The sequence below is a fragment of the Streptomyces sp. PA03-1a genome, assembly GCF_033792805.1.
Lineage (GTDB): Bacteria > Actinomycetota > Actinomycetes > Streptomycetales > Streptomycetaceae > Actinacidiphila.
In genome coordinates this window covers 1-56141 of the sequence record NZ_JARAVO010000019.1, presented here as the reverse complement: position 1 = coordinate 56141, position 56141 = coordinate 1, and the positions used below count along the sequence as shown (strand labels likewise).

Here is a 56141-nt window from a genome sequence, read left to right as displayed (position 1 = left end):
CCCGAGGGTGACCTCGTGCTCGTCGTCGGCCCCGAGGGCGGGGTCTCCCCGGAGGAGCTCGACGCCTTCGCCGCGGCCGGTGCCAAGCCGTACCGACTCGGCGCCAGTGTCCTGCGCACCTCCACCGCCGGCGTCGCCGCGACCGCCCTCCTGCTCGGCCGCACCGGGCGCTGGGGCTGAGGCGGCCGCCGGGCCGGAATCCCCCCGGCGGGCAATGAGATCGAAAACCCCTGACCAGCAGGGCGCCGGGTGGTTAGTGTGACGACGTGACGCAGCCGCAGCCTTCGCACCCCGCGTACCTCCGCTTCCCGCACCTGCACGGTGACCTGATCACCTTCACCGCCGAGGACGACGTCTGGGCCGCCCCGCTGGACGGCGCCGGCCGGGCCTGGCGGGTCAGCGCGGACAACATGCCCGTCGGCCATCCGCGGTTCTCCCCCGACGGGGCGCTCATCGCGTGGACCTCCACGCGGGACGGCGCACCCGAGGTGCACGTCGCGGCCACCGACGGCGGGCCGTCGAAACGCCTGACGTACTGGGGCAGCGGCCGCACCTCCGTGCGCGGCTGGACGCCCGGCGGCGACGTACTGGCCATCAGCACGTCCGGGCAGGCGTCGCTGCGCCGCACCTGGGCGCGGGCGATCCCGGTCGACGGCGGTCCCGCGTCGACGCTGCCGTACGGGCCGGTCGGCGACGTCGCCCACGGGCCGGACGGGGCCGTGCTGCTGCTGTCGGCCACGATGGGCCGCGAGGCCGCGGCCTGGAAGCGCTACCGGGGCGGCACCGCGGGCAAGCTGTGGATCGACCGCACCGGCGACGGGGAGTTCGAGCGGATCCACGCCGGCCTGGACGGCAACCTGGAGTGCGCGATGTGGGTGGGGGACAGGATCGCCTTCCTCTCCGACCACGAGGGCGTCGGCGCGCTCTACTCCAGCCTCCCCGACGGCGGCGACCTGCGCCGGCACACCGCCGTGGCGGACGGCGGCTTCTACGCGCGGCAGGCCGCCACCGACGGCACCCGCGTCGTCTACACCAGCACCGGCCGGTTGTTCCTGCTGGACGACCTCGACGGCGCGCAGGCCCGCCCGGTCGAGGTACGCCTCGGCGGCCAGCGTGCCGACCTGCAGCCGCACCCGGTCCACGCGGCCCACCACCTCGGCGACGCCCGGCCCGACCACACCGGCCGTGGCAGCGCGGTGGAGATCCGCGGCACCACGCACTGGGTCACCCACCGCGGCGGCCCGGCGCGGGCGTTGTCCGCCGAGCCGGGTGTGCGCACGCGGCTGCCGCGGGTGTTCGGCGGCGAGGGCGACCAGCAGGTCGTCTGGGTCACCGACGCCGAGGGCGAGGACGCGCTGGAGATCGCCCCCGCGGCGGGCTCCGGCACTGCCGCGCCCCGCAGGCTGGCCGCGGGGCGGCTCGGCCGGGTCCTGTCCATGAGCGTCTCCCCGGACGGCCACCGGATCGCCGTCGCCTCGCACGACGGCCGGGTGCTGCTCGTCGAGGCCCAGACCGGTGAGGTCCGCACCGTCGTCGAGGGCGAGCACGGCCCCGCGAGCGGCCTCGCCTTCTCGCCCGACTCGGCCTGGCTCGCGTGGTCGCACGCCGGTCCCGACCCGCTGCGCCAGCTCAAGCTCGCCTCGACCGCCGACCTCACCGTCGTCGACGCGACCCCGCTGCGCTTCCGGGACTTCTCGCCCGCCTTCACCGCCGACGGCAAGCACCTGGCGTTCCTGTCCGAGCGCTCCTTCGACCCGGTCTACGACGAGCACGTCTTCGACCTCGCCTTCCTCGGTTCCTGCCGCCCCCACCTGATCACGCTCGCCGCCACCACGCCCTCGCCCTTCGGCCCGCAGCGCCACGGGCGGCCGGTCGACTCCTCGTCCGAGGACAAGGACGGCGACGACCGCGGCCAGGACGAGGGCAAGAAGGACTCCCGCAAGGAGGACGGCGAGGACCGGCACCGCACCCCCGTCACCAAGGTGGACGCCGAGGGCCTGGCCGACCGCATCGTGCCCTTCCCGGTGGAGGCTGCCCGCTACTCCACGCTGCGCGCGGCCAAGGACGGCGTCCTGTGGCTCCGGCACCCCGTGCGCGGCGTCCTGGGGGCGAGCCTGGCCTCGCCCGAGGCCGAGCCGCCGTCCACCGCGCTGGAGCGGTACGACCTCAAGCAGCTGCGCGTGGAGGACATCGCCGACGACGCCGACGACTACGCCGTCAGCGGGGACGGCAACAAGGTGCTGGTGACGTCCGGTCACCGGCTGCGGGTGGCGGCGGCCGACCACAAGTCGGCACCGTCCGACGACGAGACCGACAGCAACGTGACCGTCGACCTCTCCCGGGTCCGCGTCACCGTGGACCCGCAGGCCGAGTGGCGTCAGATGTACGACGAGTCGCACCGGCTGATGCGGGACAACTTCTGGCGCGCCGACATGGGCGGCGTCGACTGGGACGGCGTGCGCGAGCGCTACCGGCCCGTCCTGGACCGGGTCGCCACCCACGACGACCTCGTCGACCTGCTCTGGGAGGTGGCGGGCGAGCTCGGCACCTCGCACGCCTACGTCACCCCGCCCGGCGGCCGCGGTGACGCGCTGAACCGCCAGGGCCTGCTCGGCGCGGACCTCGCCCGCGACGCGGACGGCGTGTGGCGGGTGGAGCGCGTGCTGCCCTCGGAGACCTCCGACCCCCGGGCCGGGTCCCCGCTGGCCGCGCCGGGCGTCGCGGTCCGCGCCGGCGACGCGATCCTCGCGGTGGACGGACGGCCCGTGGACCCGCTGGCCGGCCCCGGCCCGCTGCTGCTCGGCACCGTGCGCAAGCCCGTGGAGCTCACCGTCGGCCCGGCCGACGGCGGGGCGGTGCGCCATGTCGTCGTCGTGCCCATCGGGGACGAGGAGCCGCTGCGCTACCACGACTGGGTGGCCGGGCGCCGGGCGTACGTGCGCGAGCTGTCCGGCGGACGGCTGGGGTACCTGCACGTGCCCGACATGGTCGGCTCCGGCTGGGCCCAGATCCACCGCGACCTGCGCGTGGAGGTCACCCGGGAGGGTCTGGTCGTGGACGTGCGGGAGAACCGCGGCGGCCACACCTCCCAACTGGTCGTGGAGAAGCTGGCGCGGCGGATCGTGGGCTGGGACCTGCCGCGCGGGCTGCCCGCCTTCAGCTACCCGCTGGACGCTCCGCGCGGGCCCGTCGTGGCCGTCGCGAACGAGTTCTCCGGCTCGGACGGCGACATCGTCAACGCGGCGATCAAGGCGCTGGGGATCGGGCCCGTGGTGGGCACCAGGACCTGGGGCGGCGTCATCGGCATCGACTCCCGCTACCACCTGGTCGACGGGACGCTGGTCACCCAGCCGAAGTACGCCACGTGGCTGGAGGGCGTGGGCTGGGACGTGGAGAACCACGGTGTCGACCCGGACGTGGAGGTCGTCCACACCCCGCAGGACTGGGCCGCCGGGCGCGACCCGCAGCTGGACGAGGCCGTGCGCATCGCCCTGGAGGCGCTGGAGGCCAATCCGGCCCGTACCGCGCCCCCGTTGCCCTAGCGGCGTGGGCGGGGCGGGGCCCGGTGCGACCCGGGCCCCGCGCCGGCGCGCCGCCGCGAGGGGCACCGGTAGCATGCGGGACGTACTGATCAACCCCTGGACGGAGGCGTCAGGTGGCGGGAGAACCGCAGGCGGACTGCCTGTTCTGCAAGATCGTCGCGGGGAGCATCCCCGCGACCGTCGTGCGGGAGACCGAGACGACGGTCGCGTTCCGCGACATAAACCCCCAGGCGCCGACGCACGTCCTGGTCATCCCCAAGGCGCACTACCCGGACGCCGCCGCACTGGCCGCCCAGGCGCCCCAGCTCGCCGCGGACGTGCTGCGGGAGGCGGGCGAGGTCGCGGCCGGGGACAAGGTGGACGGCACCGGCTACCGGGTCGTCTTCAACACCGGCGCGGGGGCGGGCCAGACCGTCTTCCACGCGCACGCCCACGTGCTGGGCGGCCGTGGCCTCGAGTGGCCTCCCGGATAACCACCGGTGTCCGCACGTGAATTGGTCGTGCTCGGCACGGCCAGCCAGGTCCCGACCCGGCACCGCAACCACAACGGCTACTTCCTGCGCTGGGACGCCGAGGGCATCCTCTTCGACCCGGGGGAGGGCACCCAGCGTCAGATGCTGCGGGCCGGTGTGGCGGCGCACGACCTCACCAGGCTGTGCGTGAGCCACTTCCACGGGGACCACAGCCTGGGCCTGGCCGGGGTGATCCAGCGGATCAACCTGGACCGGGTGCCCCACCCGATCACCGCCCACTACCCCGAGTCGGGCAGGCGGTTCTTCGACCGGCTGCGGTACGCCACCGCCTACCGCGAGACCGTGCGGCTGCGCGAGGAACCGGTGGCGGGCGAGGCCGCGGTGCTGGTCGACTCCGAGGCCTTCCTGCTGGAGGCGCGCCGGCTGTCGCACCCGGTGGAGGCGTACGGCTACCGGCTGGTCGAGCCCGACGGGCGCCGCATGCTGCCGGAGCGTCTGGCCGCGCACGGCATCACCGGCCCGGCGGTGGGCCGGCTGCAGCGCGAGGGCGAGGTGGACGGGGTGACGCTCGCCGAGGTAAGCGAGACGCGCCCGGGCCAGCGCTTCGCCTTCGTGATGGACACCCGGCTGTGCGACGCGGTGTACGCCCTCGCCGACGGCTGCGACCTGCTCGTCATCGAGTCGACCTTCCTGGACGAGGACGCCGCGCTCGCCGAGGAGCACGGCCACCTGACGGCCGGCCAGGCAGCCCGGGTGGCGGCCGAATCGGGCGTACGACACCTGGTGCTCACGCACTTCTCGCAGCGCTACACCGACCCGGCGGACTTCGAGCGCCAGGCCCGGGACGCGGGTTTCCAGGGCGAGCTGACGGTCGCCCAGGACCTCGGCCGGGTCGCCGTGCCGAAGCGCCGCCAGGCCTAGCCGGAGCCGTCCGCACCCCTGTGACCTGTACGGTTGCGAGGTGAGCATCCCGAAGGCCGAACTCCACCTGCACATCGAAGGCACCCTCGAACCCGAACTCGCCTTCACCCTCGCCGAGCGGGGCGGGGTCGACCTGCCCTACGCCTCGACCGAGGAGCTGCGACAGGCCTACTCCTTCAGCGACCTGCAGTCCTTCCTGGACCTGTACTACGCGCTCATGGCCGTGCTCCGCACCGAGCAGGACTTCGCGGACCTCGCAGACGCCTATCTCGCCCGGGCCGCCGCGCAGGGCGTGCGGCACGCCGAGGTCTTCTTCGACCCGCAGGCGCACACCGCGCGCGGCGTCCCGATCGGCACCGTCGTCGAGGGCCTGGCGCGGGCGCTGGACGGCAGCCGGGAGCGGCACGGCGTCAGCACGCGGCTGATCATGTGCTTCCTGCGGGACGAGCCGGCCGAGTCCGCGCTGGAGACCTTCGAGGCCGCCCGGCCCCACCTGCACCGGATCAGCGCCGTCGGCCTGGACTCCGCCGAGGTCGGCCACCCGCCGTCGAAGTTCCGCGCGGTCTACGAGGCCGCTGCCGCGGCGGGCCTGCGCCGGGTCGCGCACGCGGGTGAGGAGGGCCCGCCGGCGTACGTGTGGGAGGCGCTGGACGTGCTCGGCGTCGAACGGATCGACCACGGCATCCGCAGCATGGAGGACCCGGAGCTGGTGGCCCGGCTGGTCCGCGACCAGGTGCCGCTGACCGTCTGCCCGCTGTCCAACGTGCGGCTGCGCTGCGTGGACACCCTCGCCGACCATCCGCTGCCCGCCATGCTCGACGCGGGGCTACTGGTCACCCTGAACTCCGACGACCCCGCCTACTTCGGCGGCTACGCGGGCGACACCTTCGACGCCGTGGCCGGTGCGCTCCCGCTCGGCGAGGACGCCCTGCGCCGGCTCGCCCGCAACTCCTTCCTGGCCGCCTTCCTCGACGACGACGAGGAACTGCGCGCCCGGTACCTCGCCGAGGTGGACGCCCACACGTTCTGAGCCCGCTCTGAGTGCGTGCGCGCGTGCCGGCATGAGTACGCGCACTCATGCGGGCCGCACCGCGCGGGCGGAGCATGGAGTCATGCGAAGGCACCTGATACGGCCCGCAGCGGCCGTCACGCTGATCGTGACCACGCCCGTCGCCACCTGGGGGCTCATGGGCCGGCAGGACGCGGCCGGCTTCGAACCCGCCGAACTGGACTACCTGGTACGGCCCTTCGCCATCCCGGAGGGGGCGGAGACCGCGATCGGCGTGGCCGCGGCCGTGCTGGCCGCCGGCGCGGCCGTGCTGCTGGGCCGGGCCTCCCGTCCCGGGCCGGACCGCTTCGACGGCCGGTGGTGGGAGGTCATCGGGCCGCTGCTCGCGGCGGGGCTGCTGGCCGGAGCGATCTGGCGGACGGTGACCGCCGGGGTCATCGGCGCCAACATCGGCGCCGGGCTGGCGATCCTGCTCGGCGGCCCGGTGGTCGCCGGGCTGGTGCTGTGGTCGCTGGGCCGGGGCCTGTGGCTGGCCCGCGCGCGGCGCCGCGGCACCCGCCCCCCGCGCGGGGGGACGGGCACCGCGGGCTGGCGGCCCGCCGCCGGTCAGGGCACGTAGTACATCGGGTTGGGGAGCTTGAACGACTTGTCGGCGTGCCCGCCGTTCAGGTCGCTGTACTGGTCGCCGAAGTTGGCGACGATGTCGTACCCCTGCGCCTCGATGTGGGCCCGGGTGCCCGCCTTGTAGTCGACGGTGGAGCAGGTCCACGTCGGGGCGGAGCAGGGCAGGTAGTCGGTCGCGACCTTGTTCTTGAGGAAGAAGTGCGCCGGGTCGGCGCTGGAGGTGTAGCCGGCGGTCCCGAGGTTGCGGACGCTCGCGGCGCGCTGCGTCTCCGGGCGGCCGGTGATCCAGAAGACCGTCACGCCGTGGTCGGCGGCCCAGTTGGCCAGCTGGGGCATGCCGAAGACCGGGGCCATGTCCTTGTTCTGGATGTAGGCGTCGTTCGAGGCCGGCGTGTAGTTGAAGCCCACCTCCAGCTCGTAGTTGTACGTCAGCAGGGACGTGTCGTCGACGTCCAGGACGATCGCGGGCTTGCCGTGGCGGTGGTGCGCGGACTTCGCGAGGGCGTCCCGCAGGTAGTCCTGGGCCTTCTTCTCGATGCCGGCGACCTGCTTGGCGTAGTTGCCGTCGGTCGCGGCCTGGTGCTCACCGGAGGCGTCGACGGTGTCGCCGTAGTACGCCTTGATGTCGTTGACCACGTCGGTCAGGTTGGGGATCTGCTTGTCGCTGCGCGGCACGGAGGTGTCCGCGGTCGCCGCGCCGACCCCGTAGAGAGTGGCGGCCGCCGCCACCGCGGCGACGGCGGCGGCGAGGGTGCGGGTGCGCCCGCGGGTGAACACGGACGGTCTGGCTGCGGGCATCTGGGGGGCTCCTTCGATCCGGCCGGAGGGCACGCACGGCCGGGCCCACGCGCTTCGGGGGAACGCCCGGCCCTGCGGGGCTCGTTGACGCGGCGACGCTAGGGGCCCCGATCATGCTGGTCAAGGGCTGTCTACGCGCGATGACCCCCAATCGCCGCCCGAGGACGGATCAGCCCAGGTCGCCACGTGCGGAAAGGACCGGCAAAGCTTTGGTATGCCGCCGCGGCCGGGCCCCGCGCCGCCGTGCCCGTACCCGCCCGAGGGTCAGTGGCGGTGCCGTCCCGGGCGCCGCCGCCCCGGTGCGGCGCCCCTCCTGCGGGTGGCCCTCGACAGAGCCGCGCCGCCCGCGAAGAGCACGACGCCCACCGCGAACGCGGTGAAGCCCAGCGGTGCCTTCGGCAGTCCCCACAGGGTCTCCGCGAAGGGGTCCGGCGGGGCCTGCGCACTGCCCACGCCGCCCAGCAGGCTGAGGATCAGGGACACCCAGACGGCGAACCCGGCAAGCGCCACCAGCACCCCGGCGGCCATGAGCACCCGGCCCGGCCCGCGCACCCGGAACAGCCCGGTGCAGGCCTCCTCGGCGGCCCCGGGGTCGTCCGCCTCCCGCCCGTCGCCGCCGGCCCCGTAGTGCCGGCGCCCGGCGAGGTACTGCGCGCGCCCGGACGGGTAGCGGCGGGTGGGGCCGGGCCCGGACCGGCCCCGGGTGTCCCCGAGGTCGTGGAGCACGGTCAGCGGCGAGGGAGTGCCACCCGGGCCATCCGCGGTTTCCGCGGCCTCTCCGGCTTCCGGGCGGTCCGCCTCGTCCCCGGGGTCCGCCTGCCGGGCCGACTCCACCGACAGCCGCAGCTCGACGTGGCCGATACGGAGCAGGTCACCGTCGTGGAGGGGGCGCGGTGCGTCGAGCAGGGTCCCGTTGAGGTAGGTGCCGTTGGTCGAGCCGAGGTCGCTGAGCACCACGTGGCTCCCGGCGCGGTTCATCGCGGCGTGCCGCCGGCTCACGCCCTCCTCGTCGAGCCGGATCCCGCTGCCGGCGAGCCTGCCGATCTCGCAGTAGCCGGCCGGTACGGGGTAGGCCCGTCCGGTGTCCGGCCCCGTGGTCACGATCAGTTGTGGCGGTGCGGCCGAGTGTCCGGGCATCTCCAGCCCCTGGGGGTCATCCGCTTTCCCTCAGGATCCGTCCGCGTCCCCGTGCGGACAAACGCTGGTCACGGCCCCGGGCGCGCGTACGATCGGTCGGAACGACACCAGGTCGGGAGGAGCCCGGGTGGAAGACCAGCCCGTCCTCGACCCGCTCGCGGCGGTGCGCGGGCCGGACGACCCGGAGACCGATGTGTACCTGACCGGCACGGTCTTCCTGGACATCATCTTCACCGGTCTCGACAGCGCGCCCGTGCGCGGCACCGAGTCCTGGGCGCGCGGCATGGGATCGAGTCCCGGCGGCGTGGCCAACATGGCGACCGCCCTCGCCCGGCTGGGGCTGCGCACCTCGCTCGCGGCCGCCTTCGGCGACGACGTGTACGGGGACTACTGCTGGGACGCCCTCGCGGTGGGGGAGGGCATCGAGCTGGAGCTGTCCCGCAAGATCCCCGGCTGGCACTCGCCGGTCACGGTCTCCATGGCGTACGAGGGCGAGCGCACCATGGTCAGCCACGGCCACGAGGCGCCGCCGCCCGAGGAGCCCGCGCCGCTCTGCCCGCCGCCGAGCCGGGCGTGCGTGGCCTCGCTGGTGCCCGGGGTCCCGCAGCAGGAGTGGATCGGCACCGCCGCCGGGCGGGGCAGCCGGATCTTCGCCGACGTCGGCTGGGACGACAGCGGCCGCTGGGACAGCGCGGACCTGGCGGACCTGGCGCACTGCGAGGCCTTCCTGCCGAACGCCGCCGAGGCCATGCGCTACACCCGCACCGACTGCCCCCGGGCCGCCGCCCGCAAGCTCGCCGAGCTGGTCCCGCTGGCGGTGGTGACGCTCGGCGCCGAGGGCGCGTACGCGGTCGACTCCGCCGCCGGCCAGGCCGCCGAGGTGCCGGCGCTGTCGGTGGAGGCGCTGGACCCCACGGGCGCCGGGGACGTCTTCGTCGCGGGCTTCCTGACCGGCACCCTGGCCGGCTGGTCGCTCGCCGACCGGCTGGCCTTCGCGTGCCTCACGGCCGCGCTGTCGGTGCAGGAGTTCGGGGGCTCGCTCTCGGCGCCCGGCTGGATCGAGATCGCGGCCTGGTGGCAGCACGCCAAGGCCTACGACGACCAGGACCGCTCGGCGCTGCGCCGCTACGCCTTCCTGGACGACCTGCTGCCCACCGGCACCCGCCGCTGGCCCCTGCGCCGCGCCGTGCCGACGATCGGCTTCCGTCCGCCGCCCTTCCGCTGACGCGGTGGCGGAGCCGGCGTCAGGCGATCACGTCGACGGGGCAGCGGGCCGCCTTCGCGCGCTCGATGCGGGCGTCGCCCGTGACCAAGGTGCACCCCAGGTGTTCGGCGAGCGCTGCGTACGAAGCGTCGTACGCGGAGAGGTTGGCGCGCAGCTCCCAGATGCGATCGAGCAGGGCGTATCCCGGCATGCGCTGGATCGGCAGGGCGGACAGCAGGGTGATCGCCGTCTCCGCCGAGGCCTGCCCCAGCTTCCCTCCGAGCGACAGGCCGCGGATCGCATGGGCCGCCTCGAACTCGATGAGGGCCGGCGCGTGCAGGGTCTCGCCGGCCATCCGTTTGCGCGCGAGATCGCCCAGTGGGCCGGCGTGGGTGAGGGCGAGGACGAGTGCGGACGCGTCGACGACGATCACTCGCGGCGCCCCTCGTCGATGTGTCCGAGCAGGTCCGCCACGGTGTAGTCGGCTGTCGCCGCCTTCCGGGCGCTGGCCAGTATGTCGTCGACCGTCGGTGTTCTCGCCTGTTCGATCAGCCTCTGGCGCAGGTACTCGTTCAGGGACTGGTGCGCCTCGATCGCGCGGTGTTTGAGGGTGCGGTGCACGTCGTCGGGGACGTCCTTGATCTGGATGTTCGCCATGCCGTCACGCTAACATGCGAAACGCATGCTTGCATGCGTTTCGCATGCTGGCGTCAGACCCGGCGCTCCAGGATCCGGCCCGGCCAGGGGGCGCCCTCGGCCTGGGGCACGGTGAAGGGCTGGGCGAGGGTGAAGCCCAGGGCCTCGTACTGCCGGACGAGCCGGCCCTCGCCGCCCGCGTAGCAGTCGACCCGCAGCAGCGGGATGCCGCGGCGCCGCGTCTCGGCGACGGCGTCGTCCACCAGGGCCGCGCCGATGCCGCTGCCGGACAGCGCCCGGTCGGTGACGAGCAGCCGCAGGTACAGCTCGCGCCCGTCCACGGGCGGGGCGTAGTCGGGCTTCTCCTCGGCCAGCACGCACACGCCCACCACCCGGCCGTCGGCCACGGCCGCGCGCAGCAGGTACTCCTTCGCGTACCGGGCCACGCGCTCCACCGCCGGGGGCCGGGAGGACCAGGGGCGGGTGCCCCACTGGCCGGTGTGGCCGCGGGCGGTCAGCCAGGCGACGGCTCCGTCCAGCAGGGCGAGCGTCGCGGGCAGGTCCTCGGGTCCTCCGGTGCGGATCTCCATCCCGCAGTTCTACCCGGCGCGTGACGCAGCGTAAAACCCCTCGGCACCCCAGCCGCACCGACGTACCCTTGAACCCCAAGCCCAGTGGCATGTCGAACAGCAGAAGGCGGGATGAGCAGGCCGTCGAGCCTGGCCCATGACTCAGACACCGACAACGCAGCAACCGCAGGCGAGCGCCCACTTCGTCGTACCGGCCAAGCACCCCATGGTGACGGTCCTGGGGTCCGGTGACTCGCTCCTGCGCGTGATAGAGCAGGCGTTCCCGGCCGTCGACATCCATGTACGAGGCAATGAGGTCAGCGCGAGCGGTGAATCCGCGGACGTCGCGCTGGTCCAGCGCCTCTTCGACGAGATGATGCTGGTACTGCGCACAGGCCAGCCGATGACGGAGGACGCAGTGGAGCGGTCGATCGCCATGCTCCGCCAGGACAGCGGAGCCGACGGCCTGGAGGAGACCCCCTCCCAGGTGCTCACCCAGAACATCCTTTCCAGCCGGGGCCGCACCATCCGCCCCAAGACCCTCAACCAGAAGCGCTACGTCGATGCGATCGACAAGCACACGATCGTGTTCGGCATCGGCCCCGCCGGTACCGGCAAGACCTACCTGGCCATGGCCAAGGCCGTCCAGGCGCTGCAGTCCAAGCAGGTCAACCGGATCATCCTGACCCGCCCCGCCGTCGAGGCGGGCGAGCGGCTCGGCTTCCTGCCGGGCACGCTCTACGAGAAGATCGACCCGTACCTGCGTCCGCTGTACGACGCGCTGCACGACATGATCGACCCCGACTCGATCCCGCGCCTCATGGCGAGCGGGACGATCGAGGTCGCTCCTCTGGCGTACATGCGCGGCCGCACGCTCAACGACGCCTTCATCATCCTCGACGAGGCGCAGAACACCAGCGCCGAGCAGATGAAGATGTTCCTCACCCGGCTCGGCTTCGACTCCAAGATCGTCATCACCGGTGACGTCACCCAGGTCGACCTCCCCGGTGGCACGAAGAGCGGACTGCGCCAGGTCGTGGACATCCTGGACGGCGTCGAGGACGTGCACTTCTCGCGCCTGACGAGCACGGATGTCGTACGCCATAAGCTGGTCGGGCGCATCGTGGACGCATACGAGCGCTACGACGACCTCAACGGCAACCGAAAGTAGCCACCGAAGCACTATGGCGATCGACGTCAACAACGAATCCGGCTGGGACTTCGACGAGGCGGCGGTGCTCGACATCAGCCGCTACGCCCTGCAGCACATGCGTATCCACCCCCTGTCCGAGCTCTCCGTCATCGCGGTCGACGCCGACGCCATGGAGCAGCTGCACGTCCAGTGGATGGACGAACCGGGGCCCACCGACGTCATGTCCTTCCCGATGGACGAGCTGCGTCCCGGGAAGGAGGACGAGGAGCCCCCGCAGGGACTGCTCGGGGACATCGTGCTCTGTCCCGAGGTCGCCAAGAAGCAGGGCGACGAGGCCGTGACCAAGCACTCCATGGACGAGGAGCTGCAGCTGCTCACCGTCCACGGGGTGCTGCACCTGCTCGGTTACGACCACGAGGAGGCCGACGAGAAGGCCGAGATGTTCGGTCTGCAGAAGGCCATCCTCGACGGCTGGCGCGCCGAGCGCGGCATCCAGGGGCCGTCGCCGGCCCCGACGACCACCCACTGATCGCGATGGTGGTCTTCGCCGTCCTGCTGGTCGTCGTCGCCTGGCTGGCCGCCTGCGCCGAGGCCGGCATCGCCCGCACCTCCCGCTTCCGGGCGGAGGCGGCGGTGCGGGCCGGCCGGCGCGGGGCGGACAAGCTGCTGGCGGTCTCCTCGGATCCCACCCGCTACCTCAACGTCGCGCTGCTGGTCCGGGTGGCCTGCGAGATGGCGGCGGCGGTGCTCGTCACCGTCGTCTGCGTCCGGCACTTCGAGGAGACCTGGCAGGCGGTCCTGGTGGCGGTCGCCGTCATGATCGTCGTCTCGTACGTCGCGGTGGGCGTCTCGCCCCGCACGATCGGCCGCCAGCACCCGCTGAACACGGCCACCGCGGCGGCTTACGTGCTGCTGCCGCTGGCCCGCGTCATGGGCCCGGTCCCGGCGCTGCTGATCCTGCTCGGCAACGCGCTCACCCCCGGCAAGGGCTTCCGCCAGGGCCCGTTCGCCTCCGAGGCGGAGCTGCGCGCGCTGGTCGACCTCGCGGAGAGCGAGTCCCTCATCGAGGACGAGGAGCGCCGCATGGTGCACTCCGTCTTCGAGCTCGGCGACACCCTGGTGCGCGAGGTGATGGTGCCGCGCACCGAACTGGTGGCCATCGAACGCTTCAAGACGATCCGGCAGGCCATGACCCTGGCGCTGCGCAGCGGTTTCTCGCGCATCCCGGTCACGGGCGAGAGCGAGGACGACATCGTCGGCATCGTCTACCTCAAGGACCTCGCCCGCCGCGTGCACATCAACCGGGACGCCGAGACCGACCCGGTCTCCTCGCTGATGCGCCCGGCCTTCTTCGTCCCCGACACCAAGAACGCCGGCGACCTGCTGCGCGAGATGCAGCGCGAGCGCAACCACGTCGCCGTCGTCATCGACGAGTACGGCGGCACGGCCGGCGTCGTCACCATCGAGGACATCCTGGAGGAGATCGTCGGCGAGATCACCGACGAGTACGACCGCGAGGTGCCGCCCGTGGAGGAGCTGGGCGGGGGCCGTTACCGCGTCACCTCCCGCCTCGACCTCGGAGACCTGGGCGAGCTCTACGGCGTGGACCTGGACGACGAGGACGTCGAGACCGTCGGCGGCCTGCTCGCCAAGACCCTCGGCCGGGTGCCGATCCCCGGTGCCTCCGCCGTCGTCGGGCTCCCCGAGACCGCCTCGGCCCCGCACGCCCCCGCCGCGCTCCGGCTCACCGCGGAGGCCCCGTCGGGCCGCCGCAACCGCATCGGGGCGGTCCTCGTCGAGCCGGTCCCGGTCGTCGCGGAGGACCCCTCGGGCCCGGAGCCGGACGGGGCGATGCACGGCGGGTAGCGCCGGTCAGCCCTGGTCGACGAGCGGGACGCCGGGGGCGAAGTGTTCCAGCGCGGCGGCCAGGCGTCGGCGGTCGAGCCGCCAGCCGTTCACCTGGCGGGACGCTATGACCAGGTCGAACGGTACGGGGACCAGGGCCCCCGCGACGGCGCGTGCCAGCGCGCCCTGCCCGGGGCCGGGCAGGGGCGGAGCGCCCTCGCGGCGCTGCACCCCGATCCAGGGCACCCGGTGGCCGTACGGGACCGGCTGCTTCCACAGCACCACGGCGGTGACGTCCTCCCACGGCACGTGCGCGGTGGTGGCCCGGTAGCGCAGGGGCACCCCGCCGAGGAGCACGCCCGTCGCGTCGACGCGCAGGGCGACCCTGCGGGTCAGCGAGTTCGCGGCGATGAGCAGCCCGCCGCCGCCGAAGAGGACGCCTCCCGCGATCCGCAGGGGGAAGCCCATGCCCGGCATCACCAGGACCGCGGTGAAAACGACCGCCCCCAGCAGCACGGCGACGGTTCGGCGGTCGAAGCCGTAGCGCGCCTCGTAAGCCGGCTTCGCGTCGTCATCCATGCCGAGATCATGACAATGCCCTGCCCCCGAGGGGAACCCTCGGGGACGGATACGCTGACCGCATGAGCGACGAGCTGCTGCCGGAAGACCGCAAGATCATCACCCTGGCCCGCTCCGCCCGCGCCCGCAACGGCGTCGCCGAGGGGGCGGCCGTGCGCGACGAGACGGGGCGCACCTACGTGGCGGGGACCGTGGCCCTTCGGTCGTTGTCGCTCAGCGCGCTGCGGACGGCGGTGGCCATGGCGGTCGCCAGCGGTGCCACGTCCCTGGAGGCGGCGGCCGTGGTGTCCGAGGCGGACGCGGTGCCGGACGAGGACCGTGCGGCCGTGCGCGACCTGGGCGGCGCGGGCACGCCGGTGCTGCTGGCCGGCCCCGACGGAGTTGTCCGGGCGAGGGTCGAAGCGGGCTGAGCCGGCGCTGGCTCAGCCGCCGGGCCCTGCAGAACGGGCCGCGCGCAGGGCGTGCTCCCAGTCGCCGACCAGGGCGCGTGCGGCGGGCAGCAGCGCCTCGCCCTGCACGGTGAGGCCGACGCCGCGGGGCCCGCGGTCGAAGAGGCGGAAGCCGAGCTGCCGTTCCAGGGCGCGGATCTGCTTGGAGAGCGCGGGCTGGGAGATGCGCAGCCGCTCGGCGGCCCGGGTGAAGTGCAGTTCGTCCGCGACCGTGACGAAGTAGCGGAGGTCACGCACGTGGACGTCCATATCCATCGGTTATAGCAGCGGATCGTGGCCTGCGCCGTGCCCTCGGGGGAACACCGGGCGACACCCGGGGGAACGGCCGCTCCGGTCCCCCGGGCGGCGGCGCCGCCCGGGGGCGTCAGCGGGGCCCGGTGGATCAGGGACAATGGTCGCCATGAGCGTTCGCACCGAGACGACCCCCGCCCCCGCCCACCGGGCCGGCTTCGCCTGCTTCGTGGGCCGCCCCAACGCGGGCAAGTCCACCCTGACCAACGCTCTGGTCGGCACGAAGGTGGCCATCACCTCCAACCGGCCGCAAACCACCCGGCACACCGTGCGCGGCATCGTGCACCGCCCGGACGCCCAGCTGGTCCTGGTCGACACCCCGGGTCTGCACAAGCCGCGCACCCTGCTCGGCGAGCGGCTCAACGACGTCGTCCGCACCACCTGGGCCGAGGTCGACGTGATCGGCTTCTGCCTGCCCGCCGACCAGAAGCTCGGCCCCGGCGACCGCTACATCGCCAAGGAGCTGGCCGAGGTCCGCAAGACCCCCAAGGTCGCCATCGTCACCAAGACCGACCTGGTGGACTCCAAGCGCCTCGCCGAGCAGTTGGTCGCCATCGACCTGCTCGGCGCCGAACTGGGCATCGAGTGGGCCGAGATCGTCCCGGTCTCCGCCGTCGGTGACAAGCAGGTCTCGCTCCTGGCCGACCTCCTCGTCCCGCTGCTCCCGGAGGGTCCGGCCCTCTACCCGGAGGGCGACCTCACCGACGAGCCCGAGCAGGTCATGGTCGCCGAGCTGATCCGCGAGGCGGCGCTCGAGGGCGTACGGGACGAGCTGCCGCACTCCATCGCCGTCGTGGTCGAGGAGATGCTGCCGCGCGAGGGCCGCCCGGCGGAGAAGCCGCTGCTGGACGTGCACGCCAACATCTACATCGAGCGCCCCAGCCAGAAGGGCATCATCATCGGCCCCAAGGGCTCCCGCCTGAAGGAGGTCGGCACCAAGTCCCGCCGCCACATCGAGGCGCTGCTCGGGACGCCGGTCTTCCTCGACCTGCACGTGAAGGTCGCCAAGGACTGGCAGCGCGACCCCAAGCAGCTGCGCAAGCTCGGCTTCTAGGACGACACGGCCCAGGCGGCCGGGCCTAGGCCGTCGCACCCCCGGCGGCCCCGCCGCTGAAGATCCCGTGGAAGCCGAACGGCACCGCGTGCGGGACCTCGGCGCGGGCCAGCTCGCGGAACGTGACGGCGTCCAGCACCAGCAGGAAGGACGAGCCGGCCGTGGCGTCGAGGACGACGGAGAGCACCACGCCCTCGCCCTCCGCCCCGGCCTCCGGGGCCGCGACGAAGACGGGCTCCCCGGGGTAGCAGTCCTCCTGCGACCAGGTCACGGTGCCGCCGTCGGCCGTGTCGAGCCGCACCAGCTGGTCGGTGAAGTGCTCGCCCCGGCCGTCGCGGCTGCCGACGCCGTACGCGAAGCGGTAGGGGCGGCCGTTGCACCGCCCGTAGTCGATGCGGGGGAGCTCCATCGGCTCCTCACCGAGCCGCTCGGACGTCACCGCGCCGTCCCCGCCGATCCGGTGCCGGGTGGGCCGGGCCTGCGGGACGCCGCCGCCGTCGCGCAGCCGGTCGAGGTAGAGGGCGTCGATGACGGACGGGTCCTCGTAGGCGCACAGGTCCAGCACCAGCGCGTCGCCGTCCTCGAAGGCGTTGACGTGGTGGAAGGCGAAGAAGGCCGGGCCCTTGGCGACGCGGCGGACGGTGCCGTCCCTGCGGTCCATGACGATGAAGCGGGTGCCGCGCTCCGGGCGCCAGCGGTAGTTCTCGATGAAGGGCCGGCCGCTGAGCAGCAGTGCCGGCGGGTTGACGACGAGCGGGAACTCCACGAGCACCACATGGCGGTCGGTGATCGCGAAGCTGTGCATGTAGCCGGGCCGGGTGACGGGCAGGCTGCCCAGGAGCCTGCGGCGGGCCGTGCCGTCGGAGGACTGGCGGTAGACGCGGTACTCGCTGCGCCGCGCGAAGTGCGCCACGAAGTTGACCAGTTCGCCGGTGACCGGGTCCTGGTGCGGGTGCGCCGTGGTCCACTGACCGGCCAGCGCGTCCTCGTAGCCGACGACGCCGACCGTCTCCAGCGTCCTCGGGTCGAACTCCACCGGCATCGGGGTCTCGGTCAGCGCGACGAAGCGTTCGCCGAAGCGGGCGACGCTGACGTTGGCGTTCCCCGAGGGCTTGCGGAGGAACGGGGTGAGCACCCGGGCGAAGAGCGAGCGGCAGGGGTCGGTGGCGAACTCCTGGTAGCCGATGCGGCCCTCGTGCCGGGCGGTACGGCTGCTCGGGACGTCCAGGAAGCGGTTGGCGTAGGAGACCCGGCCGTCCTCGATCGCGAACCGGTGGAGCATCGCCTGGCCGTCGAACCAGTGCCGGTAGCGGCGCTCCCCGGCCTCGAAGAGGGCGGGGCCGTTGCGCAGCAGGACCCCGCCGAGCCACCGCGGCAGCCGTCCCCGTACCGGCAGTTCGGGGACGGTCACCTCGTCGGTCAGGCTGCGCAGCCCGGTCGTGTGCCCGCTCATCGGCTACGCGCCCTCCTTCAGCACCAGTTGGACCAGTTCGCGCTGCTCCTCCGTCAGCCGCGGGTCGGCGCAGTGCACCGTGCGGCCGTCCACCGTGATCTCGTACCGGAAACCGTCCGGTACGCCCTGCGGGGGCGCGGCCGGGCCCGCGGCGAGCACGTCGCGGGCCAGGGCGTGCAGACGGAAGGCGTCGGGGCGGCCGGCGGTGTCCAGCACGGCCCGGCGCTCGATCCCCGCGAAACCGCCGGAGCGGATCACCTGTATGCGCATGGCGGACGTCTACCCCTGTGCGGGCGGTCGCGCACCTTCCGGGACCGGCGACTGGCGCGGCACGTCGGTACCGTTCACGGCGGTCGGGATGCCGACCTCCGACCACGCCTTCACCACCGCCGCGTGTTCCTCGCCCTCACCGAAGCGCCCGGCGGCCGAGGCGACCGTCGCCTGGGCGAACTCGGCGAACGTCGCCCTGGGCGACAGCGCGCCGCCGGTCAGCACGTCGTACCAGATCAGCCCGGCCCGCTCCCAGGCGTTGCCGCCCAGGGCGACGGCCAGCAGGTGGAACGCCCGGTTGGGGATGCCGGAGTTGATGTGCACGCCCCCGTTGTCCCGCGAGGTGCGGACGTAGGCGTCCATGTGGCCGGGCTGCGGGTCCTTGCCGAGGACGTCGTCGTCGTAGGCCGTGCCGGGGGCCTTCATGGAGCGCAGCGCCACGCCCGTGACGCGCGGGGCGAGCAGTCCGGCGCCGATCAGCCAGTCGGCCTCCTCGGCGGTCTGGCCGAGCGCGTGCTGCTTGATGAGGGAACCGAAGACGTCCGACATCGACTCGTTGAGGGCGCCGGACTGGCCGAAGTAGTCGAGGTTGGCGGTGTACTGGGTGACGCCGTGGCTGAGTTCGTGGCCGATGACGTCGAGGGGGAGCGTGAAGTCGAGGAAGATCTCCCCGTCGCCGTCCCCGAAGACCATCTGCTCGCCGTTCCAGAAGGCGTTGTTGTAGTCGCGGTCGTAGTGGACGGTGGCGTCCAGCGGCAGCCCGGCGTCGTCGATGGAGTGGCGGCCGTACGCCGTCAGGAAGAGCTCGAAGGTCGCCCCCAGTCCGTCGTAGGCCCGGTTGACGGTGTCGTCGGCCGGTGCGGGGTCGCCCTCGCCGCGGACCTTCCGCCCCGGCAGGTCCGTGCGGTGCTGCGCGTCGCTGATCGTGCGGTGCGGCCGGTCCGACGGCTCCGCCCCGATCACCGGGAGGGCGCCGATGACGGTGGTCAGCCGGCGGCGGGTGCGCTCCGCGGCGTCGCGTTCCAGGGTGCGGCGGGCGGGCTCGGCGAGTGCGCGGTCCTCGTTGCGGGCGACCTTGTCGAGGACGTGCGGCGGCACGATCGTGCAGAAAACAGGTGTCTGCTCCATGCAGGGCAATGTGGCACGGTGCTCACTGTCTGTCACTAGCTGTGACCATGATCCACGAAAAGGGGGGAAGTTGTACGTTTTTCATGTCATCACGGGCGGTCTTGCATACTGAGAAGAACGCCGCAGCGGCTGCAGGGTCCCCGGGGGCTCGGTTATGGTCGACAGCATCATGCGTTTCGGGCTGCTTCTTCTTAGCTGCCGCGGCGAGGGCCTGTAGTCCAGGTCGACTCCCTCCCCGCGGGGTTTGGCGTTGCACCAGCGCCGGTCGGCCGCCTCCACAGCCGCAACCGAGGAGCACCCCCGCAGATGTCCACCCCGAACGCCGTCGGCCGCCCCACGCCCATCACCGCCGCGACGGTGCGCCAGCGCCCGACCGCGATGCCGGTCCACAAGTACAAGCCGTACGAGGCCGTGGAGATCCCGGACCGCACCTGGCCGGACCGGCGGATCACCAAGGCCCCCCGCTGGCTGTCGACCGACCTGCGGGACGGCAACCAGGCGCTGATCGACCCGATGTCGCCGGCCCGCAAGCGCGCGATGTTCGACCTGCTGGTGAAGATGGGCTACAAGGAGATCGAGGTCGGCTTCCCCGCCTCGGGCGAGACCGACTTCGCCTTCGTGCGCTCCATCATCGAAGAGGGCGCGATCCCCGACGACGTCACCATCTCCGTACTGACCCAGGCCCGCGAGGAACTGATCGAGCGGACCGTGGAGTCCCTGCGCGGCGCGGCGCGTGCGACCGTGCACCTGTACAACGCGACCGCCCCGACCTTCCGCCGGGTGGTCTTCCGCGGCTCCAAGGAGCAGATCCGGCAGATCGCCGTGGACGGCACGCGGCTGGTCATGGAGTACGCGGACAAGATCCTGGGCGACGAGACCGTCTTCGGCTACCAGTACAGCCCGGAGATCTTCACCGACACCGAGCTGGACTTCGCGCTGGAGGTCTGCGAGTCGGTGATGGACGTCTGGCAGCCCGAGGAGGGCCGCGAGATCATCCTGAACCTGCCCGCGACCGTGGAGCGCTCCACGCCCTCCACGCACGCGGACCGCTTCGAGTGGATGTCGCGGAACCTGTCGCGCCGCGAGTACGTGTGCCTGTCGGTCCACCCGCACAACGACCGCGGCACGGCCGTGGCCGCCGCCGAGCTGGCGCTGATGGCCGGCGCCGACCGCATCGAGGGCTGCCTGTTCGGCCAGGGCGAGCGCACCGGCAACGTCGACCTGGTCACCCTGGGCATGAACCTGTTCAGCCAGGGCGTGGACCCGATGATCGACTTCTCCCAGATCGACGAGGTCCGCCGCACCGCCGAGTACTGCAACCAGATGGAGGTCCACCCGCGCCACCCGTACGTGGGCGACCTGGTCTACACGTCCTTCTCCGGCTCCCACCAGGACGCCATCAAGAAGGGGTTCGACGCCATGGAGGCCGACGCGGCCGCCCAGGGCCGGACCGTCGACGACATCGAGTGGGCGGTCCCGTACCTGCCGATCGACCCCAAGGACGTCGGCCGCTCCTACGAGGCCGTCATCCGTGTGAACTCGCAGTCCGGCAAGGGCGGCGTCGCGTACGTCCTGAAGAACGACCACAAGCTGGACCTGCCGCGCCGCATGCAGATCGAGTTCTCGAAGATCATCCAGGCGAAGACCGACGCCGAGGGCGGCGAGGTCACGCCGAAGGAGATCTGGGCGATCTTCGAGGACGAGTACCTGCCCACCCCGGAGAACGCCTGGGGCCGGGTCGCCCTGCGGTCGGCGCAGACCTCGACCAGCAGCGACGGCACCGACACCCTGACCGTCGAAGCGGTCGTGGACGGCGCCGAGACGGTCCTGACCGGCACCGGCAACGGCCCGATCTCCGCGTTCTTCGACGCGCTGGCCTCGGTCGGGGTCGACGCCCGCCTGCTGGACTACACCGAGCACACCATGAGCGAGGGCGCCAGCGCGCAGGCCGCCTCGTACATCGAGTGCGCCATCGACGGCCAGGTCCTGTGGGGCATCGGCATCGACGCCAACACCACGCGCGCCTCGCTGAAGGCGGTCGTCTCCGCCGTCAACCGCGCGGCCCGCTAGTCACCACGCACGGTGAACCGGCCACGGCGCCCGAGCGGGCGTCGTGGCCGGTTCTCGTATTCGGCCCTCACGTGGTACTGACTACGCGCCGCCCATGTGGCTAACATCACGTCATTACGGCGCCGTTGCCGGAGCGTTACCCACGCGTACGGCGCGTAAAGGGACGAACCGGGGTAATCGGGATGGCGGCCGGAGGGTGCGAAGTGCTCCACATCAAGGGCTTGTGCATCTTGGGCGTGCGGACGGTCTGGCACACCGAAGGTGACGGGGAGTTCTTCTGCGCCGGCTGCGGTGGCGACCGCGGCTACCGGCGGCGCACCGGCACCCGGCGGCTGACCCTGCTGGGCCTGCCCCTCCTGCCGCGCGGCTCGGCCGGCACGGTCGTGGAGTGCGTGGTGTGCCGCGCCCACCGCGGCCCCGAGGTCCTGGAGCAGCCCACCACCACCGTCTTCTCCGCCATGCTCCGCGATGCCGTCCACACCGTCGCCCTCGCCGTGCTCACCGCGGGCGGCGCCATGGGGCGCGGCGCCCGCGAGGCCGCCGTCGGCGCGGTCCGCTCGGCCGGGTTCACCGACTGCACCGAGGACCAGCTGCTCGGCCTGCTCGCGGCGATCGTCGCCGACGAGGGCCGCTTCCCCGGCGCCTCCGACGCCCCGGACGCCGACGGGCTCGCGGACGCCCTCGACGGCTGCGGCAGCTGGCTGTCCATCGAGCTCCACGAGGCCCTGGGCCCCCTCTCCCGCCACCTCGCCCCCCAGGGCCGTGAGCACATCCTGGTCCAGGGCGCCCTCATCGCCCTCGCCGACGGCCCCTACCTGCCCGCCGAGCGGGAGGTCCTCGGCGCCGTCGGCCGCTGCCTCGGCCTCGTCGGCGAGGACACCGAACGCATCCTGGAGGCCGCGGCCCGCACGCCGTCCTGACGGGCCGCCCCTGATCGCCACCGCCGGGCGTACTCCCCGGGGAGTAACGGGGCCCGCACCGCACCCCGGGCAGTAACGCCGGCCTCGGTCCCGGGCCCGACGAAAAGGCGCCCCCGCACCGGAAGTCTGGGCAGGACCAGACCACCGGCCCGGAGGGAGGCCCATGATGGGGGCCCCGACCACTGAGACCACACCGGCCGCCGCGCCGCCGCCGACCCGAGGACGAGGGAGGAACCGGGGCGCCCGCGCGATCCCGTGGGCGGTGCTCGCGCTGTGGATCGCCGTGCTGGCGCTGGCCGGCCCGCTGGCCGGCAAGCTCGCCGACGCGCAGCAGAACCGCGCCGTGGACTACCTCCCGGTGAGCGCCGACTCCACGCAGGTCGCCCGGCTCCAGGACGCGCTGCCCGGCGGCGAGGCCACCGAACTCGTGGTCGTCTACCACCGCGACAGCGGGCTGACCGCTGCCGACCGCGACAAGGCCGCCGCCCAGATCGCCGGCATCGCGCGGGCGCACCGGCTCACCGGCGGCACGCCGCACGCCGTCCTGTCGCACGGCGACACACTGATGTACCCCGTGGCGAGCACCGAGCCCGGCCAGGACGACGCGGCCAGGAACGCCTTCGTCACCGACGTCCGCGACCGGGCCGAGGGCGGCGACGGGCTGACCGCCCACGTGGGCGGCCCCGGCGCGCTCAACACCGACATGAAGGAGGTCTACTCCTCCCTCGACGGGCCGTTGCTGTGGACCACGGTGGCCGTCGTCGCCGTCCTGCTGATCCTCATCTACCGCAGCCCGCTGCTGTGGTTGCTGCCCCTGCTCGTCGCGGGCGTGGCCGACGCCGCCGCGATGGCCGGGGTCTACGGACTCCACCAGGCCTTCGGCATCACCGTCACCGGCCAGAGCCAGGGCGTGATGACCATCCTGGTCTTCGGCGCCGGCACCGACTACGCGCTGCTGCTCGTCTCCCGCTACCGCGAGGAACTCCGGCGCGTGCCGCGCCCGTACGACGCCATGCGCGCCGCGCTGCGCGGCTGCGGGCCCGCGATCCTGGCCTCCTCCGCGACGGTGGCCGCAGGCCTGCTGTGCCTGCTCGCCGCCGACCTCAACAGCAGCCGGGGCATGGGCCCGATCGCCGCGGTCGGCGTGCTGTGCGCGCTGGTCGCCATGACGACCCTGCTGCCCGCGCTGCTGGTGCTGCTGGGCCGCCGGGTCTTCTGGCCGCTGGTCCCGGCGTACGGCAGCGAAGTGCCGCGTCCGCGCGGCCTGTTCGCGGCGATGGGCGGCTCGGCCGCACGCCGTCCGCCGGCCGTGCTCGCGGGTGGCGCGGTGCTGCTCGGGGCGCTGGCGCTCGGGACCCTGGCCCTGCCCGGCAGCCTGAAGAACGACGACGCCTTCACCAGCGCGCCGGAGTCGGTCGCCGCGATGCGCATCCTCGCCGAGGCCGACCCCGGCCGCTCCGCCCAGCCGATCACCGTCATGGCGCCCACCGGACGGGCCGGTAAGGTGCTGGCCGCGGTCCGGGGCACCGAAGGCGTCGCGTCCGCCGAACGCGGGCGCAGCGGCGGCGGCTGGACGGAGGTGTCGGTGACCGCCAAGGCGCCGCCCGAGTCGCCCGGCGAGACCGCGACCATCCACGCCCTGCGCGCGGAGCTGGACGGCCCCTACGGCGCCCACGTCGGCGGGCCCAGTGCCCAGCAGGCCGACCTGGCCGGCACCAGTTCCCGCGACCGCCGGGTCGTCGTGCCGCTCGTCCTGGCCGCCGTGCTGCTGATCCTCGTCGCGCTGCTGCGCAGCCTGGTCGCGCCGCTGCTGCTCGTGGTGGCCGTGATCGCGGTGTGGGGCGCCGCGCTGGGCATCGGCGGGCTGGTCTTCGGGCCGCTGTTCGGCTTCGAGGGCACGGACCCGGGGCTGCCGCTGCTGTCCTTCGTCTTCCTCGTGGCGCTCGGCGTCGACTACGGCATCTTCCTCATGCACCGGATGCGCGAGGAGTCGCTGGCGGGGGCCGCGCCGGCCGCCGCGGCCGTCACCGCGCTGCGGACCACGGGCGGGGTGATCGCCTCGGCCGGGCTGGTGCTGGCGGCCACCTTCTCGGTCCTGGTCAACATGCCGTTGGTGTCGCTGGTCGAGATGGGCTTCGTCATCGCCGTGGGCGTCCTGCTGGACACCTTCCTCGTCCGCACCTACCTGGTCACCTCCGCGAGCGTGGCGCTGCGCGAGCGGGTCTGGTGGCCGGGCCGGCTGAGCCGGCCGCGTACGGGCCCGTGAACCGGCCCGCGAACCGGTCTGTCACGCCGCCGACCCCGTAACGGAAGATGGACCCGTGCCGAAGCCGCCGCCCCTCCCGCCCGCCGTCCGCGCGCACAAGGACGCCGCCCTCGCCCTGGGCGTGCTCGCGCTCCAGAGCGCCATGGGCGCCCTCCTGCCGTCCGGACAGGGGCACCGCCCGGACGCGGCGGGCTGGGCGCTGCTGGTGGTCACCGCGCTGGTGCTGGCCGCCCGGCGGCGGTGGCCGATGACCGTGATGCTCGTCACGGTCGCGGCCGTCGCCCCGTACCACGCCATGGACAACCTCCACCTGGCCGTGGTTCCGGCCAGCATGGTGGCGATCTACTCGCTCGCGGTCGCCGGGCCGCCGCCGCGGACGTACCTCACCGTGGCGGCGGTCGTCGCGATCATGGTCGGGGTGATGTCGGCGACACCCGACCGGCACGCGGCGACCGACATGCTGCGCAGCGGCGGCTGGGTGGTGGCGGTGGCACTGACCGGCGAGGCGGTCCGCATCCACCGCAAGTACGTGGCCGCCATCGTCGGGCGCGCCGAACGCGCCGAACGCACCCGCGAGGAGGAGGCGGCCCGGCGCGTCGCCGAGGAGCGGCTGCGGATCGCCCGCGACCTGCACGACCTGCTCGCCCACAGCATCACCCTCATCGGCGTGCAGACCTCGGTCGCGGCGCACGTCCTGCTCGCCGACCCCGAGCGGCTGGACCGCACGGCCGTCGCCGGCGCCCTCGACAGCATCGCCGGCACCTGCCGCGACGCCCGCGCCGAACTGCGCGCCACCCTCCAGGTGCTGCGCGGCGACGACGAGCGCGGCCCGCTGCCGGGCCTGGCGGCCGTGGCCGACCTGGCCCGCTCCGCCGAGGCCGCCGGCGCCCGGGTGGAGCTGGCCGTCGCGGCCGGCGCCGACGGGGTGCCCCCGGCGATCGGGGCGGCCGCCTACCGCATCGTGCAGGAGGCCCTCACCAACGCCGTACGGCACGCCGGGGGCACCTCGGTCCGGGTCGGGGTGGAACTCGGCACCGACCCGGACCGCGGCACCGCCCTGCGGATCGCCGTCACCGACGACGGCCCCTGCCCGGGGACGGAGGCCGAGCACGAACCGGACCGCCCCGACGCCCGATGGCGGCCCTGGCGTGCCGTGGCACCCCCGAGGCCCCCCGCGGACGCCGGCCCGGCGGAGACCGTACCCGCCGCCGGCTACGGCCTCATCGGCATGCGCGAGCGCGCCCGCAGCGTCGGCGGCACGCTGACCGCCGGACCCCGGCCCGAGGGCGGTTTCCAGGTGGCCGCCGTTCTGCCGTTCGCGGGGGGCCCGGCGTGATCCGCGTGCTGCTCGCCGACGACCAGACCCTGGTCCGTGAGGCCTTCGCGATGCTCGTCGAGTCCGCCCCCGACATGCAGGTCGTCGGGCACGCGGCCACCGGGCGGGAAGCCGTGGCGGCGGCCCGCGCCGGCCGTGCCGACGTGGTGATCATGGACATCCGCATGCCGGACCTCGACGGCATCGAGGCCACCCGGCTGATCGCCGCCGACGATGACCTGGCCGGGGTCCGGGTGCTGGTGCTCACCACGTACGACAGCGACGACCACGTCGTCCCCGCGCTGCGCGCCGGGGCCAGCGGCTTCCTCGTCAAGGACACCCGCCCCGCCGAACTCCTCGACGCCATCCGCACGGTCGCCGCGGGCGAGGCGCTGCTCTCGCCGGGGCCGACCGCGCGGCTCATCGCCCGGGTGCTGCGCCTCCCGGAGGGCCCGCCGCCGGGCGGGCCGGCCCCGGAACGCCTCGCCGCGCTGTCCGCACGGGAGCGGCAGGTGCTCACCCTCGTCGCGCGGGGCCTGAACAACACGGAGGTCGCCGAGGCGCTGGGCCTCAGCCCGCTCACCGCCAAGACGCACGTCAGCCGGATCATGGGCAAGCTCGGCGCCCGCGACCGCGCCCAGCTGGTGATCGCGGCCTACGAGTCGGGGCTGGTCGCGCCAGGCGGGACGGCGGGGCTCAGCGGCTGACCGCCCACAGCAGGATCGCGGCGGCGACGCCGAAGCAGGCGAGCACGGTCCACACCGTCGCGCCCAGCGTCCGTGTGTCCGCGGCCATCGCCGGCGCCCCGCCGGCTCCGTGGGCCTGCGACAGGTGGGCCAGTGCCTTGCCCCTGGCGCCGCCCCCGGTGATCTGCTCGCGCCACGCGCAGTGCCGGCACTCGAGCATCCGCCGCCCGCGGTCCGCGTAGCCGTACAGCACTTCCAGGGCGGTGCCGTCGGGGCCGGTCGCGGTGATGTGGTGGGTGACGGAGTCCATCAGCGGGCCACCAGCACCAGGGCAAGGGCGACGAGGGCCGGCACGGTCTGCACGAAGAGGATGCGGCGGCTCGCGGTCGCGGCGCCGTACAGCCCGGCGACCGCCACGCAGATGAGGAAGAACACCGTGGCCTGGAAGCCCACCGGGTCGGCGGCCACGGCGCCCCACACCAGCCCGGCGGCGAGGAAACCGTTGTAGAGCCCCTGGTTGGCCGCGAGTGCCTTGCTCGCCTGCGCGAACTCCGCGGTGGTCCCGAAGGCTCCCCTGGCGCGGGGGGTGGTCCACAGGAACATCTCCAGGACCAGGATGTAGAGGTGGAGGGCCGCTATGAGCAGCACGGCGACGGTCGCTGTGATCGACATGGGCCGTAGCGTACGACCCGGGCCGGTCCGGTCGCCGCGTACGGAACAATGGGCGCATGAGTCTGTTCCGCGACGACGGCATCGTGCTGCGCACCCAGAAGCTGGGCGAGGCGGACCGGATCATCACCCTGCTCACCCGACGGCACGGCCGGGTGCGGGCGGTGGCCCGCGGCGTGCGGCGGACGAAGTCCAAGTTCGGGGCGCGGCTGGAACCGTTCTCCCACGTGGACGTGCAGCTCTTCGCGCGCGGGGGCGAGCTGATCGGCCGCGGCCTGCCGCTGTGCACCCAGGGTGAGACGATCGCCCCCTACGGCAGCCGCATCGTCACCGACTACGCCCGCTACACCGCGGGCACGGCGATGCTGGAGACCGCCGAGCGCTTCACCGACCACGAGGGCGAACCGGCGGTGCAGCAGTACCTGCTGCTGGTCGGCGGCCTGCGCACGCTCGCCGACGGTGAGCACGACCCGCGGCTGGTGCTCGACGCCTTCCTGCTGCGCTCGCTGGCGGTCAACGGCTACGCGCCCAGCTTCGGGGACTGCGCGAAGTGCGGGATGCCGGGCCCGAATCGGTTCTTTTCGGTCGGCGCGGGAGGAGTCGTATGCGGCGAGTGCCGCCCGGCCGGAAGCGTCGTACCCTCACTGGAGTCACTGGAACTCCTCGGCGCGTTGCTCGGAGGGGACTGGGAGACCGCCGACGCGTGCGAACCGCGCCACTGCCGGGAGGGCAGCGGACTGGTCGCGGCGTATCTGCAGTGGCATCTGGAGCGCGGCTTGCGCAGTCTGCGTTTCATCGAGAAGTAGCGGTACCCGGCGGGCCCCCGGCAGCACCAACTCGTGAGGCACAGGAAGTGGAGAGCAAGGTCATGGCAGTACGCGGGATTCTGAGCCGTCCCCGGCGCGAGTACCGGGCTCCCGACCCGCACCCGTCCGGCGCGCAGCCCCCGAAGATCCCAGGTGAGCTGGTCCCCCAGCACGTGGCCATCGTGATGGACGGCAACGGCCGCTGGGCCAAGGAGCGCGGCCTGCCCCGCACCGAGGGGCACAAGGTCGGCGAGACCGTCGTGCTGGACGTCCTCAAGGGCTGCCTGGAGCTGGGGGTCAAGAACCTCTCCCTGTACGCCTTCTCGACGGAGAACTGGAAGCGCTCGCCCGACGAGGTCCGCTTCCTGATGAACTTCAACCGGGACGTCATCCACCGCCGCCGCGACGAGATGCACGAGATGGGCATCCGCATCCGCTGGGCCGGGCGCATGCCCCGGCTGTGGAAGTCGGTCGTGAAGGAGCTCCAGGTCGCGGAGGAGATGACCCGCGACAACGACGCCATGACGCTGTACATGTGCGTCAACTACGGCGGTCGCGCCGAGATCGCCGACGCGGCGGCGCGCCTGGCCGAGGACATAAAGGCGGGTCGCCTCGATCCCTCCAAGGTCAACGAGAAGACCCTCGCCAAGTACATGTACCACCCGGACATGCCGGACGTGGACCTGTTCGTCCGCCCCTCCGGCGAGCAGCGCACCTCCAACTTCCTGATCTGGCAGTCCGCCTACGCCGAGATGGTCTTCCAGGACGTCCTCTGGCCGGACTTCGACCGCCGCGACCTGTGGCGCGCGTGCCTGGAGTACGCCTCCCGTGACCGCCGTTTCGGCGGCGCGCTGCCCAACGAGCAGCAGCCGGCGGCGGAGAGCGACGCGGACACGCAGTAGTCGGCAGTCACCCCGCGGTCGTCCACGGACGACCGCGGGGCGGTACGAGCACGACGGCGGGCGGGGCCCGGTTCAGTTCGCGGCGGGGCCGCCGCAGCCGGCGCAGTCGGCGCAGGTCCCGAAGATCTCCACGGTGTGGGCGACGTCGACGAAGCCGTGCTCCTCGGCGATGGTGTCGGCCCACTTCTCGACCGCGGGGCCCTCGACCTCGACCGCCTTGCCGCAGACGCGGCAGACCAGGTGGTGGTGGTGACCGCTGCTGCAGCGCCGGTAGACGGACTCGCCTTCCCCGGTGCGCAGGACGTCGATCTCGCCGGCGTCGGCGAGGGACTGCAGCGTGCGGTAGACCGTGGTGAGGCCGACCGAGTCACCCCGGTGCTTGAGGAGGTCGTGCAGTTCCTGGGCGCTGCGGAACTCGTCGACCTCGGCGAGGGCCGCGGCGACGGCGGCACGCTGCCGGGTCGATCGTCCGCGGACGGGGGGCTTGGCGGTCGTCACCGGTGGCCTCCTACTCGGTCGGTTCGGTCGGTCATTCTGCCAGGCCTGGAGCTCATACCCGGACGTCGTCCTCGGTGGGACGCGCCGCGGGTACCTCCAGGGTGCACCGTGTCCCGTCCTCCGCGGCACGGCGTGCACGCTTTTTCGCCAGCGGCGCGGCCAGCAGCGTCAGCGTGACGAAGACACCGATGGCCAGCAGCACGATGGTCGCTCCGGAGGGCACGTCGGCGTAGTACGAGGTGACCGTGCCGGAGAAGGCGACCGCCACGCCGATCACGACCGACAGCGCGAAGGCCGTGGCGAAGCTGCGGGCGATCTGCTGGGAGGCGGCGACCGGGATCACCATCAGCGCGCTGACCAGCAGCAGTCCGACGACCCGCATGGCGACCGTGACCGTGACCGCCGCGGTGACGGCGACCAGCAGGTTGAGCAGCCGCACCGGCAGACCGGTCACCCGGGCGAACTCCTCGTCCTGGGAGACCGCGAACAGCTGCCGCCGCAGGCCCACGGTGACCAGCACCACGAAGCCGGCCAGCAGGCAGATCGCGGTGATGTCCTGCGGGGAGACGGTGGTGATGGAGCCGAACAGGTAGGTGAGCAGGTTGGCGTTGGAGCCGTTCGGCGCGAGCGAGGTGAACAGCACGCCGGCCGCCATGCCGCCGTAGAAGAGCATCGCGAGCGCGATGTCGCCGCGCGTCCTGCCGTACCAGCGGATGAGTTCCATGACGATCGCGCCCGCGACCGACACGGCCGTCGCCATCCACACCGGGTTGGTGCTGAGCAGGAAGCCGAGGCCGACACCGGTGAGGGCGACGTGGCCGATGCCGTCGCCCATGAGGGCCTGGCGGCGCTGGACGAGGTAGATGCCGATCGCGGGGGCGGTGATGCCGACGAGGACGGCGGCGATCAGCGCCCGCTGCATGAAGGCGTAGGAGAACAGCTCCATCAGAACAGCCCCGTCCGGATCGGCTCGGCCACGTGGCCGGCGTGCGGGTGGACATGGTCGTGGCCGGGCAGCGCGTGCTGCCCCTGGGCCTTCGGCGGGGGCCCGTCGTGGACGACGCAGCCGTCGCGCAGCACCACCGCACGGTCGATCAGCGGCTCCAGCGGACCGAGTTCGTGCAGGACCAGGAGCACGGTGGTGCCCAGCGAGACCTGTTCGCGCAGCGTCCCGGCGAGCACCTCCTGGCTGGCGAGGTCGACGCCCGCCATCGGCTCGTCCATGATCAGCAGTTCGGGCTCGACGGACAGCGCGCGGGCGATGAGCACCCGCTGGTGCTGGCCGCCGGAGAGCGCCTCGACCGGATCGCCGGCCCGGTCGGCCATCCCGACCAGCTCCAGGGCGCGCCCCACGGCCCGGCGGTCCGCCTTGCGGGGCAGGCCCAGCCTCGTACGGGCCAGCCGCCCTGCGGAGACGACCTCGCGCACGGTGGCGGGGACGCCGGAGGCCGCCGTGGTGCGCTGCGGCACGTAGCCGATCCGGGCCCAGTCGCGGAACCGGTTCAGCGGGGTGCCGAAGAGCTCCAGTCCGCCCGCGGTGAGCGGCACCTGGCCGACCACGGCGCGGATCGCGGTGGACTTGCCCGAGCCGTTGGCGCCGAGCAGCGCGACGACCTCCCCGCGCCGCACGGTCAGGTCGACGCCGCGCAGCACCGGCCGTGAGCCGAGGGAGGCGGTCGCCCCCCGCATCGATATGACCGTGTCCATTCCAGCCTCCGTACCGGGCTCCGTCATCGTTGCCTCACTTCGCGCCGAGCGCCGAGCGCAGGGCCTGAAGGTTGCTGTGCTGGACCTCGAAGTAGTCGCGGCCCGCGGACTTGTCGGTGATGCCCTCGATGGGGTCGAGCACCGCGGTCCTCAGGCCGAGGTCGCCCGCGAGGGTCTTGGCGGTCCGGTCGCTGGCGAGCGTCTCGAAGAATACGGTGCTGACGCCGTTGTCCTCGGCGAGGGTGTGCAGCGTCTTCATCCGGGCGGCGCTGGGCTCGGACTCCGGGTCGATGCCGCTGATCGCCTGCTCGACCAGCCCGTAGCGCTCGGCGAGGTAGCCGAAGGCGGCGTGGGTGGTGATGAAGGTGTCCGAGGTGCGGTTCTCCAGCCCGTCCTGGAAGTCGGTGTTCAGCGCGTCGAGCTTCTTCACCAGCGCGGCGGTGTTCTTCCCGTAGGTCGCCTCGTGGTCCGGGTCGGCCTTGGCGAGGGCCTTGCCGACGCCTTCGGCGACCTGGGCGTAGCGGACCGGGTCGAGCCAGATGTGCGGGTCGGCGCCCGCGTCCTCGTCCCCGTGCCCGCTGTGGTCGTCCCCGCTGCCGTGGTCGTGGCCGTCGACCTCGGTGCCGTGGTCCTCCAGCGGGGTCAGCGCGGCGGCGTCGACGGTGTTCGCCACGCCGGACTGGGCTATGGCGTCGTCGATGGCAGGCTGCAGGCCCTTGAGGTAGACGATGACGTCCGACTCGCCGAGCTCGCCGGTCTGCCGGGGGGTGAGCTCCAGGTCGTGCGGTTCGGTCCCGGGCTTGGTCAGTCCGGTCACGTCGACGTGCCCGCCGCCGATCTGCTCGGCCAGGAACTGCATAGGGTAGAAGGAGGCGGTGACCTTGAGCCTGCCGTCCGCCCCGCCCCCGCCCGCGGTGGAACAGGCGGAGAGGGCGACCAGCCCGGCGACGGCGGTGAGGGGGACCAGGGCACGACCTATGTTCATGACACCCATTTTCAACAAAAATGGAAACGATTGTCAATTGGCTTGGTTGCCGGACCCGGCGCCCTCGGACTGCGGAACCGATTTGATACGGGCCCCGCACCCGCCGGTAATCTGAGGTATTCGCCGGACCGCACGCGACCCGGCGGATCCCACCGACCGCTTCGTCGTCTGAAGAGAGCACCGTGGCCGCCGACAAGATCGACACCATCGTCAGCCTGAGCAAGCGCCGTGGCTTCGTTTTCCCCTGCAGCGAGATCTACGGCGGCCAGAAGGCCGCCTGGGACTACGGGCCGCTGGGCGTCGAACTGAAGGAGAACATCAAGCGCCAGTGGTGGCGTGCGATGGTCACCTCCCGGGAGGACGTGGTCGGCCTCGACTCCTCGGTGATCCTGGCCCGCGAGGTCTGGGAGGCCTCCGGTCACGTCGCCACGTTCACCGACCCGCTCACCGAGTGCACCTCCTGTCACAAGCGTTACCGCGCCGACCACCTGGAGGAGGCGTACGAGGCCAAGCACGGCCACCTGCCGGCCAACGGCCTGGCCGACCTCAACTGCCCCAACTGCGGCAACAAGGGCACTTTCACCGAGCCCAAGCAGTTCTCCGGGCTGCTGTCCACCCACCTGGGCCCGACCCAGGACTCGGGCGCCGTGGCCTACCTGCGCCCGGAGACGGCGCAGGGCATCTTCACCAACTTCTCCCAGGTGCAGACGACCTCGCGCCGCAAGCCGCCGTTCGGCATCGCCCAGACCGGCAAGTCCTTCCGCAACGAGATCACGCCCGGCAACTTCATCTTCCGGACCCGCGAGTTCGAGCAGATGGAGATGGAGTTCTTCGTCAAGCCGGGCGAGGACGAGACCTGGCACGAGTACTGGATGCAGCAGCGCTGGGACTGGTACCGGGGCCTCGGCATGCGCGAGGAGAACATGCGCTGGTATGAGCACGCCAAGGAGAAGCTGTCCCACTACTCCAAGCGCACCGTCGACATCGAGTACCGCTTCAACTTCGGCGGCACCGAGTACTCTGAGCTCGAGGGCATCGCCAACCGCACGGACTACGACCTCAAGGCCCACAGCCAGGCCAGCGGCCAGGACCTGTCGTACTTCGACCAGGAGGCCGGTGAGCGCTACTTCCCGTACGTCATCGAGCCCGCGGCGGGTCTCAACCGCGCCATGCTCGCCTTCATGCTCGACGCGTACAACGAGGACGAGGCCCCGAACGCCAAGGGCGTGATGGAGAAGCGCACCGTCATGCGCCTCGACCCGCGCCTGGCACCGGTCAAGGTCGCCGTCCTGCCGCTGTCGCGCAACCCGCAGCTCTCGCCGAAGGCCAAGGGCCTCGCGGCCGACCTGCGCCGCCACTGGAACATCGAGTTCGACGACGCCGGTGCCATCGGCCGCCGCTACCGCCGTCAGGACGAGATCGGCACCCCGTTCTGCGTGACCGTCGACTTCGACACGCTCGAGGACAACGCGGTCACCGTGCGCGAGCGCGACACCATGAAGCAGGAGCGCGTCTCGCTCGACCAGGTCGAGGCCTACCTCGGCGGCCGGCTGCTCGGCTGCTAGGTCCGGACCCGGACGCACGCGAAAGGCGCCCGGCCACCCCCGAGAGGGGTGGCCGGGCGCCTTCGTGCGTCCGCGGGGGTCGTGTGCTCAGGCCTCCAGGCCGCGCAGGATCAGGTCGTTGACCGCGGAGAACGCGGCGTCGATGCCCGGGGCGAACCACTCGGCGGCGTACGCCGGGTCGTGGAAGCGGACGGTGGCGTCCCACACCGCCTGCGCCGCGGCGTCGGGGTCACCGGCGGCGAACTCGCCGGCGGTCACGCCGTCCCGGACGATCCGCGCGAGGAGCCCGACCATGACGGCGACGTGCTGGGCGACCACCGAGCTGTGCTCGACGGTGAGCGCCATGTACGTGGCGAACAGCTCGGGGTCGCCACCCGCCTTGCGCCGCTTGGCCGCGAACAGCGCCTCCAGCCAGGCGCGCAGCCGCTGCGGCCCCGGGCGGCCGTCGTCCTGCGCTATCGCCGTCAGCTCCGCGTGCGCCTGGTCCAGCCACCGCTGGGTGACCGCCTCCCGCAGCGCGGCCTTGGTGCGGAAGTGCCGGTAGACGCTGCCGTGGCTGACCCCGAGGGCGCGCGCCACGTCGACCACGGTCGCCTTGGCCGGGCCGTAACGGCGCAGCACCTCCTCCGTGGTCTCCAGGATGCGTTCGGCGGTCAGCGTCTCGGGTGGCATGGTCGTCATTCTCCCAGGGCCGGGCGGGTGCCGGTCAGTGCCGCTGCTCACTGTCCAGGTGCGCCATCTGGGACTCCGGGTAACGCTCGCCGGCGGCCGCGTCGGCCGGGACCGCGGTCTCGATCGCCGCCAGGTCGGCCGCGTCGAGGGTCACGTCCAGCGCGCCCAGGGCCTCGGCCAGCCGCTCGCGGGTGCGGGCGCCGACCAACGGGACGATGTCCTCGCCCCGGGCCAGCACCCAGGCGATGGCGGTCTGGGCGACGGTGACGCCCTTCTGCTCCGCGATCTTGCGCAGCGCCTCCACCAGCCCGAGGTTGTGCTCCAGGTTCTCGCCCCGGAAGCGGGGGCTCATCGCGCGGAAGTCGTTGCCGGCCAGCTGCCGGTCACGGGTGAAGTGGCCGCTGATCAGACCGCGGGACAGCACGCCGTACGCCGTGACGCCGATGCCCAGCTCGCGGGCGGTGGGCAGGATTTCGTCCTCGATGCCGCGGGAGATCAGCGAGTACTCGATCTGCAGGTCACTGATCGGGGCCACGGCCGCGGCCCGGCGCAGGGTGGCGGCGCCGACCTCGGACAGGCCGATGTGGCGCACGTGACCGGCCTGGACGAGCTCCGCGATGGCGCCGACGGTCTCCTCGATCGGGACGGCGGGGTCGACCCGGGCGATGCGGTAGACGTCGATGTGGTCGGTGCCCAGGCGCTGCAGCGAGTACGAGGCGAAGTTCCTGACGGCCTGGGGGCGGCCGTCGTAGCCCAGCCACGTGCCCTCGGGGCCGCGCAGGGCGCCGAACTTGACGCTGATCAGCGCCTTCTCGCGGTCGGCCGGGGAGGCCGCGCGCAGGGCCTCGCCGATGAGCATCTCGTTGTGGCCCATGCCGTAGAAGTCGCCGGTGTCGATCAGCGTGACGCCCGCGTCGAGGGCGGCGTGGATCGTGGCGATCGACTCGCCGCGGTCGGCCTCGCCGTAGAGGGCGGACATGCCCATGGCGCCGAGGCCGAGCGCGGAGACGGTGGGGCCGGTGGAACCGAGGGTGCGGTTCTGCAAGGGGGACTCCTTGGTCGGGATGAGGAGGTCGTGCGGGGATGCTGACAACAGTGACACATGCACTGACAGATTTCAATATATGTCAGTGCATGGCTGTCACGCGACGTCCTCGCTACGGGCCGGTCCGGCCCCGCGGCCCCTCAGGCCACCTGGCGCGGCAGGCGCAGGCTGGCGAGCGCCGTCACGACCACCGCCGCGAGCTGCACGACCAGCACCGTCACCAGGGCCTCCCGCGTCCCGTGCGAGGGGACCAGGGCGAGGAAGAGCGTGCCGAGGGTGGCCACGCCCAGGGCCAGTGCCGACTGCTGGGTGGTGACCATGACCCCGCTGCCCACGCCGGCTCGCTCGGCCGGTACGTCCGCGAGCACCAGCCGGAACAGCACCGGCAGTTGCAGCCCCTGGCCGAGGCCGGCGATCGCCACACCCGGCAGCAGGGCCCACGCCGTCATCCCGGGTTCCCAGCTGCGGGCCACGGTCAGCGCCAGCACCGCGACGCCGACGCCCTGCAGGACGCCCCCCGCGGTGACCACGCGCCCGCCGTACCGGCCCACCAGGCGTGGCCCGGCCAGCGAGGCCAGGAAGAACGCCACGGCCATCGGAACGAGCGTGGTGCCCGCCTCCACCGGTCCGTACCGCAGGCCCTGCTGCAGGGCGACCGCGATCACGAACATGAAGCCGCCGAAGCCGATGGAGAACGGCACCAGCAGCGGCAGTGCCCGCCGCATCCCGGTGAGCGCGAACAGGCTCGGCGGCACGAGCGGGATCCGCCCGGCCCGGTCGGCCCGCCGCTCGACCAGGAAGAACGCCAGGGCCGCGAACGGGAAGACGGCCAGCGACACCCACGTCCACGCGGGCCAGCCGGCCGCCCGGCCCTCGGTCAGCGGCACCAGCAGGGTCACCAGCGACACCGCCAGCAGCAGGGTGCCCGGCCGGTCGACCGGCGCGGGGCGGTCGGAACGGGTCTCCGGCACCGAGCGCACCGCGAGCAGCAGCCCGGCCGCCGCGACCGGCACGTTGACCAGGAAGACCGCGCGCCAGCCGGTGCCCGCGATGTCCGCGGCGACCAGGACGCCGCCGAGGATCTGGCCCGCGACCATGGACAGGCCCGCGGTCGCGCCGTACAGGCTCAGCGCCTTGGCCCTGCGGTGGCCGGTGGTCGCGGAGTGGATGGTGGCCAGTACCTGGGGCAGCATCAGCGCGGCCGCCCCGCCCTGCGCGACGCGGGCGCCCACCAGCACCCAGGCGTCGGGCGCCAGGCCGCAGGCGAGCGAGGTCAGGCCGAAGGCCGCCATGCCCGCGAGGAAGAGCCGGCGGCGGCCGAAGGAGTCGCCGAGCCGGCCGCCGAGCACCAGCAGCACGGCGTACGCCACGCCGTAGCCGGCCACGACCAGCTCCAGCACGGCGGCCCCCGCGTCGAGGTCGGTCTCGATGGCGGGCAGGGCGACGTTGACGATGAAGAAGTCGATGAGCGGCAGCGCAGCGCCCAGCAGCACGGTGAACAGGCCCAGCGGGCCGAGCGCCGGCGCGGTGGGGCCGGGCGGTGCCTCGGCGGCCGGTGGCGTGGTTCTCGCGGCCGGTGCCGGGCCGCCGGTGCCGACCCGGATGACCCGGGGGCGTACCTGAGCGCGGGAACGGAGGTCGGCGGAGACGGGAGCTTCGATGTGATCGGTCACGTATGCCACGATGACCTTGTTCCCAGGGGGGTACCAGAGAGCGTTTATCCAGGTATCGCGACCACCTGGCAATGGTTTGGGACGTCAGGCACTCTGGAGGTATGACGTCTCCCAGCGCCGCCGCGCGGAGCGAGCTCGCTTCCTTCCTCCGCAGCCGCCGCGAACGGATCTCCCCCGAGCAGGTCGGACTCCCGCCCGGCCGCCGCCGCCGCACCCCCGGGCTGCGGCGCGAGGAGGTGGCGCAGCTGGCCGCGGTAGGGGTGACCTGGTACACCTGGCTCGAGCAGGCCCGGGAGATCCAGATCTCCGCCCAGGTGGCCGACTCCATCGCCCGGGCCCTGATGCTGGACCCGAACGAGCGCACCCACCTCTTCCTGCTCGCCGGGGTGCCCGACCCCAACCCGCGCGCCCAGTGCCCGGGGATGTCGGACCAGATCCGGGAGATGCTGGCGAAGCTGGAGCCGCTGCCGGCCGCGGTCCTCAACAGCCGTACCGACGTCATCGCCCACAACCGCACCTACGCGCGGCTGGTCGACGACCTCGACCGGCTCCCCTTCGAGGACCGCAACATCATGTGGCTGGTCTTCACCGACCCCGCCTGGCGCGAGGGACTGCCGGACTGGCACGAGACCAGCCGGCAGCTGGTCGCCAAGTACCGTGCGGCGATGGCCGAGCATCTCGCGGAGCCCGCGTGGAAGTCCCTGGTCAAGCGGCTGGAGCAGGCCTCCCCGGAGTTCTGCGAGCTGTGGGAGCGGCATGAGGTGCAGGAACCGGAGAACCGCACCAAGCGCTTCCTCAACCCCCGGGTCGGTCTGCTGACCTTCCACTTCACGCACCTGTGGCTCGGTCCGAGCCAGGGCCCTCGGCTGGTCACCTACTCCCCGGCGGACGCCGCCACCCGCGAACGGCTGGACCGGCTGTACGAGATCGCCGGGTCCGCGCCCAGCGCTATGCCGATGCCGGTGTGAGCAGCCGCTGCCGCGCCTCCATCAGGGCGAAGCCCAGCAGGTTCAGGCCACGCCACCGCACGGGATGGGCGGCGTGCTCGTCGTCGGCGGCCAGGCCGATGCCCCATATCCGGTCCACGGGGCTGGCCTCCACCAGCACGCGCGAGCCGGTGCCCAGCAGGTAGTCCCGCAGGGCCGGGTCCTGGCCGAACTTGGCGACGTTGCCCGCCACGACCAGTTCCTCGCGGTGCCGCTCCCAGGTCGCGTTGTCGAAGCCGCGGACCTGCCGTCCCAGCTTCTTCGCGGCGTGCGGGTGCGGGGCCGCGAGGATCCCGGCGAGGGTCCGGTCGTCGTCGAAGAGCCGGGCCTTGCCGGCCATCATCCAGTGCTCCGCCGTGGCGTAGCCGATGCCGTCGACGGTGAACTCCGAGGGCCACCACTGACTCAGGCAGCCCGCGCCCACGCTGCCGTCGCGCTGCGGCTGATGGCCCCAGAAGAACAGGTACTTCGGCCGGACGCCACGCGCGGTCAGTGCCGTCAGCGCAGCCCGCGAACGGGCGTCGCGGGGCTCGGTGATCTGCGTCGTCATGTCACCGACCGTAGCGCCGGGCACCGACAACGGCCTCAGGTTTTCCCGGCTCACCCCGGGGCCGACCCCAGCAGCTTGGTCACCACCCGGTCCAGCGCCGCGAGCTCCTCCGCGTCCAGCTCCACCAGGCCCGGTGGGGGAGTGCCCAGGATGCGGTCGGCCTCCTGCGCCGCCGCGGCGCCGTCGGGTGTGACGCTCAGGAGCTTGCGGCGCCGGTCGCGTGGGTGCGGTGTGCGTTCCACCAGCCCGCGCCGGACGAGGTCGTCGACGACCAGCGTGACGTACGGGCGGTCCGTCATGAGGTCGGCGGCGAGGTCACCCGGCGTCACGGGGGCCGTCGCGATCCGGCGCAGCGCCTTGACGCGGAAGAAGCTCATGCCGAGGGCGTCGGCGACCTCGCGGCGCCGTTCGTTGCGTTCGAGGACGAGGGTGCGCAGGTCGCGCCACACTCGGGTGGCCGTGGCCTCGTTCACCGGGCGCCCACCGGCTCGCGGGCGGCGTCCGTGCTGAGCCGCTTCGCGGCGCGTTCCGCGGTGCCCGCCGCCCAGTGGCCCGAGGTCAGCCACCCCAGCGCCAGGATCGCCGCACCGCAGCCCGTGATGATCCACCACGCCGTGAGGTCGAGCCCGGCGGCGAGCGCGGCGCCGATGACGGCCACGCCCAGGGACTGCCCGACCTGCCGGCTGGTGGAGGCCACCGCCGCGGCGACCCCGGCCTGGGTCCGCGGCATGCCGGAGACGGCGGTGTTGGTGATCGGGGCGTTGACGAAGCCGAAGCCGATGCCGAACAGGACGTACGCGGTGAACAGCTTCGCGTCCGAGGCGGTCGCGTCCAGCGCGGCGAACATCACGCCGCTCGCCGAGGTGGCCAGGCCCGCCAGCAGCAGCGGCAACCGTGGGCCGCGGCTGCCGACCATGCGCCCGGACAGCGGGGCGCAGACCAGGGCCATGGCCGCCATCGGCAACAGGTGCAGACCGGCGTCCAGGGCGGACATGCCGCGCTGGTCCTGCAGGTACAGGGTGTTGAGGAAGAGGAAGCCGGCGAGGGCCGCGAAGGCGCTCACCGCTATCACCGTCGCCCCGCTGAAGGGCGCGCTGCGGAAGAAGCGCGGATCGATCAGCGGTTCCCTGCGCCGCCGTTCGTACGGGACCAGGGCCGCCGCGGAGCACAGGGCGAGCACGAGGCAGCCGACGATGACCGGGGAGCCCCAGCCCGCCGCAGGCGCCTCGATGATGGCGTAGGTCAGCGAGCCGAGCAGCGCGATGACCATCAGCTGTCCGACCGGGTCGATCCGGCGTGGCCGGGGGGCACGGGACTCGGGCACGTACAGCGCGGTGAGTACCAGGGCGAGCAGGCCGATGGGCAGGTTGATCCAGAACACCGAGCGCCAGCCGACCGACTCCACCAGCGCGCCGCCGATGATCGGCCCGGCGGCCATGCTGATGCCGACGACGCCGCCCCACGCCCCGATCGCCCGCGCGCGCTCGCGCGGATCGGTGAAGACGTTGGTGATGATCGACATCGCGACGGGGTTGAGCATCGAGCCGCCGACCGCCTGCAGCATGCGGAAGACCACCAGCCACTCCAGACTGGGGGCGATGCTGCACAGCCCGGAGGCCACGGTGAAGATCACCAGGCCGACGCGGAAGATCCGGCGGCGGCCGATCCGGTCGGCGGTCGAGCCGGAGAGCATGAGCAGCGAGGCCAGCACGAGCGTGTAGGCGTCGATGGTCCACTGCAGTCCGGAGATGGAGGTGTGCAGGTCCCGGCGCATGGCGGGCAGCGCGACGTTGAGGATGGTGTTGTCGAGACTGACGATCAGCAGGCTCATGCAGCAGACGGCCAGCACCAGCAGACGTCTGCGCCGGCTCAGCTCGGGCATCGGCCGTTCCCGTCTCCGTGGTCGGTGCGATCGGTGGATTGATTGTACCTGTGTAACCATTTCACGCTACACCCAATCCCTCCCGGGTGATACGGGAGAATGGTCCGCATGACTGCTGACGCCACCGCTCCCGCACTCCGCATCGGCCCGCACACCGTGTGGCCCCCGGTGGTGCTGGCACCGATGGCCGGGATCACCAACGCGCCGTTCCGCACGCTGTGCCGCGAGTTCTCCGGCGGCAAGGGACTCTTCGTCTCGGAGATGATCACCACCCGGGCCCTGGTCGAGCGCAACGACAAGACCATGCAGCTGATCCACTTCGACGGCACCGAGAAGCCGCGTTCGATCCAGCTGTACGGGGTGGACCCGGTCACCGTCGGCAAGGCGGTCCGGATGATCGTCGACGAGGACCTCGCCGACCACATCGACCTGAACTTCGGCTGCCCGGTCCCCAAGGTGACCCGCAAGGGCGGCGGCTCGGCCCTGCCCTACAAGCGCAACCTGCTCCGCTCGATCCTGCGCGAGGCGGTCGGCAACGCGGGCGACCTGCCGGTCACCATCAAGATGCGCAAGGGCATCGACGACGACCACACCACCTACCTGGACGCCGGCCGGATCGCCGTCGAGGAGGGCGTCACCGCCGTCGCGCTGCACGGCAGGACCGCCGCCCAGCACTACGGCGGCACGGCCGACTGGGAGGCGATCGCCCGCCTCAAGGAGCACGTCCCGGAGATCCCGGTGCTCGGCAACGGCGACATCTGGAGCGCGGCGGACGCGGTCCGGATGATGCGGGAGACCGGTTGCGACGGTGTCGTCGTCGGCCGCGGCTGCCTGGGCCGCCCGTGGCTCTTCGGCGACCTCGTGGCCGCCTTCGAGGGCGGCGGCGCCCCCGCCGCCCCGACGCTGCGCGAGGTCGCCGGCGTCATGCGGCGGCACGCCGGGCTGCTGGGGGAGTGGCTGGGCGACGAGGAGCGCGGCGTCATCGACTTCCGCAAGCACGTGGCCTGGTACACCAAGGGCTTCTCGGTCGGCTCGGAGATGCGCCGCAAGCTCGCGATGACCTCCTCCCTCGCCGAGCTCGACGCCCACCTCGCCGACCTCGACCTGGACCAGGAATGGCCGGATGGCGCCGAGGGGCCGCGCGGCCGGACGGCCGGGAGCAAGCGTGTGGTGCTCCCGGACGGCTGGCTGGAGGACCCGTACGACTGCTCGGTGGTCGTCGGCGCCGAGGCCGAGCTGGACACTTCGGGCGGCTGAGGATGTTTTGGCGGTCCGCGGGGACGTCCGGACTGTAAGACGAACCGCGGGCAGAGCAAGTGATTCTCGCCACGCCTGATAGGGGTGTCGCTCAAATGAGCAGCCCGAGTGTCATCACACCTCTCCAATGAGTGGCACTGAGTGTCATCGTTGTCGTGGCCACATGGTCAAGTCATCCCTCACGTGGAGTGACCGGCTCCGAGTGTGGCGATCACGTGGCGAGAGCATGTGTTCGACGGTTGAACGCATCCCCCGTTCACCCGGAAGGACGCCATGACTTTCGATCTCTCGGCGGATGGGTGGTTACGACCGTGTGACCTGGTGATTGACGTACTGCAGCGCCTTCGAGATGGGTACGCTCCCCGCCGTCAGGGCATCCCGGCCGCGAGGAGCGAGTCCCGTGTCGGAAGAACAAGTAATCCAGAAGTTCGTCTACGACTTCACTGAGGGCAACAAGGACCTCAAGGACCTGCTCGGCGGCAAGGGCGCGAACCTCGCCGAGATGACCAACCTCGGCCTGCCCGTCCCTCCGGGCTTCACGATCACCACCGAGGCGTGCAAGGTCTACCTGGAGTCGGGCGCCGCACCCGCGGCGCTGCGCGACGAGGTGAGTGCGCACCTCGAGGCGCTCGAGCAGAAGATGGGCAAGAAGCTCGGTCAGGCGGACGACCCGTTGCTCGTCTCCGTCCGCTCGGGGGCGAAGTTCAGCATGCCGGGCATGATGGACACCGTCCTCAACATCGGCCTGTCCGACGCCTCGGTCGCGGGCCTGGCCGCGCAGGCCGGCAACGAGCGCTTCGCGTGGGACTCCTACCGGCGCCTCATCCAGATGTTCGGCAAGACCGTGCTGGGTGTCGACGGCGAACTCTTCGAGGACGCGCTGGAGGACGCCAAACGGGCCAAGGGCACGCACGACGACCTCGACCTGGACGCGGCCGACCTGCAGGGCCTGGTCGAGCAGTTCAAGGCCGTCGTGGCCAAGGAGACCGGGCGGGACTTCCCCCAGGAGCCGCGCGAGCAGATGGACCTGGCCGTCCGCGCCGTCTTCGACTCGTGGAACGGCGAGCGCGCCAAGCTCTACCGCCGCCAGGAGCGCATCCCCGGCGACCTCGGCACGGCCGTCAACGTCTGCTCCATGGTCTTCGGCAACCTCGGCTCCGACTCCGGCACCGGTGTCGCCTTCACCCGCGACCCGGCCACCGGCCACCAGGGCGTGTACGGCGACTACCTGAGCAACGCGCAGGGCGAGGACGTCGTGGCGGGCATCCGCAACACCGTGCCGCTCGCCGAGCTGGAGCAGCTGGACAAGACCTCCTACGACCAGCTGATGCAGATCATGGAGACCCTCGAGACGCACTACAAGGACCTGTGCGACATCGAGTTCACCATCGAGCGCGGCAAGCTGTGGATGCTGCAGACCCGCGTCGGCAAGCGCACCGCCGCCGCCGCCTTCCGCATCGCCACCCAGCTGGTCGACCAGGGCCTGATCGACGAGGCCGAGGCGCTGCAGCGGGTCAACGGCGCGCAACTGGCGCAGCTGATGTTCCCCCGCTTCGACGAGAAGGCGAAGGCCGAGCGGATCGGCTGGGGCATCGCCGCCTCCCCGGGCGCGGCCGTCGGCAAGGCCGTCTTCGACTCGTACACCGCCGTGAAGTGGTCGCGCTCCGGCGAGAAGGTCATCCTCATCCGCCGCGAGACCAACCCCGACGACCTCAACGGCATGATCGCGGCCGAGGGCATCCTCACCTCGCGCGGCGGCAAGACCTCGCACGCGGCCGTCGTCGCCCGCGGCATGGGCAAGACCTGCGTCTGCGGCGCCGAGGAGCTCGAGGTCGACACCAAACGGCGCCGGATGACCGCGCCCGGCGGGATCGTCGTCGAGGAGGGCGACGTCCTGTCCATCGACGGCTCCTCCGGCAAGGTCTACCTCGGCAAGGTGCCGGTCGTGCCGTCCCCGGTCGTGGAGTACTTCGAGGGCCGCATGCACGCCGGCGCCGACGACGCCGACGAGCTGGTGCGGGCCGTGCACCGGATCATGGCGTACGCGGACCGGGTCCGCCGGCTGCGGGTGCGCGCCAACGCCGACAACGCCGAGGACGCCTCCCGCGCCCGCCGCTTCGGTGCCCAGGGCATCGGCCTGTGCCGTACCGAGCACATGTTCCTCGGCGAACGCCGCGAGATGGTGGAGCGGCTGATCCTCGCCGACACCGACTCCGAACGCGACAAGGCGCTCTCCGCGCTGCTGCCGCTGCAGCGGTCCGACTTCATCGAGCTCTTCGAGGCGATGGACGGGCTGCCGGTGACCGTGCGCCTGCTGGACCCGCCGCTGCACGAGTTCCTGCCCGACATCACGGAACTGTCGGTGCGGGTCGCGCTCGCCGAGTCCCGCAAGGACGCCAACGAGAACGACCTGCGCCTGCTGCAGGCCGTCCACAAGCTCCACGAGCAGAACCCGATGCTCGGCCTGCGCGGTGTGCGCCTCGGCCTGGTCATCCCCGGTCTGTTCGCCATGCAGGTACGGGCGATCGCGGAGGCCGCCGCGGAGCGCAGGAACGCCAAGGGCGACCCGCGGGCCGAGATCATGATCCCGCTGGTGGGCACCGTCCAGGAGCTGGAGATCGTCCGCGAGGAGGCCGAGGGCGTCATCGCCGAGGTCGAGGCCGCCACGGGCACCGAGCTCAGCCTCACCCTCGGCACGATGATCGAGCTGCCCCGCGCCGCCCTGACCGCCGGTCAGATCGCCGAGGCCGCCGAGTTCTTCTCCTTCGGCACCAACGACCTGACCCAGACGGTCTGGGGCTTCAGCCGCGACGACGTCGAGGCGAGCTTCTTCACCGCCTACCTGGAGAAGGGCATCTTCGGCGTCTCCCCGTTCGAGACCATCGACAAGGAGGGCGTCGGCGCCCTTGTCCGCTCCGCCGCCGAGGCCGGCCGCGCCACCCGGCCCGACCTCAAGCTCGGCGTGTGCGGCGAGCACGGCGGCGACCCCGAGTCCGTCCACTTCTTCCACGAGGTGGGCCTGGACTACGTCTCCTGCTCCCCGTTCCGCATCCCCGTCGCCCGCCTGGAGGCGGGCCGCGCGGCGGCGCAGAGCAAGGGCAGCGACTGCCGGTAACCCGGCCCGGAAGACCATCTCCCACCCTCACCGGGGGCGGCACCTTTGTGCGAAGGTGCCGCCCCCGCTTCCGTTCCGCCGGCTACGAACGGAACGGGCCGCGCACCTCGTAGGTGATGCCGCCCGACGAACTGCCGCTCGTGCCGCGCTGCGAGGAGAAGTACAGCCGGGTGCCGTCGGGGGAGAAGGCGGGACCGGTGATCTCGGAGGCGGACTGGCCGCTGACCCGCAGGAACGGCGAGACGACGTCGTCCGGGGTGATCAGGCAGATCTCCATGGTGCCGCCGTCCTCGGCGACGTAGAGGTCACCCGAGGAGCTGCCGGTGATGTTGTCCACGCCCGTCAGCGGGGCACTGCCGGGGACCAGGGAGTCGTCGTACGCCAGCGCGTAGGTGCCGGCGGCCAGGTCGAGCCGCCAGACGCGGTTGTCGCCCTTGGTGGTGAACCAGACGGTGCCGTCGGCGTAGTGGCAGCCCTCGCCGCCGTTGAACCTCTTCGCGCCGGACACCTGGCTGCGGGTGGCGGTCGGGGAGCCGTCGGGGTCGGGCACGTTCGCCCAGGTGAAGGAGCCCGAGGCGGCGGTGCCGGCGACCAGTACCTGCAGGGTCCCGGCCGACAGGTCGCCCCAAGTGGCCGGGACGAACCGGTAGAAGCAGCCGTTGGTCTCGTCCTCGGTCAGGTAGACCACCTTGCGCACGGGGTCGGCGGCGGCCGCCTCGTGCTTGAACCTGCCCATGGCGGCGCGGCGGACGGCCGCCTCCACGCCCCGGGGGTCGGTCTCGTACACGTGGCCGAGGCTGACCTCCTCGCAGGACAGCCAGCTGTTCCAGGGCGTCCTGCCGCCCGCGCAGTTCTGCCGGGTGCCGGAGAGGATGCGGTAGGCGCCCGTGACGCTGCCCGAGGCGTGGAACCGCACCGCGCTCGCACCACCGTTCGGGTCGGTCTCCGAGTTCGAGACGTAGATCCAGCCGGTGCCGTCGGCGAAGCACGCGCCGCCGTCGGGCGCGCTGTGCCAGGTGTACGACGTGCCCGCGACCTTCTGGCCGGAGCGGGCGACGACACGGCTGGTGAAACCGCCGGGCAGGGCGATCCCGTTGGCGTCGGGCGCCTGCAGCGCGCCGTAGGGGCCGGCACCGGGCTGGGCGGGTGCGGCGTGGACCGCCCCGCGCATGAGGGTGCCGCCGAAGGCGGCCGCCGAGCTGCCGACCACCGCTCCGCGCAGGAAGGTTCGACGTTCCACGATCACTCCAGGGACGACGGGGTGGCCCGCCCGGACCCATCGCCGCGGGCGGGTCGCGCACCGGAAGGCTAGGGTGCGCCCCCCGACGTCTTCGCCAACACAGCGTGAACCACCCGCCACCGTCTGTCGCATTCACTGTCATGGCAGAGGGCGCGGGACGCGGCGGCTCACCCCGCCGCGGGCAGCTCGTAGCGGACGCCCGTCAGTTGTTCGGAGGCCGCCCACAACAGCTCGCCCGCCCGGTCGTCGCGGGTCCACGGGGCGCGCCAGGAGGGGGCCGGGGAGCCGCGCCAGCCCTGGAAGCGGGGACCGGTGAAGGAGTCGGGGAGCACGCCGGGGGCCGTGGCGGCGTACAGCAGCGGGAGCGCGCCGGCGTCCGCGGACTGGGCGATCACCCGGTTGCCGAGGTTCACCACGCGTTCGACGGTCCGGCGGTTCTCCATGCGCGCGGCGCGGGTCTGCAACCCGGTGCTCGCGTAGCCGGGGTGCGCCGCCGCGACGACGGTGCCGGCGCCCGCGGCCGCCAGCCGCCGGGACAGCTCGTGGACGAAGAGCAGGTTGGCGCTCTTGGAACGGGCGTAGGCGACCCAACGGCGGTAGCGGCGCTCGCTGTTGAGGTCACCGGGATCGATGGTGGCGACCGCGTGCATGCTGCTGGAGACGGAGACGACCCGCGCTCCCGGGGTGGCCAGCAGGCGTGGCAGCAGCAGCCCGGTGAGGGCGAAGTGGCCGAGGTGGTTCACGCCCATCTGGGTCTCGAAGCCGTCGGCGGTGGTGCCGTGCGGCAGGGCCATCACACCGGCGTTGTTGACCAGCAGGTCCAGCCCGGTGCCGTCGTACCCGGCGGCGAAGGCGCGCACCGAGGACAGGTCGCCCAGGTCGAGGTGGCGGTATCCGGCGCGGGCGCCCCGCACCTCGGCCTTCAGGCGGTCGACGGCCTCCTTGCCGCGCGTCTCGCTGCGGCAGGCGAGCAGCACCCTGGCGCCCCTGCGGGCGAGTTCGCGGGCGGTGCAGTAACCGATGCCGCTGTTCGCACCGGTGACGACGGCCGTGCGGCCGCTCTGGTCGGGGATGTCGTGCGCGCTCCAAGCCATGCGGGCCAGCGTAGGGCCGCCGCGCCGCCCTCCACACGGGTGCGCGACGGCCCGTCGGCGTCAGGAGTGCGGGGGACGGTCCTCGCCGGTGCCGCCGGTGCCGAACTCGTCGCCCAGCTTGTCCTGGGTCGTGTCGACCTGGCGCTGGTACTTCCCGCCGGTCTTCTCGTCCAGCATGTCGCCGCCCTTGTCGATGCCCTTCTGGGACTGGCTCTCGTGGCCCTTCAGCTTGGCCTTGATCTTGTCGAACATGGACATCGCTGTCCTCCTCGCCGTGAGTGGCACTTCTCTCAGCATCACCGCCCCGCCGAAGATCCGCATCCGGAACCCGTGAGTGGTCGAAGTCGCAGGTCAGAGCGGTGAAGCGAGGCGTGACGCGCGGCGTGACCGGGGCCTGGCGCCGTGCCCGGACCCCGGGCCCCGGCCACGGGGACCACTGACGGCGGGCATCCCGTGGCGGCGGCGCACCGGCGGCCCAGGCGCCGTCCTGCGTACGGTCGTTGCCGCCGGGCACCGCGGTCGCAGGGGGACGGCGTCCGGCCGGAGCCACGGGGCGGCGGCACCCGGGCGGCCGACGCGAGGTGCGGCAGTGCACCAGCGGCGAGGCCCGCTGTCCGAAGCCCCGGCCGGGGGTCGCGGGGCGGTGGCACACGCGCCGTCCAGCGCACGGCGGTTGTGCCGCCTGGGCCACGGGCCGCGGGCGGCTGATGCGAGGTGCGGCCGCGGTGGGCGCTCGTGCGGTTGCGCACGCCTGCCGGCCGGGCCGTGGTGCGAGAGGCGGATTGCGGGCGCGCGCGTGGTGGTCCCTGCCGGGGTGCCTGTCGGCAGCGCTCCGGGGTGACCCGCGTGCCGGTGCGGCCGCCTGCCCCGACAGGGGAGCCCGGCGGGTCCGTCGTTTCGCTCTGGGAGGGGGGACGCGGCAGTGGCGTCGGAGAGCGACCGGAATCCGAGTCCGGGTGCGAGGCGCCGTGCCAGGCGGGGGCGACCGGCGGGTTCGCCGTCGCGCCGGGCCCATCGGGACGCGGGCCGGATGGGCGACCGGTCAGGGGGCGAGGGACACCCGGCCGCCGATGTCCACGGTGCCGTCGGGGTGGACCCGGGTCAGGATCTGTGAGCCCGCGCCCTGGCGGACGTCCAGCGGGCGTCCCAGCTCGCCGGTGAGCACGAGCGCCGCGGCGCCCGTCGCCTCGTCCTCCACGATCCCGTCGCCGCGTCGCGGGAAGGCCCGTGCGCGGACGCGTCCGGCCGCCTCGTCCGCCCAGGCCCAGGCGTAGAGCCAGCCCTCCCCGGGCGGTGGCGCGGGCAGCGCGTCCACCTCCTCGGGTGAGCCGAACCGCTGGGTGCGACGCCCCGACGCCCACTCCGCGCGCCCGCGCACCCAGGTGAAGGCGCCCTCCGTCCAGGCCTTCACCTCGCCGGCCGGCGGCCGCAGCAACTCGGCCCCGAGCAGCCACGCCGTCCCCACCGTCGGATGGCCCGCGAAGGGCAGCCGCACGCTCGGCGTCCAGATGTCGACGACGCCGCGTGCGGCGTCGTCGACGAACACGGTCTCGCTGTAGCCGAGCGCCGCGGCGAACCGCTGCCGCGCCTGCGTCCCGGGCACGGACGCGCCCTCCCGTACCACCCCGAGCAGGTTCCCGCCCCGCCCCTCGGGGCCGATGAACACGCGCAGCACCTCGACCTCGGTCATGGACCGATTCAAGCAGGCGTCCGGCCCGTCACCGCACCCGCACCGGGAAGGCCGGCACCGAGACCGCCTCGTCGTCGAGGCAGCGGCCGTTCTCCAGGTCGAAGCGCTGCTTGAGCAGTGGGGAGGCGACGAAGGCCCGGCCCTCGGCGGTGGAGCCGAGCAGGCCCCGGGACAGGACGTAGGCGCCGGTGAAGGGGTCGCGGTTGTCGATGGCGTACGGGCGCCCGTGCCGGTCGGTGAAGAGGGCCGCCTGCCGGCCGTCGGGGAGGAGGGCGGCGACGCCGCGGCCGGGGGTGAGGGTGCCGTGGTCGCAGACGGCGAACCAGCCCGCGGTGCCGGGGAGGAGGACTTCGACGTTCATGCGGTGGTGGTCCCTTCGAGGGTGCGGACGGGGAGCACGGGGCCGGCGAGCAGGTCGAGGTCGGGCTTGACCTGGTCCCGCTCGGGGACGAAGCGGACCGAGGGGTCGGGCACGCCGGGCGCGTTGACGAAGGAGACGAAGCGCCGCAGCCGCTCCGGGTCCCCCAGCGTCTGCGCCCACTCGTCGCGGTAGTGGGCGACGTGGTCGGCCATCAGCCGCTCCAGCTCCCCGCAGATGCCGAGCGAGTCGTGGACGACGACGTCCCGTACGTGGCCGAGCCCGCCCTCGATCCGCTCCAGCCAGGCGGAGGTGCGCTCCAGGCGGTCGGCGGTGCGGATGTAGAACATCAGGAAGCGGTCGACCAGCCGGACCAGTTCGGCGTCGCTCAGGTCCTGGGCGAGCAGGTCCGCGTGACGCGGGGTGGCGCCGCCGTTGCCGCCGACGTACAGGTTCCAGCCGCTCGCGGTGGCGATGATGCCGAAGTCCTTGCTGCGCGCCTCCGCGCACTCGCGCTGGCAGCCGGAGACGGCGGACTTGAGCTTGTGCGGGGACCGTAGGCCCCGGTAGCGCAGTTCCAGGTCGATGGCCATGCGGACGCTGTCCTGCACGCCGTAGCGGCACCAGGTCTGCCCGACGCAGGACTTCACGGTGCGCAACGCCTTGCCGTACGCGTGCCCGGACTCGAAGCCGGCGTCCACCAGCCGGGTCCAGATCATCGGGAGCTGGTCGACCCGGGCGCCGAACAGGTCGATCCGCTGCCCCCCGGTGATCTTGGTGTAGAGGCCGAAGTCGCGGGCCACCTCGCCGATGACGATCAGCTTCTCCGGGGTGATCTCCCCGCCCGGGATGCGGGGCACGATCGAGTACGAGCCGTTCCTCTGCAGGTTGGCCAGGAAGTGGTCGTTGGTGTCCTGCAGCGCGGCCTGCTCGCCGTCCAGGACGTAGCCGGAGGCGCCGATCGCCGGGGCGAGCGAGGCGATGATCGACCCGACGGCCGGCTTGCAGACCTCGCAGCCGTCGCCGCCGCGGGCGCCCTCGCGGCCGTGCCGGTCGAGCAGCTCGCGGAAGCCGGTGATCCGCAGCGCCCGCACGATCTCGTAGAGCTCCTGGCGGGTCTGGGCGAAGCAGCCGCACAGCCCCTTGTCGACCTCGACGCCCGAGGCCTCCAGCTCCGCGGTGACCAACTGGCCCAGCACCTTCACGCAACTGCCGCAGCCGGTCCCGGCCTTGGTGCACTTCTTCACCTCGGGGACCGTCGTGCAGCCGTGCTCCGCGACCGCGCCGCGGATCGTGCCCTTGGTGACGTTGTGGCAGGAGCAGATCACCGCCTCGTCCGGCAGCGCCGACGGGCCCAGTGCCACGGGGGCGCCCGCGCCCGCCGGGAGCACCAGCTGCTCCGCGGGGACCGGGGGCACCGAGCCGGTGAGCGGGCGCAGCATGCCGTACTGCTCGGCGTCGCCGACGAGGATGCCGCCCAGCAGCACGCCGTCCGGCGAGACGACCAGCTTCTTGTAGATCCCGGAGCGGGAGTCGGAGTAGACCACGTCGAGGCAGCCGGCGGTCGCGCCGTGGGCGTCGCCGAAGGAGGCCACGTCCACGCCGAGCAGCTTCAGCTTGGTGGAGGTGTCGGCGCCGGTGAAGGAGCCCTCCTGGCCTGCGATGGCCTTCGCCGCGGTCTCCGCCATGTCGTAGCCCGGCGCCACCAGGCCGTACACCCGGCCGTCCGAGGCCAGGGCGCACTCGCCGATGGCGTAGACCCGCGGGTCCTCGGTGCGGCAGGTCGCGTCGACGACGATCCCGCCGCGCTCGCCGACCGGCAGTCCGCACTCACGGGCGAGCTGGTCGCGCGGCCGTACGCCCGCGGAGAAGACCACCAGGTCGACGTCGAGCGACGAGCCGTCCGACAGCGCCATGGCCCGGACCGAGCCGTCGGCGGTCGTGACGATCTCCTGCGTGCCCACCCCCGTGTGGACGGTCACGCCCATGCCCTCGACCGTGCGCCGCAGCGCCTCGCCGCCGCCCTCGTCGACCTGCACCGGCATCAGCCGGGGCGCGAACTCTACGACGTGCGTGTCCAGTCCGAGCCCCTTGAGCGCGCCGGCCGCCTCCAGCCCGAGCAGCCCCCCGCCGACGACCGCGCCGGTGCGCGAGGTCATCGCGTACTCCTCGAGCGCCAGCAGGTCCTCGATGGTGCGGTAGACGAAGCACCCCGTCGCGTCCTTGCCGGGGACCGGCGGCACGAAGGGGTACGAGCCGGTGGCGAGCACCAGGGTGTCGTAGCCGAGCGTGAGCCCGGAGCGGGCGGTGACGGTCCGGGCCGGGCGGTCCACGGCGACCGCCGGGTCGCCCAGGTGGAGTTCGATGCCGTGCTCCGCCATGAAGCCGGCCTCCACCAGGGACAGCCCCTCCGGGCCGGTGCCGGCGAAGTACGAGCTGAGGTGGACGCGGTCGTACGCCGGGCGGGGCTCCTCGCAGAGCACCACCACCCGGGCACGGGAGGTCAGGCCGCGGTCGGCCAGCGCCTCCAGGAACCGCTGTCCGACCATCCCGTGGCCGACGAGCACGATGGTAGGCGTGGTCATGTCAGGACCCTCCGTTGTCGGTGAGCAGGTGGAGCGGGGCGACGGGCAGCGCCTCGTCGCCCTCCCAGGTGCGGGCGAGCGCGCCCACGGTGCCGAGGTCGCCGAGGAGGATGCCGCCGACGAGGCGGTCACCGCGCAGGACGACCTTCCGGTACGCGCCGCGCGTGGCGTCGGCGAGGCGGAGCACGTCGTCGCCCGGGGAGGGCGTGGTCTCGCCGAATGAGGCGATGTCCAGGGCCGCCGGGCCGTTGAGGGTGAGCCGGGTCAGCGAACGGGTACCGCCGTACCGGGGGGCGGGGTCGGCCGTCAGGACGTCCGCCAGCGCGTCCGCCTGCTCGGTGGCCGGGCCCGCGAGGCCGTAGACGACGCCGCCGTGCTGGGCGCAGTCGCCGATCGCGTGGACCGATGGGTCCGAGGTGCGCAGCGCGTCGTCCACGACCACCCCCTTGGCGACCGCCAGCCCCGCCGCCTGGGCGAGCCCGACGCGCGGCCGTACGCCGCAGGCCAGCACGACCAGGTCGGTGCCGAGGCAGTAGCCGTCGGCGAGTTCGACCGCGGTGACCACGGACCGCGCCGACCGTCCGTCGCCGGCGGCACCACGGGGCAGGGTCGACGGGCGCGCCCCCGCGGACCCGCCTCCCGTACGCACCGTCCCGGCCGGCCGCAGCCGCCGGGAGGGCCGCGCGACCCCGGCCCCGTCTTCGTCCCGGGTCAGCAGACCGCGCACCCGGCACTGGGTGTGCACCTCGACGCCCAGTCCCTCCAGGTGCGCGCGCAGCAACTCCGAGGCGGTCTCGTCCAGATGACGCTCCATCAGATGCTCGCCCTGGGTGGCGACCACCACCTGCGCCCCGCGCGCCGCCAGCGCCCGCGCCGCCGACACCCCGAGCAGCCCGCCGCCGACGACCACCGCACGCGCCCCGGGACGCACCGCCGCCGAGAGCGCCAGGCAGTCGTCCATCGTGCGGAAGGCGTGCACCCCCTCCGGGAACGTGCCGCCGTCCCGCGCGAACAGCCCGCGCAGCGGCGGCAGTACCGGATTGGAGCCGGTCGCCAGCACCAGCCGGTCGTACCGGACCACGCCACCGTCGTCGCAGACCACGGCCCGCTCGTCGCGGTCGATCCGCACCACCCGGACACCCCGGCGCACCACCGCGCCGGGCACCCCCGGCAGCGCGACCACCTCCGGCGCGTACCGGCCCGCCAGCACCTCCGCGAGCAGCACCCGGTTGTACGGGGCGTGCCGCTCCTCGCCGATCACCGTGACGTCCGCACCGGAGGGCGCCAGACGCTGCGCGAGGCGCGCCCCCGCCATTCCGCCGCCGACCACCACCATCCTCATGGCACGAGCCTGCGGCGCCGCTGTTACCCGGCCGCATCCCCGTCGTTTCCCCCGGGGAACAGTGCCCTCAGCGCCCGCCCGGCCCCGCTGTGAGCCCGAAGCGGCCTCCGGCTACGGCCGGTCGACCCTGATCATGGCGATCCCGGGCCGGACCTTGGCCAACGACCCGAAGTCCTGATCGGCGTGGATCAGGGTCAGGCCGTGGGCCTCCGCGGTCAGCGCGATGAGGATGTCCATGGGCGACGGTCCCCTGTGGTGCCCGATGGCGATCAGATCACGCTGCACGGCGTGGATCCGGCGCCAGGGATCGTCGAGGGCCGGGCACCAGCCGAAGGTCCGGCGCAGTACGGCGACAAACGGCTCGTACTCGCGGTCGGAGCGCACACCGGTCATCAACTCGGCTTCGACCGGCGGACACATGGCGACCAGTCCCCGGGCCACATGCGTGGGCCACGGCTCGGGGATCTGCCGCCGCAACAGGCGCCACACCGCCGAGGTGTCAGCGAGGTAGCTCATCGGCCGCCGCGCTCCTGCTCCGCCAGGTAGTCGAAGTCCAGGACGTCCTCGGCGTGTTCCTGGAGCCATGCGAGCCCGCGGGCACGGTCGTCGGCGCTCGTCCCGGCCGCTATGGACAGGGCCAGGTTGATCGTCTCGCGCTTCGTCTTGGTGCCGAGCTGCCGCTGGGCGAAGGCGAGCATCGCGTCGTCCAGATCGATGACCGTGCGTGCCATGACGACCTCCCGGTTGATATCAGGCAGGATGCCAGTATATCAACAGCGATATCAGGCGTCGATGGCCCGCGGCTGCGCCCGCTCGACGCGGACCGCGCACACCTTGAACTCCGGCATGCGGGACGTCGGGTCGAGCGCCGGGTTGGTGAGGGTGTTCGCCCGGCCCTCGCCCGCCCAGTGGAAGGGCATGAAGACCGTGTCCGGACGGATGGCGCGGTCCACCCGGGCCGGCGCCACCGCGCGGCCCCGGCGGGACGTGACGGCGACCGGGTCGCCCTCGGCGACACCGATGCGCTCGGCGAGGCGCGGATGGAGCTGCACGAACGGACCGGGCGCGGCGGCGTTCAGCTCCGCCACCCGTCGGGTCTGGGCGCCCGACTGGTACTGCGCCAGCACCCGTCCGGTCGTCAGGTACAGCGGGAAGTCCCCGTCCGGCTCCTCGGCCGCCGGCCGGTGCAGCACCGGCACGAACCTGGCCCGGCCGTCCGGCGTCGCGAACCGGTCGAGGAACAGCCGGGGCGTGCCCGGGTGCGCCGCGGCGTCCCCGGCCGGGACGTCCGGGCACGGCCAGAACACCCCGTCCTCCGCCTCGATGCGGCGGTAGGTGATCCCGGAGTAGTCCGCGGGCCCGCCCGCCGACGCGCGGCGCAGTTCCTCGAAGACCTCCTCCGGGTCGGCAGGGAAGCCCTTCTCCCGGCCCAGGCGTGCGGCCAGCCCGTTCAGCACGTACAGGTCGCTGCGCACACCCTCCGGCGGGTCCAGGGCCTTGCGCCGCAGCAGCACCCTGCCCTCCAGGTTCGTCGTGGTCCCCGTCTCCTCGGCCCACTGCGTCACCGGCAGCACCACGTCGGCCATCGCCGCCGTCTCCGACAGCACCACGTCGCACACGGCGAGGAAGTCCAGCGCCGCGATGCGCTCGGTGACGTGCGCCGCCCGCGGCGCGGAGACCACCGGGTTGGAGCCCATGAGCAACAGGCCCTTCACGTCCCGGCCCAGCGCGTCCAGCAGCTCGTACGCGCTGCGCCCCGGCCCCGGCAGGTCGTCCGGGTCGACCCCCCACACCCGGGCCACATGGCTGCGCGCCGCCGGGTCGTCGAGCTTGCGGTAGCCGGGCAGCTGGTCGGCCTTCTGGCCGTGCTCCCGGCCGCCCTGGCCGTTGCCTTGCCCCGTGAGACAGCCGTACCCCGACAGCGGGCGCCCCGCGCGACCCGTCGCCAGGCACAGGTTGATCCACGCGCTCACCGTGTCCGTGCCCTTCGACTGCTGCTCCGGGCCGCGCGCGGTCAGCACCATCGCCTCCGGCACGCCGCAGAACAGCTCCACCGCCTCCCGGAGCCTGGGCACCGGCACCCCGGTGATCCGCTCGACCAGCTCCGGCCAGAGCGCCATCGCCGAGGCCTGCGCCTCCGGCCAGCCGGTCGTCCGCTGCGCGACGAAGTCCTCGTCCACGCGGCCCTCCGCGACCACCAGGTGCAGCAGGCCGAGCGCGAGGGCGAGGTCGGTGCCGGGGCGCGGCTGCAGGTGCAGGTCGGCGTGCTCGGCGGTGCGCGTACGGCGCGGGTCCACGACGATCAGGCGGCCGCCGTTCTCCTTCAGCTCCGTGAAGTAGCGCAGCGCGGGCGGCATCGTCTCGGCGAGGTTCGAGCCGACCAGGATCACGCAGCCCGTCCGCGCGACGTCCGCCAGCGGGAACGGCAGGCCCCGGTCCAGGCCGAAGGCCCTGGTGTGGGCGGCCGCGGCGGAGGACATGCAGAAGCGGCCGTTGTAGTCGATCTGGGACGTCCGCAGCACGACCCGGGCGAACTTGCCGAGGGCGTACGCCTTCTCGTTGGTCAGGCCCCCGCCGCCGAACACACCGACCGCGTCGGGGCCGTGGGCGGCCCGCACCCGCAACAGGCCTTCCGCGACCCGGTCCAGGGCGTCCTCCCAGGGGGCCGGCTCCAGCCGTCCCGAGGCGCGGTCCCTGACCAGGGGGCCGGTCAGCCGTGCCTCCGGGGCCAGCACGGCGGGCGCGGTGCGGCCCTTGCCGCACAGGGCGCCCTTGTTCACGGGGAAGTCGCGCTCCACCACGTCCGGGATGCCGCTGCCTCCGGCGGTGCGGCGGAGGCCCATTCCGCACTGCAGGGCGCAGTAGGGGCAGTGGGTGTCGACGGTTCCGCTGGCGCTCATGCCGCCCACGATGCGGCGCCGGTGTTTCGCCCCCCGGGCGGGGGCGTTACGCCCGGCGTACGGTGCGCTCCCTGCGGGGCTGTGCGGGGTGTGAGGGTGCGGGTCGTTTGCCGTGTGCGGGTTGTTTGCGCCTGCGGCGGGCGTCCACCCGCCCGCACTGATCGCGCCGGATGGGGGTCCCCCCGGCCGAAGGCTGGGGGGACCCCCATCCGGCGCGATCAGTGCGGG

At 73.1% G+C, this 56141-nt stretch carries 54 protein-coding genes and 1 pseudogene (1 of these 55 running past the window's edge); 23 read left to right on the top strand and 32 right to left on the bottom strand.

Translation table 11 applies throughout. The features are described from left to right. From PV341_RS06530 to PV341_RS06505, 6 genes are all read left to right on the top strand, one after another. Positions 1-180, top strand: partial view of a 16S rRNA (uracil(1498)-N(3))-methyltransferase gene (locus PV341_RS06530; RefSeq protein ID WP_500322992.1) — the 3' portion only. 558 nt of this gene lie to the left of the window's left edge; the window shows 180 of its 738 coding nt (coding positions 559-738); its start codon lies beyond the left edge, outside the window; it ends in the stop codon at positions 178-180. A gap of 86 nt (positions 181-266) precedes the next feature. Beyond that, a complete protein-coding gene (locus PV341_RS06525; protein ID WP_500356970.1) occupies positions 267-3542 on the top strand; it encodes a S41 family peptidase in 3276 nt (1091 codons plus the stop codon). Positions 3543-3655: 113 nt separating this feature from the next. Then, complete coding sequence (locus tag PV341_RS06520) at positions 3656-4015, top strand: histidine triad nucleotide-binding protein (RefSeq protein ID WP_500322995.1); 360 nt, start codon at positions 3656-3658, stop codon at positions 4013-4015. A 6-nt stretch (positions 4016-4021) separates the two neighbouring features. Then, a complete protein-coding gene (locus PV341_RS06515; protein WP_500322996.1) occupies positions 4022-4936 on the top strand; it encodes a ribonuclease Z in 915 nt (304 codons plus the stop codon). Between the two features lie 40 nt (positions 4937-4976). Next, positions 4977-5966, top strand: coding sequence for an adenosine deaminase (locus PV341_RS06510; RefSeq protein WP_500322997.1), 990 nt, complete (start codon positions 4977-4979; stop codon positions 5964-5966). 82 nt (positions 5967-6048) lie between these two features. Next, positions 6049-6564, top strand: coding sequence for a hypothetical protein (locus PV341_RS06505; RefSeq protein ID WP_500322998.1), 516 nt, complete (start codon positions 6049-6051; stop codon positions 6562-6564). Here the strand turns inward: PV341_RS06505 and PV341_RS06500 are convergent. After that, complete coding sequence (locus PV341_RS06500) at positions 6552-7367, bottom strand: HAD family acid phosphatase (RefSeq protein ID WP_500322999.1); 816 nt, start codon at positions 7365-7367, stop codon at positions 6552-6554. The two genes, PV341_RS06505 and PV341_RS06500, sit on opposite strands and share 13 nt — an antisense overlap. A gap of 264 nt (positions 7368-7631) precedes the next feature. Continuing rightward, a complete protein-coding gene (locus tag PV341_RS06495; RefSeq protein WP_500323000.1) occupies positions 7632-8504 on the bottom strand; it encodes an FHA domain-containing protein in 873 nt (290 codons plus the stop codon). 127 nt (positions 8505-8631) lie between these two features. On the opposite strand from PV341_RS06495, the gene PV341_RS06490 reads away from it, so the two are divergent. Further along, positions 8632-9729, top strand: a complete 1098-nt coding sequence (locus PV341_RS06490) for a carbohydrate kinase family protein (protein ID WP_500323001.1) — start codon at positions 8632-8634, stop codon at positions 9727-9729. 19 nt (positions 9730-9748) lie between these two features. Here the strand turns inward: PV341_RS06490 and PV341_RS06485 are convergent, their stop codons facing one another. From PV341_RS06485 to PV341_RS06475, 3 genes are read right to left on the bottom strand one after another with little or no spacing between them, the layout of a single operon-like run. Further along, positions 9749-10141 carry a type II toxin-antitoxin system VapC family toxin gene (locus tag PV341_RS06485; protein ID WP_500323002.1) on the bottom strand — a complete coding sequence of 131 codons (393 nt, stop codon included), beginning with the start codon at positions 10139-10141 and terminating at the stop codon, positions 9749-9751. Then, entirely contained in the window at positions 10138-10365 is a 228-nt protein-coding gene (locus tag PV341_RS06480) for a FitA-like ribbon-helix-helix domain-containing protein (RefSeq protein ID WP_500323003.1), read from the bottom strand. Before PV341_RS06480 ends, PV341_RS06485 begins: the two co-directional genes overlap by 4 nt. A gap of 53 nt (positions 10366-10418) precedes the next feature. Continuing rightward, a complete protein-coding gene (locus PV341_RS06475) occupies positions 10419-10934 on the bottom strand; it encodes a GNAT family N-acetyltransferase (protein WP_499511816.1) in 516 nt (171 codons plus the stop codon). Between the two features lie 136 nt (positions 10935-11070). Here PV341_RS06475 and PV341_RS06470 point away from each other — a divergent pair, with 136 nt between their 5' ends. The 3 genes from PV341_RS06470 to PV341_RS06460 are packed head-to-tail and all read left to right on the top strand — an operon-like array spanning position 11071 to position 13932. Next, the gene (locus PV341_RS06470) at positions 11071-12084 is read left to right on the top strand and encodes a PhoH family protein (RefSeq protein ID WP_499511815.1); all 1014 of its coding nucleotides are present in this window, start codon (positions 11071-11073) and stop codon (positions 12082-12084) included. 13 nt (positions 12085-12097) lie between these two features. Then, on the top strand, positions 12098-12595 hold the full coding sequence (ybeY, locus tag PV341_RS06465; RefSeq protein ID WP_500323005.1) for an rRNA maturation RNase YbeY: 498 nt from the start codon (positions 12098-12100) through the stop codon (positions 12593-12595). Positions 12596-12600: 5 nt separating this feature from the next. Continuing rightward, positions 12601-13932: a hemolysin family protein gene (locus tag PV341_RS06460; RefSeq protein WP_500323006.1), complete on the top strand. Its 1332-nt coding sequence runs from the start codon at positions 12601-12603 to the stop codon at positions 13930-13932. 6 nt (positions 13933-13938) lie between these two features. Here PV341_RS06460 and PV341_RS06455 read toward each other — a convergent pair whose 3' ends face one another. Next, complete coding sequence (locus tag PV341_RS06455) at positions 13939-14490, bottom strand: hypothetical protein (RefSeq protein ID WP_500323007.1); 552 nt, start codon at positions 14488-14490, stop codon at positions 13939-13941. 62 nt (positions 14491-14552) lie between these two features. Here PV341_RS06455 and PV341_RS06450 point away from each other — a divergent pair, with 62 nt between their 5' ends. Beyond that, positions 14553-14900 (top strand): cytidine deaminase-like protein, encoded by a 348-nt coding sequence (locus PV341_RS06450; protein WP_500356968.1) that lies wholly within the window; start codon positions 14553-14555, stop codon positions 14898-14900. Positions 14901-14921: 21 nt separating this feature from the next. On the opposite strand, the pseudogene PV341_RS06445 reads toward PV341_RS06450, so the two are convergent. After that, positions 14922-15188 (bottom strand): annotated as a pseudogene (locus tag PV341_RS06445) (LysR family transcriptional regulator); the annotation flags it as partial. 142 nt (positions 15189-15330) lie between these two features. Between PV341_RS06445 and era the strand changes: the two are divergent. Next, positions 15331-16284: a GTPase Era gene (gene era / locus PV341_RS06440; protein WP_500323009.1), complete on the top strand. Its 954-nt coding sequence runs from the start codon at positions 15331-15333 to the stop codon at positions 16282-16284. A gap of 25 nt (positions 16285-16309) precedes the next feature. Here the strand turns inward: era and PV341_RS06435 are convergent, their stop codons facing one another. From PV341_RS06435 to PV341_RS06425, 3 genes are read right to left on the bottom strand one after another with little or no spacing between them, the layout of a single operon-like run. Then, complete coding sequence (locus PV341_RS06435) at positions 16310-17737, bottom strand: carotenoid oxygenase family protein (RefSeq protein ID WP_500356967.1); 1428 nt, start codon at positions 17735-17737, stop codon at positions 16310-16312. A 3-nt stretch (positions 17738-17740) separates the two neighbouring features. Continuing rightward, complete coding sequence (locus PV341_RS06430) at positions 17741-18007, bottom strand: protealysin inhibitor emfourin (RefSeq protein WP_500323011.1); 267 nt, start codon at positions 18005-18007, stop codon at positions 17741-17743. A gap of 9 nt (positions 18008-18016) precedes the next feature. Then, positions 18017-19135 (bottom strand): M4 family metallopeptidase, encoded by a 1119-nt coding sequence (locus PV341_RS06425; protein ID WP_500323013.1) that lies wholly within the window; start codon positions 19133-19135, stop codon positions 18017-18019. 306 nt (positions 19136-19441) lie between these two features. Here PV341_RS06425 and leuA point away from each other — a divergent pair, with 306 nt between their 5' ends. From leuA to PV341_RS06400, 5 genes are all read left to right on the top strand, one after another. Beyond that, on the top strand, positions 19442-21205 hold the full coding sequence (leuA, locus tag PV341_RS06420) for a 2-isopropylmalate synthase (RefSeq protein ID WP_500323015.1): 1764 nt from the start codon (positions 19442-19444) through the stop codon (positions 21203-21205). Between the two features lie 182 nt (positions 21206-21387). Beyond that, positions 21388-22125, top strand: coding sequence for a TerB family tellurite resistance protein (locus tag PV341_RS06415; protein ID WP_500323016.1), 738 nt, complete (start codon positions 21388-21390; stop codon positions 22123-22125). Positions 22126-22291: 166 nt separating this feature from the next. After that, positions 22292-24391 (top strand): MMPL family transporter, encoded by a 2100-nt coding sequence (locus PV341_RS06410; protein WP_500356965.1) that lies wholly within the window; start codon positions 22292-22294, stop codon positions 24389-24391. Between the two features lie 55 nt (positions 24392-24446). After that, positions 24447-25727, top strand: a complete 1281-nt coding sequence (locus PV341_RS06405; protein WP_500323017.1) for a sensor histidine kinase — start codon at positions 24447-24449, stop codon at positions 25725-25727. A 50-nt stretch (positions 25728-25777) separates the two neighbouring features. After that, positions 25778-26413 (top strand): response regulator, encoded by a 636-nt coding sequence (locus PV341_RS06400; RefSeq protein ID WP_500323063.1) that lies wholly within the window; start codon positions 25778-25780, stop codon positions 26411-26413. On the opposite strand, the gene PV341_RS06395 is transcribed toward PV341_RS06400, so the two are convergent. Together PV341_RS06395 and PV341_RS06390 are read right to left on the bottom strand one after the other, a co-directional pair. Continuing rightward, entirely contained in the window at positions 26403-26702 is a 300-nt protein-coding gene (locus tag PV341_RS06395) for a hypothetical protein (protein WP_500323018.1), read from the bottom strand. The two genes, PV341_RS06400 and PV341_RS06395, sit on opposite strands and share 11 nt — an antisense overlap. Next, positions 26702-27064 (bottom strand): DUF1304 domain-containing protein, encoded by a 363-nt coding sequence (locus tag PV341_RS06390; protein ID WP_500323019.1) that lies wholly within the window; start codon positions 27062-27064, stop codon positions 26702-26704. The genes PV341_RS06395 and PV341_RS06390 overlap by 1 nt, the downstream gene beginning before the upstream one ends. 56 nt (positions 27065-27120) lie before the next feature. Here PV341_RS06390 and recO point away from each other — a divergent pair, with 56 nt between their 5' ends. Beyond that, a complete protein-coding gene (gene recO / locus PV341_RS06385) occupies positions 27121-27867 on the top strand; it encodes a DNA repair protein RecO (RefSeq protein WP_499511800.1) in 747 nt (248 codons plus the stop codon). 62 nt (positions 27868-27929) lie between these two features. Beyond that, a complete protein-coding gene (locus PV341_RS06380) occupies positions 27930-28769 on the top strand; it encodes an isoprenyl transferase (protein WP_500356963.1) in 840 nt (279 codons plus the stop codon). A gap of 72 nt (positions 28770-28841) precedes the next feature. Here the strand turns inward: PV341_RS06380 and PV341_RS06375 are convergent, their stop codons facing one another. Genes PV341_RS06375 through PV341_RS06360 form a run of 4 tightly spaced genes read right to left on the bottom strand, consistent with a single transcriptional unit; the run spans position 28842 to position 31959 of the window. After that, on the bottom strand, positions 28842-29267 hold the full coding sequence (locus PV341_RS06375) for a Fur family transcriptional regulator (RefSeq protein WP_499511798.1): 426 nt from the start codon (positions 29265-29267) through the stop codon (positions 28842-28844). Between the two features lie 52 nt (positions 29268-29319). Next, positions 29320-30213 carry a metal ABC transporter permease gene (locus PV341_RS06370; RefSeq protein ID WP_500323022.1) on the bottom strand — a complete coding sequence of 298 codons (894 nt, stop codon included), beginning with the start codon at positions 30211-30213 and terminating at the stop codon, positions 29320-29322. After that, entirely contained in the window at positions 30213-30974 is a 762-nt protein-coding gene (locus tag PV341_RS06365) for a metal ABC transporter ATP-binding protein (RefSeq protein ID WP_500323023.1), read from the bottom strand. The genes PV341_RS06370 and PV341_RS06365 overlap by 1 nt, the downstream gene beginning before the upstream one ends. 34 nt (positions 30975-31008) lie before the next feature. Next, positions 31009-31959 (bottom strand): metal ABC transporter solute-binding protein, Zn/Mn family, encoded by a 951-nt coding sequence (locus PV341_RS06360; RefSeq protein ID WP_500356962.1) that lies wholly within the window; start codon positions 31957-31959, stop codon positions 31009-31011. A gap of 182 nt (positions 31960-32141) precedes the next feature. Between PV341_RS06360 and PV341_RS06355 the strand changes: the two genes are divergently transcribed. Beyond that, positions 32142-33524, top strand: coding sequence for a glycine--tRNA ligase (locus PV341_RS06355; RefSeq protein WP_500323025.1), 1383 nt, complete (start codon positions 32142-32144; stop codon positions 33522-33524). A gap of 87 nt (positions 33525-33611) precedes the next feature. Here the strand turns inward: PV341_RS06355 and PV341_RS06350 are convergent, their stop codons facing one another. The 3 genes from PV341_RS06350 to PV341_RS06340 all read right to left on the bottom strand — a co-directional run bounded on the left by PV341_RS06350 (position 33612) and on the right by PV341_RS06340 (position 36734). Next, complete coding sequence (locus PV341_RS06350) at positions 33612-34196, bottom strand: TetR/AcrR family transcriptional regulator (protein ID WP_499511793.1); 585 nt, start codon at positions 34194-34196, stop codon at positions 33612-33614. Positions 34197-34230: 34 nt separating this feature from the next. Next, positions 34231-35241, bottom strand: coding sequence for an aldo/keto reductase (locus tag PV341_RS06345; protein ID WP_500323026.1), 1011 nt, complete (start codon positions 35239-35241; stop codon positions 34231-34233). Between the two features lie 140 nt (positions 35242-35381). Then, the gene (locus tag PV341_RS06340; protein WP_500323065.1) at positions 35382-36734 is read right to left on the bottom strand and encodes an MFS transporter; all 1353 of its coding nucleotides are present in this window, start codon (positions 36732-36734) and stop codon (positions 35382-35384) included. A gap of 281 nt (positions 36735-37015) precedes the next feature. On the opposite strand from PV341_RS06340, the gene PV341_RS06335 reads away from it, so the two are divergent. Further along, complete coding sequence (locus PV341_RS06335) at positions 37016-37882, top strand: helix-turn-helix transcriptional regulator (RefSeq protein ID WP_499511791.1); 867 nt, start codon at positions 37016-37018, stop codon at positions 37880-37882. Here the strand turns inward: PV341_RS06335 and ybiA are convergent. The 3 genes from ybiA to PV341_RS06320 are packed head-to-tail and all read right to left on the bottom strand — an operon-like array spanning position 37863 to position 40332. Further along, positions 37863-38450, bottom strand: coding sequence for a riboflavin biosynthesis intermediates N-glycosidase (ybiA, locus tag PV341_RS06330; RefSeq protein WP_499511790.1), 588 nt, complete (start codon positions 38448-38450; stop codon positions 37863-37865). The two genes, PV341_RS06335 and ybiA, sit on opposite strands and share 20 nt — an antisense overlap. A 50-nt stretch (positions 38451-38500) precedes the next feature. After that, entirely contained in the window at positions 38501-38923 is a 423-nt protein-coding gene (locus tag PV341_RS06325; protein ID WP_500323027.1) for a MarR family winged helix-turn-helix transcriptional regulator, read from the bottom strand. Next, a complete protein-coding gene (locus PV341_RS06320; protein ID WP_500323029.1) occupies positions 38920-40332 on the bottom strand; it encodes an MFS transporter in 1413 nt (470 codons plus the stop codon). Before PV341_RS06320 ends, PV341_RS06325 begins: the two co-directional genes overlap by 4 nt. A 108-nt stretch (positions 40333-40440) precedes the next feature. Between PV341_RS06320 and dusB the strand changes: the two genes are divergently transcribed. Together dusB and ppdK are read left to right on the top strand one after the other, a co-directional pair. Beyond that, positions 40441-41589 carry a tRNA dihydrouridine synthase DusB gene (gene dusB / locus PV341_RS06315; RefSeq protein WP_500323030.1) on the top strand — a complete coding sequence of 383 codons (1149 nt, stop codon included), beginning with the start codon at positions 40441-40443 and terminating at the stop codon, positions 41587-41589. A gap of 349 nt (positions 41590-41938) precedes the next feature. Then, complete coding sequence (gene ppdK / locus PV341_RS06310) at positions 41939-44704, top strand: pyruvate, phosphate dikinase (protein ID WP_499511786.1); 2766 nt, start codon at positions 41939-41941, stop codon at positions 44702-44704. 82 nt (positions 44705-44786) lie between these two features. On the opposite strand, the gene PV341_RS06305 is transcribed toward ppdK, so the two are convergent. From PV341_RS06305 to PV341_RS06260, 10 genes are all read right to left on the bottom strand, one after another. After that, the gene (locus PV341_RS06305; RefSeq protein ID WP_500356960.1) at positions 44787-45944 is read right to left on the bottom strand and encodes an alkaline phosphatase PhoX; all 1158 of its coding nucleotides are present in this window, start codon (positions 45942-45944) and stop codon (positions 44787-44789) included. A 167-nt stretch (positions 45945-46111) separates the two neighbouring features. Continuing rightward, entirely contained in the window at positions 46112-47038 is a 927-nt protein-coding gene (locus tag PV341_RS06300; protein WP_500323033.1) for an oxidoreductase, read from the bottom strand. Between the two features lie 60 nt (positions 47039-47098). Continuing rightward, the gene (locus PV341_RS06295; RefSeq protein WP_500323035.1) at positions 47099-47296 is read right to left on the bottom strand and encodes an antitoxin; all 198 of its coding nucleotides are present in this window, start codon (positions 47294-47296) and stop codon (positions 47099-47101) included. A gap of 784 nt (positions 47297-48080) precedes the next feature. Further along, positions 48081-48728, bottom strand: a complete 648-nt coding sequence (locus PV341_RS06290) for a PhzF family phenazine biosynthesis protein (RefSeq protein ID WP_500323036.1) — start codon at positions 48726-48728, stop codon at positions 48081-48083. Positions 48729-48756: 28 nt separating this feature from the next. Continuing rightward, positions 48757-49089 (bottom strand): nitrite reductase small subunit NirD, encoded by a 333-nt coding sequence (gene nirD / locus PV341_RS06285; RefSeq protein WP_500323037.1) that lies wholly within the window; start codon positions 49087-49089, stop codon positions 48757-48759. After that, positions 49086-51671: a nitrite reductase large subunit NirB gene (nirB, locus tag PV341_RS06280; protein WP_500356959.1), complete on the bottom strand. Its 2586-nt coding sequence runs from the start codon at positions 51669-51671 to the stop codon at positions 49086-49088. Before nirB ends, nirD begins: the two co-directional genes overlap by 4 nt. 1 nt (position 51672) lies before the next feature. Then, a complete protein-coding gene (locus PV341_RS06275; RefSeq protein WP_500356958.1) occupies positions 51673-53013 on the bottom strand; it encodes an NAD(P)/FAD-dependent oxidoreductase in 1341 nt (446 codons plus the stop codon). 111 nt (positions 53014-53124) lie between these two features. Beyond that, entirely contained in the window at positions 53125-53529 is a 405-nt protein-coding gene (locus PV341_RS06270; RefSeq protein WP_500356956.1) for a PIN domain-containing protein, read from the bottom strand. After that, positions 53526-53744, bottom strand: coding sequence for a type II toxin-antitoxin system VapB family antitoxin (locus tag PV341_RS06265; protein ID WP_319140420.1), 219 nt, complete (start codon positions 53742-53744; stop codon positions 53526-53528). Before PV341_RS06265 ends, PV341_RS06270 begins: the two co-directional genes overlap by 4 nt. 51 nt (positions 53745-53795) lie before the next feature. Beyond that, entirely contained in the window at positions 53796-55913 is a 2118-nt protein-coding gene (locus PV341_RS06260; protein WP_500356954.1) for a molybdopterin oxidoreductase family protein, read from the bottom strand. Positions 55914-56141 lie beyond the last annotated feature (228 nt).

Coding starts and splice junctions, on each gene's coding strand:
- PV341_RS06505 (WP_500322998.1), top strand. CDS start 6,049: ATGCGAAGGCACCTGATACGGCCCGCAGCGGCCGTCACGCTGATCGTG.
- PV341_RS06500 (WP_500322999.1), bottom strand. CDS start 7,367: ATGCCCGCAGCCAGACCGTCCGTGTTCACCCGCGGGCGCACCCGCACC.
- PV341_RS06495 (WP_500323000.1), bottom strand. CDS start 8,504: ATGCCCGGACACTCGGCCGCACCGCCACAACTGATCGTGACCACGGGG.
- PV341_RS06480 (WP_500323003.1), bottom strand. CDS start 10,365: ATGGCGAACATCCAGATCAAGGACGTCCCCGACGACGTGCACCGCACC.
- PV341_RS06475 (WP_499511816.1), bottom strand. CDS start 10,934: ATGGAGATCCGCACCGGAGGACCCGAGGACCTGCCCGCGACGCTCGCC.
- PV341_RS06470 (WP_499511815.1), top strand. CDS start 11,071: ATGACTCAGACACCGACAACGCAGCAACCGCAGGCGAGCGCCCACTTC.
- ybeY (WP_500323005.1), top strand. CDS start 12,098: ATGGCGATCGACGTCAACAACGAATCCGGCTGGGACTTCGACGAGGCG.
- PV341_RS06460 (WP_500323006.1), top strand. CDS start 12,601: ATGGTGGTCTTCGCCGTCCTGCTGGTCGTCGTCGCCTGGCTGGCCGCC.
- PV341_RS06455 (WP_500323007.1), bottom strand. CDS start 14,490: ATGGATGACGACGCGAAGCCGGCTTACGAGGCGCGCTACGGCTTCGAC.
- PV341_RS06450 (WP_500356968.1), top strand. CDS start 14,553: ATGAGCGACGAGCTGCTGCCGGAAGACCGCAAGATCATCACCCTGGCC.
- era (WP_500323009.1), top strand. CDS start 15,331: ATGGTCGCCATGAGCGTTCGCACCGAGACGACCCCCGCCCCCGCCCAC.
- PV341_RS06435 (WP_500356967.1), bottom strand. CDS start 17,737: ATGAGCGGGCACACGACCGGGCTGCGCAGCCTGACCGACGAGGTGACC.
- PV341_RS06430 (WP_500323011.1), bottom strand. CDS start 18,007: ATGCGCATACAGGTGATCCGCTCCGGCGGTTTCGCGGGGATCGAGCGC.
- PV341_RS06425 (WP_500323013.1), bottom strand. CDS start 19,135: ATGGAGCAGACACCTGTTTTCTGCACGATCGTGCCGCCGCACGTCCTC.
- leuA (WP_500323015.1), top strand. CDS start 19,442: ATGTCCACCCCGAACGCCGTCGGCCGCCCCACGCCCATCACCGCCGCG.
- PV341_RS06415 (WP_500323016.1), top strand. CDS start 21,388: ATGGCGGCCGGAGGGTGCGAAGTGCTCCACATCAAGGGCTTGTGCATC.
- PV341_RS06410 (WP_500356965.1), top strand. CDS start 22,292: ATGGGGGCCCCGACCACTGAGACCACACCGGCCGCCGCGCCGCCGCCG.
- PV341_RS06400 (WP_500323063.1), top strand. CDS start 25,778: ATGCTCGTCGAGTCCGCCCCCGACATGCAGGTCGTCGGGCACGCGGCC.
- PV341_RS06395 (WP_500323018.1), bottom strand. CDS start 26,702: ATGGACTCCGTCACCCACCACATCACCGCGACCGGCCCCGACGGCACC.
- PV341_RS06390 (WP_500323019.1), bottom strand. CDS start 27,064: ATGTCGATCACAGCGACCGTCGCCGTGCTGCTCATAGCGGCCCTCCAC.
- recO (WP_499511800.1), top strand. CDS start 27,121: ATGAGTCTGTTCCGCGACGACGGCATCGTGCTGCGCACCCAGAAGCTG.
- PV341_RS06380 (WP_500356963.1), top strand. CDS start 27,930: ATGGCAGTACGCGGGATTCTGAGCCGTCCCCGGCGCGAGTACCGGGCT.
- PV341_RS06370 (WP_500323022.1), bottom strand. CDS start 30,213: ATGGAGCTGTTCTCCTACGCCTTCATGCAGCGGGCGCTGATCGCCGCC.
- PV341_RS06365 (WP_500323023.1), bottom strand. CDS start 30,974: ATGGACACGGTCATATCGATGCGGGGGGCGACCGCCTCCCTCGGCTCA.
- PV341_RS06360 (WP_500356962.1), bottom strand. CDS start 31,959: ATGAACATAGGTCGTGCCCTGGTCCCCCTCACCGCCGTCGCCGGGCTG.
- PV341_RS06350 (WP_499511793.1), bottom strand. CDS start 34,196: ATGCCACCCGAGACGCTGACCGCCGAACGCATCCTGGAGACCACGGAG.
- PV341_RS06335 (WP_499511791.1), top strand. CDS start 37,016: ATGACGTCTCCCAGCGCCGCCGCGCGGAGCGAGCTCGCTTCCTTCCTC.
- ybiA (WP_499511790.1), bottom strand. CDS start 38,450: ATGACGACGCAGATCACCGAGCCCCGCGACGCCCGTTCGCGGGCTGCG.
- PV341_RS06320 (WP_500323029.1), bottom strand. CDS start 40,332: ATGCCCGAGCTGAGCCGGCGCAGACGTCTGCTGGTGCTGGCCGTCTGC.
- dusB (WP_500323030.1), top strand. CDS start 40,441: ATGACTGCTGACGCCACCGCTCCCGCACTCCGCATCGGCCCGCACACC.
- ppdK (WP_499511786.1), top strand. CDS start 41,939: ATGGGTACGCTCCCCGCCGTCAGGGCATCCCGGCCGCGAGGAGCGAGT.
- PV341_RS06300 (WP_500323033.1), bottom strand. CDS start 47,038: ATGGCTTGGAGCGCGCACGACATCCCCGACCAGAGCGGCCGCACGGCC.
- PV341_RS06295 (WP_500323035.1), bottom strand. CDS start 47,296: ATGTCCATGTTCGACAAGATCAAGGCCAAGCTGAAGGGCCACGAGAGC.
- PV341_RS06290 (WP_500323036.1), bottom strand. CDS start 48,728: ATGACCGAGGTCGAGGTGCTGCGCGTGTTCATCGGCCCCGAGGGGCGG.
- nirD (WP_500323037.1), bottom strand. CDS start 49,089: ATGAACGTCGAAGTCCTCCTCCCCGGCACCGCGGGCTGGTTCGCCGTC.
- nirB (WP_500356959.1), bottom strand. CDS start 51,671: ATGACCACGCCTACCATCGTGCTCGTCGGCCACGGGATGGTCGGACAG.
- PV341_RS06275 (WP_500356958.1), bottom strand. CDS start 53,013: ATGAGGATGGTGGTGGTCGGCGGCGGAATGGCGGGGGCGCGCCTCGCG.
- PV341_RS06270 (WP_500356956.1), bottom strand. CDS start 53,529: ATGAGCTACCTCGCTGACACCTCGGCGGTGTGGCGCCTGTTGCGGCGG.
- PV341_RS06265 (WP_319140420.1), bottom strand. CDS start 53,744: ATGGCACGCACGGTCATCGATCTGGACGACGCGATGCTCGCCTTCGCC.
- PV341_RS06260 (WP_500356954.1), bottom strand. CDS start 55,913: ATGAGCGCCAGCGGAACCGTCGACACCCACTGCCCCTACTGCGCCCTG.